Annotated in this window: 48 protein-coding genes; 39 read left to right on the plus strand and 9 right to left on the minus strand. The window is 62.6% G+C overall.

Annotation, left to right across the window (positions count from 1 at the left end; translation table 11 throughout):
- Positions 1–180: 180 nt before the first annotated feature.
- The 5 genes from HHA01_RS01750 to etfB all read left to right on the plus strand — a co-directional run bounded on the left by HHA01_RS01750 (position 181) and on the right by etfB (position 6,979).
- On the plus strand, positions 181–729 hold the full coding sequence (locus tag HHA01_RS01750) for a 4-vinyl reductase (RefSeq protein ID WP_141317387.1): 549 nt from the start codon (positions 181–183) through the stop codon (positions 727–729).
- 12 nt (positions 730–741) lie between these two features.
- Positions 742–2,814: a dimethylglycine demethylation protein DgcA gene (gene dgcA, locus HHA01_RS01755; RefSeq protein WP_141317388.1), complete on the plus strand. Its 2,073-nt coding sequence runs from the start codon at positions 742–744 to the stop codon at positions 2,812–2,814.
- Positions 2,815–2,923: 109 nt separating this feature from the next.
- Positions 2,924–4,918, plus strand: a complete 1,995-nt coding sequence (locus HHA01_RS01760) for a (Fe-S)-binding protein (RefSeq protein ID WP_141317389.1) — start codon at positions 2,924–2,926, stop codon at positions 4,916–4,918.
- Positions 4,918–6,186 (plus strand): electron transfer flavoprotein subunit alpha, encoded by a 1,269-nt coding sequence (etfA, locus tag HHA01_RS01765; RefSeq protein ID WP_141317390.1) that lies wholly within the window; start codon positions 4,918–4,920, stop codon positions 6,184–6,186. Before HHA01_RS01760 ends, etfA begins: the two co-directional genes overlap by 1 nt.
- A complete protein-coding gene (etfB, locus tag HHA01_RS01770; RefSeq protein ID WP_141317391.1) occupies positions 6,176–6,979 on the plus strand; it encodes an electron transfer flavoprotein subunit beta in 804 nt (267 codons plus the stop codon). The genes etfA and etfB overlap by 11 nt, the downstream gene beginning before the upstream one ends.
- A gap of 105 nt (positions 6,980–7,084) precedes the next feature.
- Here the strand turns inward: etfB and HHA01_RS01775 are convergent, their stop codons facing one another.
- Positions 7,085–7,600: an invasion associated locus B family protein gene (locus tag HHA01_RS01775; protein WP_141317392.1), complete on the minus strand. Its 516-nt coding sequence runs from the start codon at positions 7,598–7,600 to the stop codon at positions 7,085–7,087.
- A gap of 619 nt (positions 7,601–8,219) precedes the next feature.
- Between HHA01_RS01775 and fdhA the strand changes: the two genes are divergently transcribed.
- Both fdhA and HHA01_RS01785 read left to right on the plus strand, forming a co-directional pair.
- Positions 8,220–9,413, plus strand: coding sequence for a formaldehyde dehydrogenase, glutathione-independent (gene fdhA / locus HHA01_RS01780; RefSeq protein WP_141317393.1), 1,194 nt, complete (start codon positions 8,220–8,222; stop codon positions 9,411–9,413).
- Between the two features lie 196 nt (positions 9,414–9,609).
- Positions 9,610–9,873 (plus strand): hypothetical protein, encoded by a 264-nt coding sequence (locus HHA01_RS01785; RefSeq protein ID WP_307725334.1) that lies wholly within the window; start codon positions 9,610–9,612, stop codon positions 9,871–9,873.
- 82 nt (positions 9,874–9,955) lie between these two features.
- Here HHA01_RS01785 and gbca read toward each other — a convergent pair whose 3' ends face one another.
- Positions 9,956–11,239, minus strand: coding sequence for a glycine betaine monooxygenase oxygenase subunit (gene gbca / locus HHA01_RS01790; RefSeq protein WP_141317394.1), 1,284 nt, complete (start codon positions 11,237–11,239; stop codon positions 9,956–9,958).
- Between the two features lie 328 nt (positions 11,240–11,567).
- On the opposite strand from gbca, the gene gbcB reads away from it, so the two are divergent.
- The 10 genes from gbcB (at position 11,568) to HHA01_RS01840 (ending at position 24,355) form a co-directional block, all read left to right on the plus strand.
- Positions 11,568–12,674 (plus strand): glycine betaine monooxygenase reductase subunit, encoded by a 1,107-nt coding sequence (gene gbcB / locus HHA01_RS01795; RefSeq protein WP_141317395.1) that lies wholly within the window; start codon positions 11,568–11,570, stop codon positions 12,672–12,674.
- A gap of 156 nt (positions 12,675–12,830) precedes the next feature.
- A complete protein-coding gene (locus HHA01_RS01800) occupies positions 12,831–13,892 on the plus strand; it encodes a GlxA family transcriptional regulator (RefSeq protein ID WP_141317396.1) in 1,062 nt (353 codons plus the stop codon).
- Positions 13,893–14,196: 304 nt separating this feature from the next.
- A complete protein-coding gene (gene glyA / locus HHA01_RS01805; protein WP_141317397.1) occupies positions 14,197–15,498 on the plus strand; it encodes a serine hydroxymethyltransferase in 1,302 nt (433 codons plus the stop codon).
- Positions 15,499–15,543: 45 nt separating this feature from the next.
- A complete protein-coding gene (locus tag HHA01_RS01810; RefSeq protein ID WP_141317398.1) occupies positions 15,544–16,794 on the plus strand; it encodes a sarcosine oxidase subunit beta family protein in 1,251 nt (416 codons plus the stop codon).
- Between the two features lie 94 nt (positions 16,795–16,888).
- Positions 16,889–17,248: a sarcosine oxidase subunit delta gene (locus HHA01_RS01815; protein ID WP_141317399.1), complete on the plus strand. Its 360-nt coding sequence runs from the start codon at positions 16,889–16,891 to the stop codon at positions 17,246–17,248.
- Positions 17,245–20,283, plus strand: coding sequence for a sarcosine oxidase subunit alpha family protein (locus HHA01_RS01820; protein WP_141317400.1), 3,039 nt, complete (start codon positions 17,245–17,247; stop codon positions 20,281–20,283). Before HHA01_RS01815 ends, HHA01_RS01820 begins: the two co-directional genes overlap by 4 nt.
- Positions 20,276–20,926, plus strand: a complete 651-nt coding sequence (locus HHA01_RS01825; protein WP_141317401.1) for a sarcosine oxidase subunit gamma — start codon at positions 20,276–20,278, stop codon at positions 20,924–20,926. The genes HHA01_RS01820 and HHA01_RS01825 overlap by 8 nt, the downstream gene beginning before the upstream one ends.
- A 253-nt stretch (positions 20,927–21,179) precedes the next feature.
- Positions 21,180–21,569: a DUF4168 domain-containing protein gene (locus HHA01_RS01830; protein WP_141317402.1), complete on the plus strand. Its 390-nt coding sequence runs from the start codon at positions 21,180–21,182 to the stop codon at positions 21,567–21,569.
- Positions 21,570–21,724: 155 nt separating this feature from the next.
- On the plus strand, positions 21,725–23,632 hold the full coding sequence (locus HHA01_RS01835) for a DUF294 nucleotidyltransferase-like domain-containing protein (protein ID WP_141317403.1): 1,908 nt from the start codon (positions 21,725–21,727) through the stop codon (positions 23,630–23,632).
- Positions 23,633–24,355, plus strand: coding sequence for a 3'-5' exonuclease (locus HHA01_RS01840; RefSeq protein ID WP_141317404.1), 723 nt, complete (start codon positions 23,633–23,635; stop codon positions 24,353–24,355).
- A gap of 8 nt (positions 24,356–24,363) precedes the next feature.
- Here HHA01_RS01840 and cobO read toward each other — a convergent pair whose 3' ends face one another.
- Positions 24,364–24,963: a cob(I)yrinic acid a,c-diamide adenosyltransferase gene (gene cobO / locus HHA01_RS01845; protein ID WP_141317405.1), complete on the minus strand. Its 600-nt coding sequence runs from the start codon at positions 24,961–24,963 to the stop codon at positions 24,364–24,366.
- A gap of 178 nt (positions 24,964–25,141) precedes the next feature.
- Here cobO and HHA01_RS01850 point away from each other — a divergent pair, with 178 nt between their 5' ends.
- The 3 genes from HHA01_RS01850 to pepN all read left to right on the plus strand — a co-directional run bounded on the left by HHA01_RS01850 (position 25,142) and on the right by pepN (position 28,852).
- Positions 25,142–25,633, plus strand: a complete 492-nt coding sequence (locus HHA01_RS01850; RefSeq protein WP_141317406.1) for a GNAT family N-acetyltransferase — start codon at positions 25,142–25,144, stop codon at positions 25,631–25,633.
- A 93-nt stretch (positions 25,634–25,726) separates the two neighbouring features.
- Positions 25,727–26,104: a YbaN family protein gene (locus HHA01_RS01855; RefSeq protein ID WP_141317407.1), complete on the plus strand. Its 378-nt coding sequence runs from the start codon at positions 25,727–25,729 to the stop codon at positions 26,102–26,104.
- 117 nt (positions 26,105–26,221) lie between these two features.
- Entirely contained in the window at positions 26,222–28,852 is a 2,631-nt protein-coding gene (gene pepN / locus HHA01_RS01860; protein ID WP_141317408.1) for an aminopeptidase N, read from the plus strand.
- A 73-nt stretch (positions 28,853–28,925) separates the two neighbouring features.
- On the opposite strand, the gene HHA01_RS01865 is transcribed toward pepN, so the two are convergent.
- Together HHA01_RS01865 and HHA01_RS01870 are read right to left on the minus strand one after the other, a co-directional pair.
- Positions 28,926–29,213: a hypothetical protein gene (locus HHA01_RS01865; RefSeq protein ID WP_141317409.1), complete on the minus strand. Its 288-nt coding sequence runs from the start codon at positions 29,211–29,213 to the stop codon at positions 28,926–28,928.
- An 89-nt stretch (positions 29,214–29,302) separates the two neighbouring features.
- Positions 29,303–30,901 (minus strand): cation:proton antiporter domain-containing protein, encoded by a 1,599-nt coding sequence (locus tag HHA01_RS01870; protein ID WP_174787703.1) that lies wholly within the window; start codon positions 30,899–30,901, stop codon positions 29,303–29,305.
- A 136-nt stretch (positions 30,902–31,037) separates the two neighbouring features.
- On the opposite strand from HHA01_RS01870, the gene yegS reads away from it, so the two are divergent.
- From yegS to HHA01_RS01885, 3 genes are all read left to right on the plus strand, one after another.
- Positions 31,038–31,964, plus strand: a complete 927-nt coding sequence (gene yegS / locus HHA01_RS01875; RefSeq protein WP_246053778.1) for a lipid kinase YegS — start codon at positions 31,038–31,040, stop codon at positions 31,962–31,964.
- 51 nt (positions 31,965–32,015) lie between these two features.
- A complete protein-coding gene (locus tag HHA01_RS01880) occupies positions 32,016–32,444 on the plus strand; it encodes a VOC family protein (RefSeq protein WP_141317411.1) in 429 nt (142 codons plus the stop codon).
- A gap of 78 nt (positions 32,445–32,522) precedes the next feature.
- A complete protein-coding gene (locus HHA01_RS01885) occupies positions 32,523–33,269 on the plus strand; it encodes a prolipoprotein diacylglyceryl transferase (RefSeq protein WP_141317412.1) in 747 nt (248 codons plus the stop codon).
- A gap of 141 nt (positions 33,270–33,410) precedes the next feature.
- On the opposite strand, the gene HHA01_RS01890 is transcribed toward HHA01_RS01885, so the two are convergent.
- Entirely contained in the window at positions 33,411–33,617 is a 207-nt protein-coding gene (locus tag HHA01_RS01890) for a cold-shock protein (RefSeq protein WP_141317413.1), read from the minus strand.
- A gap of 298 nt (positions 33,618–33,915) precedes the next feature.
- On the opposite strand from HHA01_RS01890, the gene HHA01_RS01895 reads away from it, so the two are divergent.
- Together HHA01_RS01895 and HHA01_RS01900 are read left to right on the plus strand one after the other, a co-directional pair.
- On the plus strand, positions 33,916–34,341 hold the full coding sequence (locus tag HHA01_RS01895) for an NINE protein (RefSeq protein ID WP_170214816.1): 426 nt from the start codon (positions 33,916–33,918) through the stop codon (positions 34,339–34,341).
- A gap of 15 nt (positions 34,342–34,356) precedes the next feature.
- A complete protein-coding gene (locus tag HHA01_RS01900) occupies positions 34,357–35,001 on the plus strand; it encodes a LysE family translocator (protein ID WP_141317415.1) in 645 nt (214 codons plus the stop codon).
- Positions 35,002–35,175: 174 nt separating this feature from the next.
- On the opposite strand, the gene HHA01_RS01905 is transcribed toward HHA01_RS01900, so the two are convergent.
- Positions 35,176–37,125, minus strand: coding sequence for a transglycosylase SLT domain-containing protein (locus HHA01_RS01905; RefSeq protein ID WP_141317416.1), 1,950 nt, complete (start codon positions 37,123–37,125; stop codon positions 35,176–35,178).
- 255 nt (positions 37,126–37,380) lie between these two features.
- Here HHA01_RS01905 and HHA01_RS01910 point away from each other — a divergent pair, with 255 nt between their 5' ends.
- From HHA01_RS01910 to sixA, 6 genes are all read left to right on the plus strand, one after another.
- Complete coding sequence (locus HHA01_RS01910) at positions 37,381–37,662, plus strand: YkvA family protein (protein WP_307725335.1); 282 nt, start codon at positions 37,381–37,383, stop codon at positions 37,660–37,662.
- Between the two features lie 108 nt (positions 37,663–37,770).
- Complete coding sequence (htpG, locus tag HHA01_RS01915; protein WP_141317418.1) at positions 37,771–39,675, plus strand: molecular chaperone HtpG; 1,905 nt, start codon at positions 37,771–37,773, stop codon at positions 39,673–39,675.
- 208 nt (positions 39,676–39,883) lie between these two features.
- On the plus strand, positions 39,884–41,455 hold the full coding sequence (locus HHA01_RS01920; protein ID WP_141317419.1) for a Re/Si-specific NAD(P)(+) transhydrogenase subunit alpha: 1,572 nt from the start codon (positions 39,884–39,886) through the stop codon (positions 41,453–41,455).
- A 16-nt stretch (positions 41,456–41,471) separates the two neighbouring features.
- Positions 41,472–42,905, plus strand: coding sequence for an NAD(P)(+) transhydrogenase (Re/Si-specific) subunit beta (locus HHA01_RS01925; RefSeq protein WP_141317420.1), 1,434 nt, complete (start codon positions 41,472–41,474; stop codon positions 42,903–42,905).
- Between the two features lie 104 nt (positions 42,906–43,009).
- Complete coding sequence (locus tag HHA01_RS01930) at positions 43,010–44,077, plus strand: NAD(P)H-dependent glycerol-3-phosphate dehydrogenase (protein ID WP_141317421.1); 1,068 nt, start codon at positions 43,010–43,012, stop codon at positions 44,075–44,077.
- Positions 44,070–44,555 carry a phosphohistidine phosphatase SixA gene (gene sixA / locus HHA01_RS01935; protein ID WP_141317422.1) on the plus strand — a complete coding sequence of 162 codons (486 nt, stop codon included), beginning with the start codon at positions 44,070–44,072 and terminating at the stop codon, positions 44,553–44,555. Before HHA01_RS01930 ends, sixA begins: the two co-directional genes overlap by 8 nt.
- Before the next feature lie 62 nt (positions 44,556–44,617).
- On the opposite strand, the gene HHA01_RS01940 is transcribed toward sixA, so the two are convergent.
- Both HHA01_RS01940 and HHA01_RS01945 read right to left on the minus strand, forming a co-directional pair.
- Positions 44,618–45,595: an IS110 family RNA-guided transposase gene (locus HHA01_RS01940; RefSeq protein ID WP_141317423.1), complete on the minus strand. Its 978-nt coding sequence runs from the start codon at positions 45,593–45,595 to the stop codon at positions 44,618–44,620.
- 336 nt (positions 45,596–45,931) lie between these two features.
- A complete protein-coding gene (locus tag HHA01_RS01945) occupies positions 45,932–46,891 on the minus strand; it encodes an AEC family transporter (RefSeq protein ID WP_141317424.1) in 960 nt (319 codons plus the stop codon).
- A 316-nt stretch (positions 46,892–47,207) separates the two neighbouring features.
- On the opposite strand from HHA01_RS01945, the gene HHA01_RS01950 reads away from it, so the two are divergent.
- The 8 genes from HHA01_RS01950 to HHA01_RS01985 all read left to right on the plus strand — a co-directional run bounded on the left by HHA01_RS01950 (position 47,208) and on the right by HHA01_RS01985 (position 57,195).
- Entirely contained in the window at positions 47,208–48,170 is a 963-nt protein-coding gene (locus HHA01_RS01950; RefSeq protein WP_141317425.1) for a 2-hydroxyacid dehydrogenase, read from the plus strand.
- A 226-nt stretch (positions 48,171–48,396) separates the two neighbouring features.
- Complete coding sequence (kdgD, locus tag HHA01_RS01955; protein ID WP_141317426.1) at positions 48,397–49,314, plus strand: 5-dehydro-4-deoxyglucarate dehydratase; 918 nt, start codon at positions 48,397–48,399, stop codon at positions 49,312–49,314.
- Between the two features lie 118 nt (positions 49,315–49,432).
- Complete coding sequence (locus tag HHA01_RS01960; protein WP_141317427.1) at positions 49,433–50,494, plus strand: ABC transporter substrate-binding protein; 1,062 nt, start codon at positions 49,433–49,435, stop codon at positions 50,492–50,494.
- Positions 50,495–50,606: 112 nt separating this feature from the next.
- Positions 50,607–51,029: a tripartite tricarboxylate transporter TctB family protein gene (locus HHA01_RS01965; protein ID WP_246053781.1), complete on the plus strand. Its 423-nt coding sequence runs from the start codon at positions 50,607–50,609 to the stop codon at positions 51,027–51,029.
- A gap of 16 nt (positions 51,030–51,045) precedes the next feature.
- Entirely contained in the window at positions 51,046–52,548 is a 1,503-nt protein-coding gene (locus tag HHA01_RS01970) for a tripartite tricarboxylate transporter permease (protein ID WP_141317429.1), read from the plus strand.
- 41 nt (positions 52,549–52,589) lie between these two features.
- Positions 52,590–54,158 carry a galactarate dehydratase gene (garD, locus tag HHA01_RS01975; RefSeq protein ID WP_141317430.1) on the plus strand — a complete coding sequence of 523 codons (1,569 nt, stop codon included), beginning with the start codon at positions 52,590–52,592 and terminating at the stop codon, positions 54,156–54,158.
- Positions 54,159–54,192: 34 nt separating this feature from the next.
- Complete coding sequence (locus tag HHA01_RS01980) at positions 54,193–55,518, plus strand: enolase C-terminal domain-like protein (protein ID WP_141317431.1); 1,326 nt, start codon at positions 54,193–54,195, stop codon at positions 55,516–55,518.
- A gap of 99 nt (positions 55,519–55,617) precedes the next feature.
- Complete coding sequence (locus tag HHA01_RS01985; RefSeq protein ID WP_141317455.1) at positions 55,618–57,195, plus strand: aldehyde dehydrogenase (NADP(+)); 1,578 nt, start codon at positions 55,618–55,620, stop codon at positions 57,193–57,195.
- Positions 57,196–57,340: the final 145 nt, after the last annotated feature.

The raw sequence follows: 57,340 nt of genomic DNA on the forward strand, positions 1-57,340 counted from the left end.
GGACCGTCACTTGTTGGGCTGCACTTGCTTACCTCTTACCTCTTACCTCTTACCTCTTACCTCTTACCTCTTACCTCTTACCTCTTACCTCTTACCTCTTACCTCTTTCTCTTGCCTCTTAAACATGATCCCGCACACGTAAACCTTCTATAAAAAACAGCAATTCCGAGGAATAACACCGTGACCAAGATGGCCCCCGAGCTGCCCATCGAAGTGGACGCCGAGACCGGTGTCTGGACCACCGATGCACTGCCGATGCTGTACGTACCCCGCCACTTCTTCGTCAACAATCACGTGGCGGTCGAGGAAGCCCTGGGTGCTGACGCCTATGCCGAGATCCTCTACCAGGCGGGTTACAAGAGTGCCTGGCACTGGTGCGAGAAAGAGGCCGCGATGCATGGCCTCGAGGGCGAGGACGTGTTCGAGCACTACATGAAGCGACTCTCCCAGCGTGGCTGGGGCTTGTTCATCACCGAGCACATTGATCTCGCCGAGGGGACCTGCCGGGTTCGGCTCGAGCACAGTGCCTTCGTCTACCAACTCGGCAAGGTCGGCCGCAAGGTCGAGTACATGTTCACCGGCTGGTTCGCCGGCGCCATGGATCAGATCCTCGAGGCGCGCGGCAGCCAGCTGAGAACGGTCGCCGAACAGACGCAGAGTGCCGCCGAGCAGGGTTGTGAAGTCGGCTATTTCGTTACCGTGCCGCGTGATGACCGGGACCAGGGCTGAGGAGTAGAGATCATGGCATTCGATGCGATGTTCCAGCCGATTCAGATCGGCAAGCTGACCATTCGGAACCGGGTTGTCAGCACCGCGCATGCGGAAGTGCATGCCACCGACGGTGGCATGACCACCGACCGCTACGTGAAGTACTACGAGGAAAAGGCCAAGGGTGGCTGTGGCCTGTGCATCTGCGGTGGCTCGTCGATTGTATCCATCGACAGTCCCCAAGCCTGGTGGAGCTCGGTCAACCTGTCCACCGACCGGATCATCCCGCACTTCCAGAATCTTGCCGACGCCGTGCACAAACATGGCGGCAAGATCATGATCCAGATCACGCACATGGGGCGTCGCTCGCGCTGGGATGGCTTCGACTGGCCGAATCTGGTCTCGCCGTCAGGTATTCGCGAGCCGGTTCACCGCTCTACCTGCAAGACCATCGAAGAAGAAGATATCTGGCGTATCATCGGGGATTTCGCTCAGGCCGCTCGCCGGGCCAAGGAAGGCGGGCTGGATGGCGTCGAACTGTCGGCCGTTCACCAGCACCTCATGGACCAGTTCTGGAGCCCGCGGGTCAACAAGCGCACCGACCAGTGGGGCGGCAACTTCGAGAACCGCATGCGCTTCGGCATGGAAGTCCTCAAGGCGGTCCGCGCCGAGGTCGGTGACGACTTCGTGGTCGGCATGCGCATCTGTGGTGACGAGTTCCTGCCGGATGGCCTGACCCATGACGACATGAAAGAGATCGCGGCCTATTACGATGCCACCGGGCAGATCGACTTCTTCGGTGTGGTGGGATCCGGTTGCGATACCCACGACAGCCTGGCCAACGTCATCCCCAACATGTCCTATCCGCCGGAGCCCTTCCTGCACCTGGCGGCGGGCATCAAGGAAGTGGTCAATGTGCCGGTGATCCACGCCCAGAACATCAAGGATCCCAACCAGGCCAACCGCATCCTCGAGGGAGGCCATGTCGACCTGGTGGGCATGACCCGTGCGCACATTGCCGATCCGCACCTGATCACCAAGATCAAGATGGATCAGGTGGACCAGATCAAGCAGTGCGTGGGGGCCAACTACTGCATCGACCGCCAGTATCAGGGGCTGGACGTGCTGTGCATCCAGAACGCCGCCACGTCCCGCGAGTACATGGGACTGCCGCACATCATCGAGGAGACCGAGGGCGCCAAGCGTCGTGTCGTCGTGGTCGGCGGTGGCCCCGGGGGTATGGAAGCGGCCCGCGTGGCGGCCGAGCGCGGGCATGCGGTGACCCTGTTCGAGGCCGCCGATCAGCTCGGTGGCCAGATCACCACGGCGGCCAGGGCGCCCCAGCGTGATCAGATCGCGGGCATCACCCGCTGGTACCAGCTCGAGCTGAACCGCCTGGGCGTCGACCAGCGCATGGGCACGCGTGCCGATCAGGCGACCATTCTCGACCTCAGGCCGGATATCGTCGTGCTGGCCACCGGTGGCCGTCCCTACCTGGATCAGTTCGAGGACTGGGGCTATGACGCGGACCTCGAGCAGAGCCTGGTGGTCAGCACCTGGGATATCCTCGACGGGCGTGTCGAACCGGGCAAGAATGTGTTGATCTACGACACCATCTGCGAGTTCTCTGGGGTCTCGGCGGCGGATTATCTGGCCGAGAAGGGGGCCCAGGTCGAGATCGTCACCGATGACGTCAAGCCGGGCTCCGCCGTGGGCGGCACCACCTTCCCGACCTACTATCGCAGTCTCTACGAGAAGGAAGTCGTCATGTCCTCCGACATGGGGCTGCACAAGGTCTATCGCGAGGGCGACTCCCTGGTGGCAGTGCTCGAGAACGAGTACACCGGCACCCAGGAAGAGCGAGTGGTCGATCAGGTCGTGGTGGAGAACAGCATTCGTCCCGACGAGGCTCTGTATTACGAGCTCAAGCCGCAATCGCGCAACAAGGGACAGCTGGACCTCGAGGCACTCTATGCGGCGGACCCGCAACCCTGCCTCAGCGAAGAGGGAGACGGCTGGCTGCTGTTCCGCCTCGGTGACTGCACCTCGCCGCGCAATACGCATGCCGCCATCTACGATGCCCTGCGTATCTGCAAGGACTTTTAACCCCTAGCTGGAAGTCTGAAGCTTGAAGCTGGAAGGAACCCCCGCGTTTTGCGGCTTTTCTTTCAGCTTCCGGCTTTCAGCTTCCGGCTCGCCGATGAGGTGAGACGAGATGCTCGATACCCTCCTGCCGATACTGATCTTCGCTGCCCTGGTGGTAGCGGCGATCGGCGCCTGGCGTCGCTCGCGGCTCTGGCGTCAGGGGCGCCCTGCCAGGGTCGACCTGATCAAGGGGCTGGCCGCCATGCCACGCCGCTATCTGGTGGATCTGCACCATGTCGTGGAGCGCGACAAGGTCATGTCGCATACCCATGTAGCCACGGCCGGCGGCTTTGTGGCGGCCGCCTTGCTGATGATCCTGGTACACGGTCTGGGACTGGCCGAGGGCGTGCTGGGCTGGCTGCTGCTGCTGGCGAGCACCTCGATGTTCGTGGGCAGCCTGTTCGTGGCGCGGCGTCGCCGTAATCCGCCGGCTCGCCTGTCACGCGGCCCCTGGATGCGCCTGCCGAAAAGCCTGATGGCGTTTTCGGTCAGCGTCTTCATCATTACGCTGCCGAGTGTCGGCCTCTTGCCCGAGGGGCTGCTCACCGGTGCTGTCGGCACGTTGTTTGCCCTGATCCTGGCGGCACTCGTCACCTGGGGGCTCGCCGAGATGCTGGTCGGCATGGGCTGGGGTGGCCCCATGAAGCACGCCTTCGCGGGGGCGCTGCACCTGGCCTTTCATCGTCGTCCCGAACGCTTCTCGACGCGTGACGGGGGAGAAGGGCGCTCCACCGGCCTCAAGGCGCTGGATCTGAATGATCCCGATGCCACCCTGGGGGTCGAGAAGCCGAGCGATTTCACCTGGAACCAGCTGCTGGGCTTCGACGCCTGTGTGCAATGCGGCCGCTGCGAGGCGGTATGCCCGGCCTTTGCCGCCGGTCAGCCGCTCAACCCCAAGAAGCTGATCCAGGACATGGTCGTCGGCCTGGCCGGTGGCAGCGATGCCGAGTACACCGGCAGCCCTTATCCGGACCGCCCGGTGGGGGAGCACCACGGCACGCCGCATGGACCGATCGTGGCACGTGACGGCAAGGCCCTGGTGGACTCCGAGACCCTCTGGTCATGCACCACCTGCCGTGCCTGCGTGGAAGAGTGCCCGATGATGATCGAGCACGTGGATGCCATCGTCGACATGCGCCGTTTCCTGACCCTCGAGCAGGGCGAGACGCCCGGCAAGGGCGCCGAAGTGCTCGACAACCTGATCGCCACCGACAACCCGGGTGGCTTCGATCCCGGTGCGCGCATGCACTGGGCGGCGGACCTGGAACTGCCGCTGATGTCCCAGCGCGGCGAGGCCGAGGTGCTGTTGTGGCTCGGTGATGGTGCCTACGACATGCGCAACCAGCGCACCCTGCGCGCCTTCATCAAGGTCATGCGTGCGGCCGGTGTCGATTTCGCCGTGCTCGGTGACGAAGAGCGCGATAGTGGCGACGTGGCCCGCCGCCTGGGCGACGAGGCGACCTTCCAGTCGCTGGCCCGACGCAATATCGCCACGCTGTCGCAGTATCGCTTCGAGCGCATCGTGACCTGTGACCCGCACAGCTTTCATGTGCTGGGCAACGAGTATACCGAGCTGGGCGGGGACTACCATGTGTCCCACCACAGCACCTTCATCGGTGAGCTCTATGATGCCGGCCGCCTTGCTTTCCGCCCCTGGAAGGGAGGACGCGTGACCTATCACGATCCCTGCTACCTGGGGCGCTACAACGGCGAGTTCGAGGCGCCGCGCCATGTGCTCAGGGCGCTGGGCATCGAGGTGGCCGAGATGCAGCGTTCCGGCTTCCGTTCGCGCTGCTGTGGCGGCGGTGGCGGTGCTCCGATCACCGACATCCCGGGCAAGCAGCGCATCCCCGACATGCGCATGGGGGATGTTCAGGAAACCGGTGCCGACATGGTGGCCGTGGGCTGCCCGCAGTGCACGGCGATGCTGGAAGGTGTCGTCGACAGCAGCGCCGACGTGCGTGATATTGCCGAGCTGGTGGCGGATGCGCTGGTGCACGAGACCCCCGCCGCGACGGGTGGCGCGTCAGCCGACGCGCCGTCACTGGCCAAGGAGGTGGCGTGATGAGCGAGGTGCAACGTCGCGATCCGCGCAAGGAGTGGATCGCCCGCAATCGGCTGCATCCTCGGCACCTCGAAGTGCTGGCCGAGCTGGGCCGCGGTGCGGCCAGCGAGTGGATGGGGCCGCATGGTGTATTGCGACGCAATCCCCATGCGGTGGGCTTCACCGGTCCCAATGGTGTCAAGCGCATCGACCGCAGTGGCGCCCAGCAGGGCGTCACCGGGGGCGGGGCGGCGGCAGCCGCGGCAGAGCAGAAACCCCGGGTCGAGATCAGCGACCCGGCCTTCTCGGTGGTCGTCGTGCCGGACATGGCGGGTGGCCGCTTGAGTGGTCATGATCGCGACCTGCTGGGCCTGGCACGACGCCTGGCCGATGTGGACAGCGCTTCCCGCGGGGTCGTGGTGGCCGTGGTGTTCGGCCCGCACAAGGAGTCCAGCTTCGAGGAAGCCGGCATCGATCGGCTGCTGCATCTCGATTCGTCGGACGTGACAGGCTATGCACCGGAGGCACGCCTCGGCGCGCTGGGCATGATCGACATGGCCTGGACGCCCAGGCACTGGCTGCTGCCGGACTCGAAACTGGGTGGTGGCGAGCTCGGCCGTCGCCTGGCCGCGCGCCTGGACGAGCGGCCCGCGACCGGTGTCTGGCAGGTCGAGGCGGACCCCAACCAGGCTACGGGCTGGCACTGTATTGCGCGTGGCGCGGCCGAGTCGCTGGATATTCAGCGCGAACTGCCGCGCATCACCCTGGCTCTGGCCGAGTGCGCCGAGCCGGTAAGCGAAACGCGTCATGCGGCGGCTCCCCTGAGCCTGCCCGAACCCTTGCCGACGACGCTGTCGCGCATCGAGGACCTGGGCCAGGTGCCCGTCGACCCGTCCGGCGTGGCGCTGTCCGAGGCCGAGTTCATCCTCTCCGCCGGCAACGGCGTCAAGGACTGGGACGGCTTCCATCACGCCGCCGAGGTGCTGGGCGCCACCGAAGGGGCATCGCGTGTGGCCGTCGATGACGGCTATATGGCACGCGATCGTCAGGTCGGTGCCACCGGTACCTGGGTAACGGCCAAGGTCTATGTGGCGGTGGGCATCAGTGGTGCCATCCAGCATCTGCAGGGTATCCAGACCTGCGAGAAGGTCATCGCCATCAACATGGATCCCGGCTGCGACATGTTCAAGCGCGCTGACCTGGCGGTGGTCGGCGATTCGGGGAAGATTCTCGAGTCGCTGGTCACGCTGGTCGAGCAATCACGAGAGGAGAGTCGCGATGCAGCCTGATTCCTCCAGGAGGCCCGCGCTCGAGGTCACCGTCCTGGTGTCCGTGGGGCGTCATCCGGTGACGGGGCGTGCCCGTCGTGCCGATCAGGACGCGCGCGGTGTCGAGCTGGCCAAGTCGCTGCCCAACGCCGAGATCGGCCTGCTGCATGCGGGGCGCTTGAGCGAGTGTGATGAGCCGGCCCTGCGCAGTTATCTGGGCATGGGCTTTGCCGAGCTGTCCCTGCTCGAACAGCCCGAAGGGGCCGATGTGGTGCCGGCCGTGGCGGAGGCGCTGGAGGCTTCCTCGTCCCAGCTGGTCATTACCGGCGAGCGCGCCGAGCAGGGCGAAGGTTCCGGTCTGATGCCCTATCTGCTGGCCGAGCGTCTCGGCTGGCCACTGGTTACCAGCCTGGCGGCGGTGGAGAGTGTCGAGAATGGGCAGGCGACTCTGTTGCAGGCCCTGCCGCGTGGCCAGCGGCGTCGCCTCAAGGTGCGTCTGCCGGCGCTGTTGACGGTAGACGGCTCGGCCCCGGCGCCGCGTCAGAGTGCCTATGGGCCGGCGCGCCGCGGGCAGTTCGACAGCGTGCCGGGTTCGGTCTGTGACGATGAGCCCTGGTCGCAATGGCAGGTGCAACCCGCGCGCAAGCGACCCAAGCGCCTCAAGATCGTCAAGGCAACGTCGCCACGCGACCGCTTCAAGGCGGCAGCGGCCAAGTCCGAAGGCGGTGGTGGTCAGGTGCTGACCGATGTCACGCCGCAGGAGGGGGCCGAGGCGATCTTCAAGCTGTTGCGCGAGGAAGAAGTCCTGCGCTGAGGCGCCGGCTTTCAGCATTCCCTCCAAACCAGAACGGCGGCCCTCGGGCCGCCGTTCTGCTTGGTCACTCACCTGTCGTCGGCATGAATCACGCCGCCGAGGCCATCAGAGCTGTGCCATGGCGTCGGTGAAGCCCATCAGCGAGATGTCCAGGTCCATGCGCTGGCCATTCGGCGCCATCAGGCTGAGTGTCGCCGTGGTACCGCCGCGCAGGCTCTGCAGCAGCGAGGACTGCAGCGGAATGTCGGCGCGGCATCCCTGCCGCTGACAGACCTGGTAGGGGAACTGCACCGGCTCGCTACCATCGATACTGAGCTGCAGGCCGGGGGCCAGGCGCACACCCAGCGGGACCAGAAAGGTCATGATGGGGCGCTCGGCCTGGGGCGGATCGGCCAACACCACGCGCATCATGGGTTGGTCACTGTCGTTGTTGGTGATGATCTGGTTCATGGTGCAGGGACCCTGGCTGGCCTCCTGCGGGCAGATGACCTGCCAGTCCTGGAACTGCTGAGTGTCGACATTGGCATTGGGGTTCTGTTGCTGCGCGAAAGCCTGCGGCGCGAAGGCCAGCAGGGCGAGCAGCGCGGCCAGGCAAAGGCGTGGCGCGAGGCGGTTGAGCATAAAAGGTCTCCTGTCGGTTCAGCGACATCCTGTTGCTGAAAGGGTGTGGATCATGACCGGGTCCATGATACGCATCTTTCGCGGCTCGTGGGGAGACCCGAGTCAGGGGGCTCATGGTGGCAAGCCATGTGGCCAGCCTATCGTGGGCCTTTGTAAAGCATGTTCCGGGGACGAGCAAGCTGCAGGCTCGAGCAAGGCTGACCGGGCTCCTCCGGGCATCCGCCAGGGCGAGCTAGATCCGACGCGTGGCCTGCAAGCTTCCGTGAACGACGCCATGTCTCGTTTTGGCATGGCGATGACTCTCACAGGATAGTCGGCCGCGTGGAAGGGGCTATTGTCGGCATGCGGAGCTTCCGCCTTGGGGAAACACTGCTTAAATGCCTGCGCATGCCAATCGCTTCGCTATAGCCGCCATCCTTGGCGGCTACCCTGCGGGCCCGTCCAAGGACGGTTCAAATTCGCTCCCGGCGAATTTGTGCGCGGTGCTGGTGCGCCAGCCCGGTCGAAAGCCGCCTAACGATACGTTATGTCGCGCTTTCCGTGCCCCGTGCGCCTTGCGCTTCAATTTATTCAGCGTTTTCTTTGCACGCTACTCACCACAAGTCTAAGGAAGATAGCCATGAGCACAGCCAACCGCGGTGTCGTCTACAAGGGTCCCGGCAAGGTCGCCGTCGAATCCATTCCCTTTCCGGAGCTTGCCCTGGGCAATCGCAAGTGCCAGCACGGCGTGATTCTCAAGGTCATCACCACCAACATCTGCGGCAGTGACCAACATATGGTGCGGGGGCGCACCACGGCGCCGGAAGGCCTGGTACTGGGGCACGAGATCACCGGCGTCGTCCTTGAGACAGGCCGTGATGTCGAGTTCCTCAAGCCCGGCGACATGGTCTCGGTGCCCTTCAATATCGCCTGTGGACGTTGCCGCAACTGCAAGGAAGGCCAGACCGGCATCTGTCTCAACGTCAATCCGGCACGCCCGGGTGCTGCCTACGGCTATGTCGACATGGGCGGCTGGGTCGGTGGCCAGACCGACTACGTCATGGTGCCCTATGCCGACTTCAACCTGCTCAAGTTCCCCGACGCCGATCAGGCCATGGAGAAGATCCAGGACCTGACGCTGCTGTCCGACATCTTCCCCACCGGCTTCCATGGCTGCGTGACCGCGGGTGTCGGCCCCGGCAGCACCGTCTATGTCGCCGGCGCGGGGCCGGTCGGCCTGGCGGCGGCGGTATCCGCACAGCTGCTCGGCGCGGCCTGCGTGATCGTCGGCGACATGATCGACGAGCGCCTGGCCCAGGCACGCAGCTTCGGTTGTGAAACCATCGACCTGACCCAGGACGGTGACATGCCCGACAAGATCGAGGCGATCACCGGTGAGCGCGAGGTCGATGCCTTCGTCGACTGCGTCGGCTTCGAAGCCCATGCCTGTGGCTGCAACCACGGCAAGGAAGCGCCTGCCGCGGTGCTCAACTCGGCCATGGAAGTCACGCGTGCCGGTGGCCAGGTCGGCATTCCGGGGCTCTATGTCACCGAGGATCCGGGCGCCTCCGACGAGGCGGCCAAGCAGGGCTCGCTGAGCATGCGCTTCGGTCAAGGCTGGGCCAAGTCCCATTCCTTCCATACCGGCCAGTGCCCGGTCATGAAGTACCATCGCCAGCTGATGCAGGCGATCCTGTTCGACAAGGTCAAGATTGCCGATGCGGTGAATGTCCAGATGATCACTCTGGATGATGCGCCCAAGGGCTATGCCGACTTCGATGGTGGTGCACCGAAGAAGTTCGTCATGGACCCGCACGGCAGCGTGGCAGCCTGACAGCGCGACGCTGAGGCCATGATGGGGGCGCGCCCTGGCGTGCCGGCCCCGATCCACCGGAGCCATTCATCCGCCGCGGCGGGTGGGTGGCTTCTTTGCATGATCCGGCGTTGCGCGCCTGGCCGGGTGGTGCCAATCTAGAGAGAAAGACGACTGCAGGGCATCGCCCGTCGGGATCGGTCGATCCACTGGAGCGATGTCACGCAAGGGGGATGCCGTGATGATGATCGTCGAGTTGATTGACGGTGACGACTTTCGCGACCGACTGGTCGAGCTCGGAATTCGCATCCCGGAGGATGCCTGCCCCGAGACGTGTGCCCGCACGGCGCTGCGCAAGCACATGGAGGTCGGGGTGCCGGGGTTGCAGGAAGTGGTGCAGGAACTGATGGACAAGACGGATATTCTGTTGCCCTCGGTGAGAGCCGCGGTTGAGCGCTTTCTGCTGCCCGCACTGCGCTGACGGGTCTGTCGGAACCGAGCGCCCATGAAAAATGCCGACCCCTCGGGGTCGGCATTGTCATTGGCAAGCGGCGAGGGCGTGATCAGCCGCTGGCCAGCGACAGGCGCGGAGCACCGCCCAGGTTGTCCAGCATGCGCTCGCTGTACCACTTGACGAAATCGATGACGCCGAACTCGAAAGTCTCGGAGTAGGGGCCCGGCTGATAGGCGGTAGAGTTGATGCCACGCTGGTTCTCTTCCGCCAGGCGACGATCCTGGTCATTGGTGGCGTCCCAGACCCGACGCATCTGCTCGGGATCATAGTCGACCCCCTCGACGGCATCCTTGTGCACCACCCACTTGGTGGTGACCAGTGTCTTCTGTGGGCCGATCGGTAACACACGGAAGACCACCGCATGGTCGCCCATGAAATGGTTCCAGGAGTTGGGCAGGTGCAGAATGCGCAGCACGCCCAGATCCGGGCTGGGCAGGCGGCCCAGCAGCTTGCGGCTGGCCTGCTTGCCGTCCATTGTCATGGATACGGTTCCGTTGAGCAGCGGAGTACGCGTCAGGCGGTTACGCCGACCGATGCGCTTCAGTTCCCAGGGCACGCCCATGGTCTGCCACTCGTTCTGCTTGCGCTCCACCAGTGCCCGGTAGGCAGGCGTGGCCCGCGGGTCTTCGCTGTCGTCGAATTCCTGCAGCGAGTTGAGCAGTTCCGGGTGGGCACCGTTGCAGTGGTAGCACTCCCGGTTGTTCTCGATGACCAGCTTCCAGTTGGCGTCCTCGACGATGTTGGACTCGGCCGCCACCTTGGCGTTGTCCATGTCGCACAGGTCGAGATAGTGGTCGAGGCTTTCCAGGAGTTCGTCGATGTCTTGCGGCTGCTCGGCCAGGCTGATAAAGATATAGCCGCCTCCGGTGCGCACATTGACCGGCTTTAGGCCATACTGCGAAAGATCGAAGTCCGACCCCATGTCGGTTCCGGCGAACAGCAGGCGACCGTCCAGCTCATAGGTCCACTGGTGATAGGGGCAGACCAGCTTGGCCACCTTGCCCTTGTCGTGCACGCAGAGGCGCGAGCCACGGTGGCGGCAGACATTGTGGAAGGCGTGCACCTCGCCGTTGTTGCCGCGCACGATGACGATCGGATTGTTGCCGACCTCCAGTGTCATGAAGTTGCCCTTGGCCGGAATCTCGCAGGTCAGCCCGGCAAAGAGCCACTCCTTCTCGAAGATTTCCTGAACATCAATCCGGAACAGGCGCTCGTCATTGTAGAACGGCTGGGGCAATGAGAAATTCGGATGCCGATTGTTGAGCATCTCGGCGGTTGCCTCGCGAGCGGGAGCCAGGGGGTCATCCAGGCGTTCGAGTGACAGTGGATCCATGGGGCACTTCCTCATTGCTGGGCCACTCGAGTGGCCTCGGGATTGTGGGGCAAAGAACTTGGAGGTCGCGGTCTACCACGCAGGGGGTCGGGGCGTGGCGAGGTTGAGAGAGTGTGGCGCAGTGCCTGGCTCGCTAGTTGCTCATTGACGACGTCTGATGATGCAGTTGCGACGCAGGTTGCAAGAAAAATGGGGTCTGCTGGAAACCATGGGCATGCTCATGTCGCTTCCAGGCAAGTCGCTGCTTGCAGGGCTGCGCAAAATTCCGTTAACGGCAGGCGGGAACCGCGGTCGGATACCTCCATGCTGCAGCCTAGGCGACGCGACGATGACCATGAACTTCCTCAACCCAGTCACCACTCAGACCTGGACCAACGGCCGCCACCCGGTACGCTGCGTCAAGGTCATCCAGGAAACCTGGGATACCCGTACTTTCTGCTTCATGGCCGAGCAGCCGGTCATGTTCTTTTTCAAGCCCGGGCAATTCGTCACCCTGGAACTGGAAATCGAGGGGGAGCAGGTCATGCGCTCCTACACGATCGCCAGCTCGCCGTCGGTTCCCTATAGTTTCTCCATTACCGTCAAGCGCATCCCCGGCGGCAGGGTGTCCAACTGGCTGCACGACAACCTGGGCGTCAATGATGAGCTGGCCGTGCATGGTCCGGTCGGCGGTTTCAATATCATCGACTACCCGGCTGACAAGATCCTGATGCTGTCCGGTGGCGTGGGCATCACGCCGCTGATGTCGATGGTGCGCTGGCTGTTCGATACCAACGCCGCCGTGGACCTGCAATTCGTGCACAGCTCGCGGACGCCCAAGGATCTGATCTTTCATCGCGAGCTGGATCACATCTTCTCGCGCATTCCCGAGTTCAAGCTGCACGTGGTCTGTGAGCGGGGCGATGAACTGGGCGAGGCCTGGTCCGGCTTCCGTGGCTATCTCAATCAGGCCATGCTCGAGCTGATGGCGCCCGACTTCATGGAGCGCGAGATCTTCTGCTGCGGCCCGACCCCGTACATGAACGCGGTCAAGCAGATCCTCAAGGCCAATGGTTTCGACATGAACCACTACCATGAAGAGTCCTTCGGTGCCACGCCGATGGACGTTCAGGAAGAGGTCATCGAACATGCCGAACAGGCCGAGGCCGAAGCCGAGGAAGTTGAAGCCGCCGACATGGTCAATATCGAGTTCAGCACGTCCGGCAAGAGCGTCAAGGTGCTGCCCAGTGAGACCATTCATGCCGCGGCTTCCAAGCTCGGCCTGCACATTCCCAAGGCATGCGGCATGGGCATCTGCGGCACCTGCCGTGTCGGTGTGACCGAGGGCCAGGTCGACATGGAACACAACGGCGGTATCACCGAGGATGATATCGAGGACGGCTACATCCTCTCCTGCTGCAGCAAGCCACTGGGCAATGTGGTCGTGGACTTCTGATCAGCCCTCGGCAGAGTGGCACCCATCCCTCATGGACCCGCCGACCGGCGGGTCTTGTGGTTGCCGGTAAAGGCTGACCCGCGGGCCAGCGTTGGTGCCCGCGGAGCAAAGCGCTAGACTGTCGGCTTTCGGCTCGTGTCCTGCAGGGGGATTGCCATGTCGGACCCCGTTTCCCGGCCGTTGTCGGTCGGCTTCGTGCTCTTGCGCCGGTTCACCATGCTGCCCTTCGCGGCCTTCGTCGACTGCTTGCGGCTGGCTGCCGACGAAGGCGATCGCAGCCGTCAGCTGCGCTGTCACTGGGTATTCATGACCAGTGCCGGCCAGGATGCCATGTCGAGCTGTGGTGCAGCGGTCACGCCGTGCACCGCCTTTCGCGATCCGCGGGAGTTCGACTACATCGTCACCATCGGTGGCGTGCAGGACGAGCATGACGAACTCGATGACACGGCCATCGCCTATCTGCGCCGTGCGGCCCAGGCGGGGGTGCCCCTGGTCGGTGTCTGCACCGGAGTGTTCGCGCTGATCCAGGCTGGTGTGATGGGGGGCCGGCGCTGCTGTGTCAGCTGGTATCACCATGGTGATCTGACACGCCGCTTTCCGGATATCGAGCCGGTGGCGGACCGGCTGTTCATCGATGACGGCAATCGCCTGACCTGTGCCGGCGGCACGGCGGCCGCCGACCTGGCGGCCTATCTGGTCGAGCGCCATCTGGGCAAGGCCTGGGCGATGAAAAGCCTTCACATCATGCTGTTCGACGAGGCGCGTCCCGGCGAGCATCCCCAGCCGCAGCCAGTGGTCTTCGACAAGGTCGAGGATCGAGTGGTCAGGCGTGCCATCGCCATCATCGAGCAGCACCTGGGCGAGGCCATGACGGTGGACGAGCTGGCGCACCGAGTCGGCACCTCGCGACGCAACATCGAACGCAGGTTCCGCGAGGTGCTGGGGGTCGGGCCCCAGAAGTTCGCACGTGATCTGCGGCTGCGCTACGGGCTCTGGCTGCTGCACTATACCGCCAAGAGTGTCACCGAGATCGGGGAGCGCTGCGGTTTCTCCGATACCGCCCATTTTTCCCGGCACTTCCGCGAGGCCTTCGGCGCCACGCCCTCCACGGTGCGCAAGACCGCCTCCGGGCGTGATACGGCGCGGGTCGATCCCTTCTTTCTGCATATCGAATCGCGGCCCGGCGAGGGCCAGGCGGAAGGCAAGAAGCGTCGCTGACCGGGGGCCACCGGCGTTGGGCTCCGGGCCAGTGATTTATTCTGCTGTGGCGTCGTCATGGCCGCGATCACTTCGCCATCCTGGTGTGTGTGTTCAAGATCTTGCTGCCCGTGAACGCCCTGAGCGCGCCATTTCGCATGGCCCGTCGCGAATATGGCGCTAAAGTTGTCGCGTATATTCAATCGCTCGCGGCCAGGTTTGGCTATTAATGACGGATATCAGCGAGAGGCTGTCCAGGCGTCTCGCGGGTTCATGAAATTGACGTTTCGACTCCATGTAATCCAGCCATTCCTCAGGTGATGTCATGAACAACAACGCCCTCAGTCAGACCGATCCACAGATCGCGGCCGCCATCGACGAAGAGGTGGCGCGTCAGGAAGCCCATATCGAGCTGATTGCCTCGGAAAACTACGCCAGCCCCCAGGTCATGGCGGCCCAGGGCACCCAGCTGACCAACAAGTACGCCGAGGGCTATCCCGGCAAGCGTTACTATGGTGGTTGCGAGCATGTGGATGTGGTCGAGCGCCTGGCCATCGAGCGCGCCTGTGCGCTCTTCGGTGCCGACTATGCCAACGTCCAGCCGCACTCCGGCGCCCAGGCCAATGCCGCTGCCTTCATGGCACTGGTGGCACCGGGCGACACCGTGCTGGGCATGAGCCTGGCGCATGGCGGGCACCTGACCCATGGCGCGGCCCCGAACTTTTCCGGCAAGCACTACAATGCCGTCCAGTATGGCCTGAACCCCGACACTGGCGAGATCGACTACGAGGAAGTCGAACGTCTGGCCCACGAGCACCAGCCCAAGCTGATCATTGCCGGTTTCTCCGCCTACTCGCGGGTCATCAACTGGCGCCGTTTCCGTGACATCGCCGATGCCGTGGGCGCCTGGCTGCTGGTCGACATGGCGCATGTCGCCGGTCTGGTCGCCGCGGGGCATTATCCGAGCCCGCTGCCCCACGCCCATGTGGTCACCACCACCACCCACAAGACCCTGCGCGGTCCGCGCGGCGGTCTGATCCTGTCCGCCAGCGGCGATGAGGCGCTCTACAAGAAGCTCAACGGCGCGGTCTTCCCGGGCCAGCAGGGCGGTCCCCTGATGCACGTCATCGCCGCCAAGGCGGTGGCCTTCCGCGAGGCCATGAGCCAGGACTTCGTGCGCTATCAGGCGGGCGTCATCGACAATGCCCGCGCCATGGCCGATGTCTTCGTCGAGCGCGGCTGCGATGTGGTGTCCGGCGGTACCGATGATCACCTCTTCCTGGTCTCCATGATCAAGCTGGGCGTGACCGGCAAGGACGCCGATGCGGCCCTGGGCCGGTCCAACATCACCGTCAACAAGAACGCGGTTCCCAATGACCCGCAGAGCCCCTTCGTGACCTCCGGCCTGCGCATCGGCACGCCGGCCGTGACGACGCGCGGCTTCGACCAGGCGGATTGCGAAGCACTGGCCGGCTGGATCTGCGACATCCTGGATACGCTATCTCGGCAGGAAGATACCACCGAGATTGAAGCCGAGGTGCGCGGCAAGGTCGCCGAGCTGTGCGCTCGTCACCCGGTCTACGGCGTTGCCGTGGGCAGCCAGGCCGACGCCACCACCACCGCGTGAAGCCCTTCCCGCCATGCCTGGCGGGAACCCAGTAGGAGAGATTCCATGCAACGTTATTCAGGCTTCGGGCTGGTCAAGCACGCACTGAGCCACCACGAGAACTGGCAGCGCCAGTGGCGCAATCCCACGCCCAAGAAGGCATACGATGTCATCATTATCGGTGGCGGCGGTCATGGCCTGGGCACGGCCTATTATCTGGCCAAGGAGTTCGGCATCCGCAACGTGGCGGTGATCGAGAAAGGCTGGCTGGGTGGCGGCAATACCGCCCGCAACACCACCATCGTGCGCTCCAACTATCTGTGGGACGAGGCCGCGGCGCTCTACGAGCACTCCCTCAAGCTGTGGGAGGGGCTGTCCCAGGACATCAACTACAACGTCATGTTCTCCCAGCGTGGTGTGCTCAACGTCGGCCACACGCTGCAGGACATGCGTGACATCCAGCGCCGGGTCAATGCCAACCGCCTCAATGGCGTCGACAGTGAAGTCCTCGACGCCAAGGGCGTGCAGGAGCTGGTGCCGGCCATGGACTGCTCCCAGAATGCCCGTTATCCGGTCATGGGCGCCTCCTGGCAGCCGCGTGCCGGCGTCGCCCGTCACGACGCCGTGGCCTGGGGCTTTGCCCGCGCGGCGGATGCCTATGGCGTGGACATCCTGCAGCAGACCGAGGTCACCGGCTTCAAGATCCGCGACGGCCAGATTCACGGCGTGCACACCAACCGCGGCGATATCGAGGCCAAGACGGTGGGCTGTGTCACCGCCGGCAACTCCGGCGTCATGGCCAAGATGGCAGGCCTCAAGATGCCCATGGAATCGCATCCGCTGCAGGCGTTGGTCTCCGAGCCGCTCAAGCCGGTGCTCGACACCGTGGTGATGTCCAATCATGTGCACGGCTACATCAGTCAGTCGGACAAGGGCGACCTGGTCATCGGGGCCGGCATCGACGGCTACAACGGCTATGGTCAGCGTGGCAGCTATCCCACGGTCGAGCATACGCTGCAGGCCATCGTCGAGATGTTCCCGTCCTTCTCGCGGGTCCGCATGAACCGTCAATGGGGCGGTATCGTCGACACCTGCCCGGACGCCTGCCCGATTCTCTCCAAGACCAAGGTCAAGGGGCTGTACTTCAACTGTGGCTGGGGCACCGGCGGCTTCAAGGCCACGCCGGGCTCGGCGCATGTCTTCGCCTCGAGCCTTGCCAAGGGAGAAATGCATCCCATCGCGGCACCGTTCTCCATCGATCGCTTCAATACCGGTGCCTTGATCGATGAACACGGTGCGGCCGGTGTCGCCCACTAGGCGTTGACGACATTCGCCTGCGCTCGAGGCCGCAGCGGCTCACCGAGCGCAGCAACCCTATTTGCTTTCATCCTCAGCGATGGAGGAACCTGACATGTTCTATATCTACTGCCCCTATTGCGGTGAGCATCGGGAAGAAGAAGAGTTTCACCCCAAGGGTGAGGCGCATATCGCACGCCCGGCGGATCCGGAATCGTGCAGCGACGAAGAGTGGGGCGACTACCTCTTCTTCCGCACCAATCCACGTGGCATCCATCACGAGATGTGGGTGCACGCCGTGGGCTGCCGCAAGTTCTTCAACATCACGCGCAACACGGCAACCTACGCGATCCTCGAGACCTACCGGATGGGAGAGCAGCCTTCCATCACGGATGACACCCGTGAGCCGCTCGAAGTCGCGCAAACCCCGACGGAGACCACCCCCGCTGATAACCTGGAAGGAGTCCGAGCATGAGCCAGCCCAATCGTCTAGACCGGGGGGGAAGCATCGATCGCTCGCGCGAGCTGAGCTTCACCTTCAATGGTCAATCCTACCGCGGCTATGCCGGCGATACCCTGGCCTCCGCTCTGCTGGCCAACGGGGTGGATATCGTCAACCGCAGCTTCAAGTACTCTCGTCCGCGGGGCATCGTCGCCGCCGGCGCCGAAGAGCCCAATGCGGTCATTCAGCTGGGCAGCACCGAGGCCGCTCAGGTGCCCAATGTGCGTGCCACCCAGCAGGCGCTCTTCGATGGCCTGGAAGCCCGCAGCACCAATGGCTGGCCCAATGTCCAGCGCGACCTGATGGGCCTGGTCGGAAAGCTGAGCGGGGGGTTCATGCCGCCGGGCTTCTACTATAAGACTTTCATGGCGCCGGCCTCCATGTGGATGACCTACGAGAAGTTCATCCGCAAGGGCGCGGGCCTGGGTCGGGCCCCGGCGGAACGCGATCCGGACACCTATGACCACGTCAATCGTCATTGTGACGTCCTGGTAGTCGGCGCGGGGCCGGCCGGCCTCGCCGCCGCCCTGGCCGCGGGACGCAGCGGTTCCCTGGTGATCCTGGCCGACGAGCAGGAAACCATGGGCGGCTCGCTGCTGGATACCCGTGAGCTGCTCGACGAGCGTCCGGCCGAGCAGTGGGTCGCCGAGGTGACCGCTGAGCTGGAAGCCATGGACAATGTCCTGCTGCTGCCGCGTACCACGGCCAATGGCTATCACGACCACAATTTCGTCACCCTGCATGAGCGGCGCACCGAGCACCTCGGTGAAACGGCCCCCGAGCACAATGGCCGCCGGCCGGTACGCTCGCGTCTGCACCGTGTCCGCGCCGGGCTCGTGGTGCTGGCCACCGGGGCGCATGAGCGGCCGCTGGTCTACGGCAACAACGATGTACCGGGCAATCTGCTGGCGGGTGCCGTCTCCAGCTACATTCGTCGCTATGGCGTGGTGCCGGGCAGCAAGCTGGTGCTCTCCACCAGCAATGATCATGCCTACCGGGCGGCGCTCGACTGGGCGGAAAGCGGCCGCGAAGTGGCGGCGATCGCCGACGCGCGCGCCGAACCGAAGGGCGAACTGGTCGAGCAGGCCCGCGCCAAGGGCATTCGCATCATCCCCGGTGCGGCCGTGGTGGAAGCGCGTGGCCAGAATCGAGTCAGCGGGGCGCGCGTGGCCCGCATCAACATCGACGACTTCCGGGTCGAGGGCGATGGTGAACTGCTCGAATGCGACACCATCGCCAGCTCCGGCGGCTACAGCCCGGTGATTCACCTGGCGTCGCACACCGGTGCGCGTCCCACCTGGCGCGATGACATCCTCGGCTTCGTGCCGAACATGGTCGACGGCGTGCAGGCTGCCGGCGGGGTGCAGGGCGTCTATGCCACCCCCGAGGTGCTGGTGGGAGGCTGGACCGCCGGCGCCGAAGCCGCCCGGGTTGCCGGTTTCGAGGCCCTCGAGGCCGCTTTGCCGAGTGTCGAGACGCGTCACGACGGCGAAGCCGTGGCGCTCTATCAGGTGCCGCACCAGAAGGCCACGCTGCGTGCCCCTAAGCAGTTCGTCGACATGCAGAACGACGTGAGCGCGGCGGCCATCGAGGTGGCGACCCGCGAAGGCTTCGAGTCCATAGAGCACGTCAAGCGCTACACCGCCATGGGCTTCGGAACCGACCAGGGCAAGCTGGGCAATATCAACGGCATGGCGATTGCCGCGCGCTGCCTGGGACGCACCATTCCCGAGGTCGGCACCACGGTCTTCCGCCCCAACTACACGCCGGTGACCTTCGGTGCCATCGTCGGCCGGCACTGCCGCGAGCTCTTCGATCCCAAGCGCTATACCGCCATGCACCAGTGGCATGTCGAGCAAGGCGCCGAGTTCGAGGACGTCGGTCAGTGGAAGCGCCCCTGGTACTTCCCGCGCCGCGTGCAGGGCCGTCAGGAGAGCATGCACGACGCCGTGGCCCGCGAGTGTCGCGCGGTTCGCGAGAAGGTCGGCATCCTCGATGCTTCCACCCTGGGCAAGATCGACATTCAGGGCCCGGATGCGCGCGAGTTCCTGGGCCGTGTCTACACCAACAAGTGGGCCAAGCTGGCGCCCGGCCGTGTCCGTTATGGTCTGATGTGCAAGGACGACGGCATGGTGTTCGACGACGGCACCACCAGCTGCCTGGCCGAGAATCACTTCCTGATGACCACCAGCACCGGCGGCGCCGCCACCGTGCTGGAATGGCTGGAAGTCTGGCACCAGACCGAGTGGCCGGAGCTGGAGGTGTACTTCAACTCGGTGACCGACCACTGGGCGACCCTGACCGTGACCGGACCCGAGGCGCGCAAGCTGATGTCCGAGGTCACCGATATCGACCTGGATCGCGAGTCCTTCAAGTTCATGGACTGGCGTGAAGGCAAGGTCGCCAACGTGCCGGCGCGTGTCTTCCGCATCTCCTTCACCGGGGAGCTGGCCTACGAGATCAACGTCCAGGCCAACTATGCGCTGCATGTCTGGGAGACGCTCTTCGCGCATGGCGAAAAGTACGAGCTGACGCCTTACGGCACCGAGACCATGCACGTGCTGCGTGCCGAGAAGGGCTTCATCATCGCCGGTCAGGACACCGATGGTTCGGTGACTCCGGAAGACCTGGGCATGCATTGGGCCATCGGCTACGACAAGCCGTTCTCCTGGATCGGCAAGCGGGCGCTGACCCGTCCGGATACCGCCCGGGCCGATCGCAAGCAGATGGTCGGGCTCAAGCCCAAGGATCCCAAGGTGATCCTGGAAGAGGGCGCGCAGATCGTCTTCGAGCCCGAGCATGCCATTCCCATGCCCATGAAGGGCCATGTGACCTCCAGCTATTACAGCCCGACCCTGGACAGCGGGTTCGCCCTGGCCGTGGTCAAGGGAGGCCATCAGCGCATGGGCGAGACCGTCTACCTGCCGATGGTCGACGGCCAGGTCCATGAAGCCGAGATCGTCAGCCCGATCTTCGTCGACCCCAAGGGAGAGCGCCAGAATGTCTAACACTGTTGATGACAAGATCAAGACCTTCGATACCCGCACGGATGCCAACGTGCCGATCGAATCACCGCTTGCGTATACCTATCGGCGTTCGGGGGCTCCGGCCCCCGACAAGAACAGTAAGGCGGTATTGCACGAGCGCCCCTTCCTGGGTCATCTGACACTGCGTGGCGGGGCCATCGTGCTGGACGAGGCGCTGCGTTCGGTGCTCGACATGTCGTTGCCGGCCGAGCCCCAGTCGCTGCTCTTCGACGCCAGCGGCGAGCGTAGCGTGCAGTGGATCTCGCCCGACGAATGGCTGTTGATCGTGCCGGGAGGCGAGGAATTCGAACTGGAGAATCGGCTGCGCGAAGCGCTCGGTGATGCCCATTTCGCGATCACCAATGTGGGCGGAGGCCAGACCGTCGTCGATCTCGAGGGCGAGGCGGCCAGCGAACTGCTGATGAAGTCGGTGATCTATGACGTGCATCCGCAGCACTTCCCGGTGGGCAAGGGCGTGACGACGGTATTCGCCAAGGCCTCGGTGATCCTGCGGCGTCCCTCGGAAACGCGTTGGGAACTGGTGGTACGGCGCAGCTTCGCCGATTACGTCTACCGCTGGTTGCTGGATGCCGGGGCCGAGTACGGCATCGGGGTCCAGCGCTGATCCGTCAGCTACGCCGTGATACCCATGGGGTGGCGGCGCACGGCGCCTCTGGCTGTTGAGGCGCGATTCAATGAGGCCGGGGTTTTCGCTCCGGCCTTTTGCGTATGTACCAGACATGAAGCGACTCCCGAGGGGCCCGAGATGGTTATAGTCGGTTACAAACTGTTACATTAATGATTGAACTTGCCATCCCGAGGACCGTCCCAAAGTGGCGAATCAACGAAAACGCACCAATGAATGACTGGAGATGTTCATGCAACGACTCACCACTCTGCTATCTGCCGCTCTGCTTTCCACTGGTCTGATGGCAGGCGTTGCCCAGGCACAGGATTCGAGCTCCACGGCGAACCAGTCGCAGACTCAAGGACAGGCCCAGGCCAGTAACTTCTCTGACCAACAACTCCAGAAGTTCGCTGATGCATCCAAGGAAATCGCTTCGATCTCTCAGGATTACACCAAGCAGCTGCAGAATGCTGAAGGTAAGGAAGCACAGAAGAAGATCCGTGAAGAAGCTAATGGCGAGATGATCAAGGCTGTTGAAAGCAGTGGCCTGAAAGTGGAAACCTTCAACTCCATTGGCAAGGCCGTGCAGCAGAACCCTGAGCTGATGAAGAAGGTTCAGGGTATGACCTCCGGTCAATAAGTAGCGTTCGAACTCGAACTCCTTCCGGACGCAGCGGTACCAGCGCATAGGCCACCTTCGGGTGGCTTATTTTTTTGCGGGTTGAAGAACGCCGCTTTACAGTCTCCGGCGATCCTTTCAAACTTGGCGTATTCGTTGCTTTCGGAGCCGCCGACATGGAAGTAGAACTGCTGGAAATTCGCCAGCACATGGGGCGCTTCCCGCCCTTCGAGGCGCTGTCCGACGACCTGCTCGATGAAGTGGTCGGCAGTATCGATGTGGCCTACTACAAGGCCGGCGAGGAAATCCTGGCACTCGACCAGGAGCTGCACCATCTCTGCTATGTGCGCAGCGGGGCGGTGGAAGTCTTCCGACGTAGCGGAGACTTGCACAATCGTCTCGGCGAGGGTGACATCTTCGGCCAGTTGAGCCTGCTGCGTCACCGCCGCACGCGCTATCCCGCCACAGCGATGGAAGACACCCTGCTGTATTTCATCCCCGAGGAGATGTTTCATCGGCTCTGCGAAACCGATGATGTGTTCGCCGACTTCGTCGAGTTGCAGCGACCGCGCCTGGAAAGTGCGGTAGAGCAGCACAAGAAGAACAACGACATGATCGTCACGCGTATCCGCAAGCTGGTGACGCGTTACCCGGTCATGGTCGAGGCATCTACCACGGTACAGGAAGCCGCCCGCCAGATCGGGGATTTCCAGGCGTCCGCCGTGCTGGTGCTGGACGAGCCCGTGGACAACCCTCGTTATACGTTTCGCGACAGCGAGGACCGAGCCTGGCAGGTACGCGGCATTCTCACCGACAGTGATTTTCGCACCAAGGTGGTGGCGGAAGGTCGGCCGCCGGAAACGCCGGTGGGTGACGTGGTCGCCAACAGGGTGATCGCCGTGCAGTCCGATGAATCTGTGCACGAGGCCATGCTGTGCATGCTGCGCAACAACATTCATCACCTGCCGGTCATGCATCGTCGCCGGCCGGTGGGCATCGTGCACCTGTCGGATATCATTCGCTACGAAACCCAGAGCAGCCTGTACCTGGTCAGCAATATCTTCCATCAGCCCAACATGGAAGGGCTGGCGCGCCTGGCCCCGGACATCAGTGGCGCCTTCGTGCGCATGGTGGAGGAGGGCGCGGATTCGCGCATGGTCGGCAGTGCCCTGTCGACCATCGGCCGCAGCTTCACGCGCCGGCTGCTGGAACTTGCGGAAGACACCCTCGGGCCACCGCCGGTGCCCTATTGTTTCATGGCCATGGGCTCCATGGCGCGCAACGAGCAATCGATCGTCACCGACCAGGACAATGCGCTGGTCCTGTCCGACGACTTCGATCCCGAACAGCACGATGCCTACTTCCTCGAGATGGCCAAGATTGTCAGCGATGGCCTGGACGCCTGTGGCTATACCTACTGCAAGGGCGACATCATGGCCACGAATCCCCAGTGGCGGCAGCCGCTGGCGACCTGGAAGCGCTATTTCAGCGACTGGATCGACGACCCGAACCCCGAGCACCTGCTGCACAGTTCGATCTTCTTCGACTTGGATACCGTTCACGGTGAAAACGCCATGGTCGAGGAGCTTCAGGATCTGGTGGCCGACAAGGCGTCGAGGAGTTCGCTGTTCCTGGCGGCCATGGCGCGCAACGCCCTGAATCGTACGCCGCCGCTGGGCTTCTTCCGCACCTTCGTGATGGAGAAGGACGGCAAGCACAACAACTCGATCAACCTCAAGCGGCGCGGCACGGCTCCCTTGACGGATCTCATCCGGGTGCATGCGCTGGCCTGCGGCTCGCGTGCCCAGAATAGCTTCGAGCGCCTCGATGACATCGACAAGACCTCATTGCTGGCCCCGGGCGTCAGCGACCGCCTGCGCTATGCGCTGGAACTGATGTCCATGTCGCGCATTCGCCATCAGGTGATCGACCTGGAGCACGAGCAGACGCCGGACAACAACATCGAGCCGGAGAACGTCTCGAGCCAGGAGCGCCACAACCTGAAGGAAGCCTTCCAGGCCCTGAGCCATGCCCAGAAGTTCCTCAAGTTCCGCTATCCGTTGCCTTCATCGAGGTCGCGCTGAATGACCATGCTCGTACCACGTCGTCCCCAGATACCCGATTGGACGGCCTATCTGGCGCAGCGGGCCGAGCATGCGCAGGACGCGCGGCTGGCCCGTTTCTTCGAGGCCGGCACGCCGTCACCGGATACGCCGATCCGGGATGTGCCGATGGTGGCGCTGGACATGGAAACCACGGGGCTCGATGCGCGCAACCATGCTATCGTCAGCATCGGTATCGTGCCCTTCAGTCTGGGACGCATCCAGCTGAGCGAACGTCGTTACTGGGTGGTCCGGCCCCAACGCACCCTGCATGCCGAGTCGGTGACCTTTCACCACATCACCCATACCGATATCGAGCAGGCGCCGGAACTCGGCGATGTCCTCGAGGACCTGCTGGAAGCACTGCAAGGCCGCCTGGTGGTCGTGCATTACCGGCACATCGAGCGGCTCTTTCTCGATGATTCGGTAAAGGCACGTCTCGGCGAGGGCCTGATGTTCCCGATGATCGATACCATGGCCGTCGAGGCGCGCTTCCAGCGCCAGACCTGGCTGGCGCGCTTCAAGCGCTGGGTGGGGCGGCCGCCGGCGTCGATTCGTCTCTTCGACAGCCGCGCTCGCTATGGCCTGCCGGCCTACCAGGGGCATCATGCGCTGACCGATGCGCTGGCCACTGCCGAGCTGCTGCAGGCGCAGGTGGCCCATCACTATGAGCCGGAGATGCCCATCGGTCAGCTCTGGACCTAGGGAAGCGCTCAATAATCGATGCCGCGCCTGGCCTCCAGGCCTGCATTGAAGGCGTGGCGAACTTCCTGCATCTCGCTGATGGTGTCGGCGGCATCGAGCAGCTGACGATGGGCGTTACGCCCGGTGACGATCACCGTCTGTTCGGCCGGGCGCTCGGCCAGGGCATGCATGACGTCCTCGATGGCCAGGTAGCCGAACTTGAGCATGTAGGTGATTTCGTCCAGCACCACCAGATAGACGTTCGAGTCGGCCAGCATGCGCTGTGCGGCCTGCCACACTTCCTGGCAGGCTTGCGTATCGGCTTCGCGGTTCTGTGTTTCCCAGGTGAATCCCGTGCTCATGATGGCCACGTCCAGCCGGGGATCCTCGACCAGGCGCTGGCGCTCGCCGCACTCCCATTTGCCCTTGATGAACTGCACCACGCCGACGCCAAAGCCGTAGCCCAGGGCACGGGTGACGGTGCCCCAGGCGGCGGTGGTCTTGCCCTTGCCGTTGCCGGTGAAGACGAGGAGTTGGCCGCGCTGCTCGCTGGCACTGGCGATGCGCTGGTCGACATGCGTCTTGAGGCGCTGCATGGCCTGGCGGTGGCGGTTGTCACGATCTGTCATGCGAAAGGTCCGAAACTGACGGTATGAAGGTGACTCGGCAGCTTACGCGACCCGCTGATGGGCGTCGATGTCTTCATGTTTACGCTAGAGTGTCATGAGAACCCTTCAGGTTGGGGTGGCTGACAGCGTCATCCAGGCGCGCCACAATCCGTCAGGAACCGGCCACGAGTCTAGTCGCATGACCCTCACGCTGCGCCCGGCGGCGGCTCACGACCTCGCCGCCCTGTGTCACCTGGAGCAGGTCGCCTTGAGCAAGGACCGCTTCAGTCGCCGTCAGCTCTATCATCTCCTGCATGGTGCCAATGCCCTGACCGTGGTAGCGGACGGGAGTGCAACCGGCCTGGCGGGCTATGGCACCCTCTTGATGCGACGCAACAGTCGGCAGGCCAGGCTCTATTCCTTCTGTGTACATCCCCGACAGCGAGGGCGCGGTCTCGGTCGTGACATGCTGCGCTGGTTGATGCGCGAGGCCATCGCCAGCGGCTGTGAACGAATGGTGCTGGAAGTACGGGTCGACAATCCGGCGGCCCTGGCTCTCTACCGGCAGGCCGGCTTCCTGCCCGAGGCCTGGCTCACCGCGTATTATGAAGACGGTTGCTCCGCCTGGCGGATGTCCCGGGCGCTGGCGGCACCCGGTCCTGATATACAGCCTCGCATAGCCGCTTCCTGAAGGCGTGATTGAGGATGCCGATTGGCAGATGCGGCGCCGATGCGCTTCAATGGTCATCAAGATTCCAATACCGCCACAGGGAGCAAGCGCCACATGTCACACGCACGCCGTGTCGCCTTCATGGTCCTGGCGGGGTTGTGTTTTATGCTCGGCGTGATCGGTGCCTTCCTGCCGATCATGCCGACGACCTGCTTCATGCTGCTGGCGGTGTGGTTCGCCTCGCGCAGTTCACCCCGTTTTGCCGCCTGGATCCGCCAGCACCCTCGCTTCGGCCCCACGGTCTCGGCCTGGGAAGCCGAACGTGCCATTCCTCGGCATGCCAAGTGGACAGCCGGCATCATGCTGCTGGTCTCGATGATCGTGCTGGCCTTCACGGTCAGCCTGTTGTGGCTGAAGCTGGTGTTGATTCTCGGGCTGGCGCTGCTGGGTGCCTGGATCCTGACCCGCCCGGAACCCGCCGCCACGTCCTGATGGCCGAGCCTGCAGGAGGTGACGCCACCCCGGCCGTGACGGCCCGGATCCTGCTTTGAGGTTGTGGCATGCTGAGCCGTACAATGGTCGGCAACTTTTGACAGGAGCCATACCTCGATGTCCCAGCCCCAAGCGATTCACCTAAGCGACTATCTGCCACCTGCCTATCGCGTACGCCACACCGAGCTGACCTTCGACCTCGACCCGGCCGCGACGCGGGTCAAGGCGCGCCTGCATCTCGAGCGCCACCCCGAGCGGGAAGCGGGCGCCGCGCTGGAGCTCGATGGCGAGCAGTTGACGCTCGAGTCGGTCGCCATCGACGGCCAGTCGCTTGGGGCTGACGAGTACCAGCTGACCGAGCAGGGTCTGCGCATCGAGGGAGTGCCGTCGCACTTTCAACTCGACACCGAAGTGACCATCGCCCCCGAGGCCAACACGGCACTGGAAGGGCTCTATCAGTCCGGCGGCATGTTCTGCACCCAGTGCGAGGCCGAAGGGTTTCGCCGCATCACCTTCTATCCCGATCGTCCCGATGTCATGGCGACCTTCTCGACCACCGTGATCGGACAGGCCGAGCGGGAGCCGGTGCTGCTCTCCAACGGCAACCCGGTGGAGCGCGGCGAGCTGCCGAACGGGCGTCATTTCGTGACCTGGGAGGACCCTCACCCCAAGCCCTGTTATCTGTTTGCCCTGGTCGCCGGTGACCTGAAGAAGGTCGAGGATCGCTTCACCACCATGAGCGGGCGTGACGTCACCCTGCAGATCTGGGTGGAAGAGGAAAACCTCGGCAAGACCGATCACGCCATGGCCTCGCTCAAGCGTGCCATGCGCTGGGACGAGGAAACCTATGGTCGCGAGTATGATCTCGACCTGTTCATGATCGTCGCGGTCAATGACTTCAACATGGGCGCCATGGAGAACAAGGGGCTCAACATCTTCAATTCGGCGGCGGTGCTGACCCATCCGGACACGGCCACCGATGCGGCCTTTCAGCGTGTCGAAGGCATCGTCGCCCACGAGTACTTCCACAACTGGTCGGGTAACCGGGTGACCTGCCGCGACTGGTTCCAGTTGTCCCTCAAGGAAGGCTTCACCGTCTTTCGTGACCAGACCTTCTCCGCCGACGTGAACTCGGCACCGGTCAAGCGTATCCAGGACGTGTCCTTCTTCCGCACCGCCCAGTTCGCCGAGGACGCCGGGCCGACGGCCCACCCGGTGCGTCCCGACCACTACATCGAGATCGGCAACTTCTACACCCTGACCATCTACGAGAAGGGCGCTGAAATCGTCCGCATGCTGCGCAATCTGGTCGGCTGGGAGGCCTTCCGGCGTGGTTCGGACCTGTATTTCGCGCGCTTCGACGGCCAGGCGGTCACCATCGAGGACTTCGTGGCCTGCATGGCGGAGGCCTCCGGGAAGGACCTGAACCAGTTCATGCTGTGGTACTCCCAGGCCGGTACACCGGAAATCGATGCCCACGGCGAGTATGACTACGCCCGCGCCGAGTACCGCCTGGTGCTGCGGCAGCGCACGCCGGCCACGCCCGGGCAGGCCGACAAGCAGGCCCTGCACATCCCCCTGCGCATGGGGCTGGTGGGCACCAAGAGCGGCCGCGATCTGGCGCTGACACTGGACGGTGAATCCATCGGACGCGACGGCGTGATCCACCTGCGCGAGGAAGAGCAGGAATTCGTCTTCACCGACCTCGCCGAAGCACCGGTGCCCTCGCTGGCGCGGGGCTTCTCGGCGCCGGTCAAGCTGAACTTCCCCTATTCCCGCGAGGACCTTGCCTTTCTGCTGGCCAACGACAGTGATGGTTTCAACCGCTGGGATGCCGGCCAGCGTCTGGCACTGCTGGCGCTGGATGATCTGATCGCCGCCCATCGCAATGGTGTCGAGAAGGTCATGGATACCCGTGTCACCGAGGCCTTCCGCACCCTGCTGCGTACCGACACCGATGACAAGGCGATACTCGCGGAAATGCTGACACTGCCGTCGGAGGCGTACATCGCCGAACAGCAGCCGGTGGTCGATGTCGACGCCATCCATGCGGCGCGTCAGTTCGTCAAGCAGTCCCTGGCCGGGACGCTGCGCGATGATTTCCTGGCGGTCTACCAGACCAATGTCGATGCCGCGCCCTATGCGCCGGAACCGGAGCAGATTGCCGCACGCAGCCTGAAGAATGTGGCCCTGTCCTACCTGATGAGCATCGAGGACGAAACAGCGGTCTCACTGGCCCAGCGTCAGTTCGAGGCCGAGCACAACATGACCGATGTGCGCCACGCCCTGACGCTGCTGACCCACAGCAGCCGTGACGACCTGGCCGATCCGGCGTTGAAGACCTTCGGCCAGAAGTGGGCGCATGATCCGCTGGTCATGGATCAATGGTTCAGCATCCAGGTCTCGCGGCCCCAGGACGACGCCCTGGAGCGTGCGCGCTTCCTCATGGAGCACGAGGCCTTCTCTCTGACCAATCCCAATAAGGTGCGCGCCCTGATCGGCGCCTTCGCCCAGAATCGCGTCAACTTCCACCGCCTGGATGGTGAGGGTTACAAGCTGCTGGCCAATGCGGTCATCGAGCTCAACCGCCTGAACCCGGAAATTGCCGCCCGGCTGCTCACTCCGCTGACACGCTGGCGGCGGTTCGACGAGACGCGGCAGGATCTGATGAAGGCGGAACTGGAGCGCATCCAGGCCGAAGACCTGTCACCCAATGTCTATGAGGTGATCGAGAAGGCGCTCGCCTGATCCCTGCGGAGTAGCGCCAGGACACCAGCGCCGCCCGCGAGGCGGCGCTGGTGTGTGGGGCCGGCGTATCTCACTAGTTGATCAGCCAGCCCAGTACCAACAAGGCCAGCAACCACCACAGCAGGGTGGCGATGAAGGCGCGTCGCAGCAGGGCGCTGAAGCCGCGCCACAGCATCCACAGGCCGAGCACCAGGATGAGCAGGCTGATCCAGGACGCCGAGATGCCGAGTGACTCGGACAGACCGCTGAACAGGCCATCCACGGCGTCATCGGCATGGCGGAAGAGGCCGCCCAGTAATTCGACGATCAGGCGAATGCCTTCGCCCAGGGTGTTGCCGATAAAGGCAAACAGGTCTTCCATGGCAGAGATCCATCGCAGACTTGAAACGAGGCGCCAGTATCGCGGCTCTCGTCATGCGGGGCAAGGCGCCCCGACCCGTTCCCGAGTGCCTAGCCGAGCTGCTGGATCTTGGCGTAGATGCCGGCCTCCTCGGCGGCGCTGTCGGCCAGGGCGCGTCCTGCCTCGTCATAGACGTGGAAGACCGCATTGGCTCCCAGTTCGCGAATCGGGCCGATTTCCTCGGGGTATTCGACCACGGCCGTGATACGCCCCGGGAAATGCCGCAGTCGCAGTTGCTTGAGCGCCGCCAGGTTGCCGGCATGGTGAGGCATGGCCAGGACCACCATGCGTGCCTGCGGCGACATCAGCAGCTTGTCCCAGAAGTCCGAATCCACGGCGTCACCCTCCAGGATGTTGAAGCCGCGCTCCTCCAGGCGCTTGACGCTCTTGGGATTGCTGTCAATGCCCAGCACATTCAGGCCGTACTCCTTCTGCAGGCGGCGGTAGGCGCTGCGCCCGATGCGGCCCATGCCCAGCACCACGGCTTCGGCATCGCCGACATCGATGGGCCGGTCACTCGGCGACAGGGCCGCGCTGTCGATGCTGGGCAGCAGGCGCTCGAGGCGCCGATAGAGGCGCTCGCTGAAGGCATTGAGGAGTGACGAGGCGGCAAAGCTCAGGGCCACGGCCAGCGATAGCGTGACCAGCCAGTCGGTGGGCAGCAGGCCGGTGCTGGCGGCGATGGCGCCGACGATCAGGCCGAATTCGGAGTAGTTGGTCAGGCTCAGAGATGCCAGCAGCGAGGTACGATGGCGCATGCGAAAGCACATGAAGACCAGCTGGAAGAGCAGCCCCTTAAGCGGCAGCAGCATGACCAGCAGAATGGCCAAGACGACCTGTTCCAGGTCGGGCAGGGCGGTCAGGCCCAGGCTGAGGAAAAAGCCGACCAGCAGCAGCTCCTTGAGGTTGAACATCGAGCGGGCCAGCGTCTGCGCCGCGGGGTGGGGCGACAGCAGCAGGCCGATGATCAAGGCGCCGAGATTGCCCTTGACGCCGACCGCCTCGAACAGCGCATAGCCCAGCACCAAGGCCAGCAGGATGCCGCACAGCATCTGCATCTCGCCATGGCCCATGCGGTCGAGCAGGAGGCGCAGCGTCGGTGCCGCGGGAATCAGCAGCAGCAGGCCCAGGGCCCAGGGGCTCGGCAGGGTTCCGCTGGAGGCCGTCAGGAAGACCACGGCGAAGATGTCCTGCATGATCAGCACGCCGATGGCCAGCCGACCATAGGCGGTCTGTGATTCGCTGCGCTTCTCGAGTACCTTGACTACCAGTACGGTACTCGAGAACGACAGGGCGAAGGCCAGCAACCACAGCGTCGATGACGGGACATCGCTCAACATCGACAAGCCTGCCAGCTTGAGGCCCATGAAGATGCCCATCAGCGCCAATGTCGAGGCCAGCATGTGCAGGGTGGCGCCGCCCCAGACATCTGGTCGCAGCAGGGTGCGGATATCCAGTTTGAGCCCGATGGTGAACAACAGCAGGGTGACCCCGATACCGGCCACGACATCGAGCATGGCCGAGGCCTCGAAGCCGAGGACATTGAGGGCGAACCCGCCCGCCAGAAAGCCGACCAGCGGTGGCAGGCGCAGAATCTGAGCGACCAGGCCACCGAGGAAGGCGGCGATGATGAAGGCTGGATCGATCATGACGGCTCCGCTGCGACAACAGGATGCAAGGCTACGTATTATAAGGAAGTCATAAACTGAATGGCATTCATCATCCTAGCGTGTCGCCCTGGCATTCAACGCATGCGGCACAGCTGTCATGACGCGAGGAGGTTGGGTGGGCTCCACCAGGTTGATTCTTAACGGCCAGGTTGCGCAATTGCCGGCGTTGCGTCAGGCCGTCTTCGCCAGTCGTCGCTCGGGCGCCCGGCTGGAAGTGCACGTGACCTGGGAAGCCGGGGACGCGGCACGCCTGGCCGAGCAGGCCGGCCGCGACGGCATGACCCGGGTGATCGCCGGCGGCGGTGATGGCACCGTCAACGAAGTGGTCAATGGGTTGATGCGGCTGGTGCGCCACCAGCGTCCGGAGCTGGGCATCCTGCCCCTGGGCAGTGCCAATGATCTCGCCGCTTCGCTGGGCATGCCCATGCCCCCCGGCAAGGCACTGGCCGTGGCCTTGACTGGCGCGGCGCGCCGCGTCGATGTGGTCAGGCTCGATGAGCGCTATTTTCTGAACATGACCACCGGCGGTTTTGGCGCCGAGGTCACATCGTCCACGCCGAAGAGCCTCAAGCGCTTGATGGGTGGCGGGGCCTATTCGCTGATCGGCGCGCTCAAGGCCTGGCAGCACCGCCGCTATCCGGGCGAGATCCGCTGGGCGGAGGGTAGGCGTCGGGCCGATCTGTTCGTGCTGGCCATGGGCAATGGCATCCAGTCCGGCGGGGGCCAGCCGTTGACGCCCGAGGCCTGTCTCGATGATGGCCTGCTGGATATCCTGGTGGTCCGCGACGTCGCCTCCCTGCAGGACATGGTCAGTATGCGCCGCGAGTTGCAGACACGCCCTGTGCAGGGCGCGTTCGTCGAAGCCTTTCGCACGCGCTGGCTCAGCTACGAAGGACGCCAGCCGCTGCCCTTGACCCTGGATGGCGAGCCCATGCAGCGCCGACGCTTCAGCGCCGAGGTCGAACCCTCGGCGCTGGAACTCGTCGCGCCGGCGGGCTGTCCCTTGTTTAGCGACGGCCGAGAGGGGCGCGGACCATCCTGAACCGGCCCCTGGCATGCAGCCCGGGCGCTGCCGAACCGAGGAGATTGCATCATGTTGACGCCTTTCCATCTTGCCGTGCAGGTCCGCGATCTGGCCGAGGCGCGCGCTTTCTACGGTGAACTGCTGGGGTGCACGGAAGGTCGCTCCAGTGACACCTGGGTGGATTTCAACCTCTATGGCCACCAATTTGTCGTGCATCTCAATCCGGCGCTAGGTGAAGGTGGCGTGGCCAGTCACCATAATCCAGTGGACGGCCATGGCGTCCCGGTGCCGCATTTTGGTGTCGTTCTGGAAATGGCCGACTGGGAGCGGCTGGTCGACCGCCTGAACGCTGCCGGCGTGAGTTTCGATATCGAGCCCCATGTGCGCTTTCAGGGCGAGCCCGGCGAGCAGGCCACCATGTTCTTCCGTGATCCGAGCGGCAATGCCATCGAGTTCAAGGCCTTTCGTGACATTCAGGGGCAGTTGTTTGCGACCTGAGGGTCACCCCAGCCGCGAGTGCTTGCGGTACGCCAGGGGGTCTGTTGCAATATCGCTTCGTTTGTCGGGAGGCCGAAGATGTCCATGAAATTCTGGGTGCCGTTGGCGTTGGCACTGTCGTTGCTGGTAACCGGATGTGGCGAGGAGCCGGACACCCCGGTCAATGAACAGAGCTCGTCGGAGCAGACAGCAGCAGGGGCAACCGAGGAAGAAGCGGCGAGCCCGGCCGATGAAGAAGCGGAGGGCGAGCCGGCTGCCTCGGGCAGCGAGAGGACAACGGCAGCCGCGGCGTCCGGGAGCGAAGAACCCGAGCCGAGTGCGTTGGCTGACGAGTCCGCCATGACCAATGAAGAGCTGTCGACCCTCGAAGCTTCGCAGGAGAGTGGCAGCAGCGCGGGGCTGGGCGAGTCGGAATCACTGCCCGGCGAAGCCAGCGAGGCTGATGTGGAGGCTATCATCGAGGAGACCGAGCGGCGTTTCCAGGAAGCCAAACAGGAGATCGACGAGCAATTCAAGGAAGCCGAACAGCAGGCCCCGGAGGCTACCAGTATCTCGGAAAGCGACATGGGGGTCGACCTGGATGAGGCTCTGGAATCATCGAGTGAGCTGCCGGAGGAACCGGCGACGCTTGGCGAATCCAGCTCCGACCCGGAAGTGCAGGCGATTCTCGAGCAAACCGAGAAACGCTTTCAGGAAGCCAGTCAAAAGATCGATCAGCAGTTCGAGCAGGCTGAACAGGCAGTGCCCGATGAAGTTGAAGTCCGCGAGTCGACGACCACCACCGAGCCTGGATCAGCCGCGACCGGGGAGGGTTCCACACCCTGAGTGGTGGTCGACAGGCGTCAGCATGCTGCTTGTCGGTCGGCGTCGGGGTGAACGACCAGACATCAAAAAGGCCCACCTTGCGGTGGGCCTTCGCATGGCGTCGTCAGCAACGACGCCCCGGGGGAGACAGCCGCTGTGGACTCAGTCTTCCGCCCGGACGTTGGAGGCCTGAAGGCCCTTTTTGCCCTGAGTGACCTCGAAGGAGACCTTCTGGCCGTCCTGCAGGGACTTGAAGCCTTCAGCCTGAATCTCGGAGAAGTGAACAAAGAGGTCATCGCCACCGTCTTCCGGAGAGATGAAGCCATAGCCCTTGGTGTCGTTGAACCACTTGACAGTGCCAGTTGCCATTGTCGATTTCCTTAACTAGCTAAATGATGTTGCTGGGCGTGACGAAGAGATCGCACTATGCCCAAGTGCGTGGGCAAGACAAGAAAGAAGTGCGCACTCGGTGTATCGAAGGGATCGACGTACAACTGACGACTTTTCTACTTGCTGTCCAACGCGATTGATGGTGCATCAGCGCCAGGGTTGCGTCAACCGCGACCCGCGAGGAAACTGTTGTCACCAACAAGAATCACTGTAGATGGAAAGCTCCGGGTCGTCCAGTGACGCAGGAGCCTTCACAACCCTTTGTCGAGACATGTCCATGCAACACACGCAAATTGCCGCGCAAGGCACGCACAGCAAACTGGCCGGTTACCTGCTGTGGGTCTTTGGCTTCCTGGGTGCCCACCGTTTCTACTTCGGCAAGCCGGTCAGCGGCACCATCTGGTTCTTCACCTTCGGCCTGTTCCTGATCGGCTGGTTGGTCGACCTGTTGCTTATTCCTGCCATGGACCGTCAGGCCGACCTGCGTTTCCAGGCCGGGCCGCTCAACTACACGCTGGCCTGGTTGCTTCTGACCTTTTTGGGGGTCTTCGGCGTGCACCGCTTTTATCAAGGCAAGTGGCTGACCGGCCTGCTGTATCTGTGCACGGGCGGCTTGTTCCTGCTCGGCGTGCTGTATGACTTCTGGACCCTGAATGACCAGATTTCCATGCGACATACCGAGCGTGGTGTATTCAGCCACTGAGGCGTGGAGGGGGTCATGCTGATCGATACGCAGTTCTGGCCGTTTGTGGTCGCCATCACCCTGTTGAGCATTACCCCGGGGGTCGACACCCTGCTGGTGATTCGTAATACCGCTCGGGGCGGGCCGCGGGATGGCATCCTGACCAGCCTGGCCATCTGCTGCGGGCTATTTGTGCATGCCGCCATTTCGGCCCTGGGCATATCCCTGATCCTGCTGCAGTCGGCATGGGCCTTCGGGGTGCTGAAACTGGCCGGTGCCGCTTACCTGATCTGGCTGGGCCTGAGCAGCCTGCTGGCAGCGCGACGCGGTCAGGGCCTGCCGGTGGCGAGTGTCGCGGAATCGCGCCAGAGCGTGCCGATCTGGCGCTCGTTGCGGGAAGGGTTGCTGTCCAATGTGCTCAATCCCAAGACCGTGGTCTTCTACATGGCCTTTCTACCGCAGTTCATCGCGCCGGGGGATCCGGCGCTGCTCAAGTCGCTGTGGCTTGCCGGCGTGCATTTCGCGATCGCCAACCTGTGGCAGATCGGCGTGGTCTTCATGGTCGGCAGCGCCGGACGCTGGCTGGCCACCCCCGCCTTCTCGCGCTGGCTGAACGGCATCACCGGCGGGGTGTTGATCTTCTTCGGGATCAAGCTGGCGGTGACACGGGCGCCAGGCTGAGCCTGTCGCAATGAATTAAGGCAGAGGGAAGAGGTAAGAGGGAAGGGAAAGCCGCCAGTCCGTACACTTCGGGAGGGAGCTTTCTTCCTTCTTCAAGCGGCGATAGCCGCGTTCTTCCCTCTTCAAGTTTATGACGTCAGGCTTCTGGTGTCGCCGGAGACGGCAACTCCGGGGTCAGTTCCTCGCCTGCAGGGTGCCGTCGTAGCGTCCCTGGCGTTCCCGTGGGGTCAGCAGGGCCACGCCGCTGGTGTTTCCTCCCTTGGCCAGGCTTTCGAAGATCACCCGATAGGTCATCACTGCCTGCACATAGGCACGCGTTTCGTAGAAGGGAATGCTCTCGACGAAGAGATCGAATTCCCGGGATGGGTTCTCGCGCAACCAGCGGTCCACCCGGTGAGGGCCGGCGTTGTAGGCCGCCGCGGCAGCCAGGCGGTTGCCGCTGTAGCGCTGGATCATGTCGCCGATGTAGGTACTGCCCAGGCGGATGTTGGTCGCCGGATCGAGCACACCATAGGGTCCGGGGTCGGCCAGTCCCAGTTGGCGACTGACGCTGGCGGCGGTACCCGGCATGAGCTGCATCAGACCCCGGGCGCCGGCGGATGACAGGGCGTCGGCATTGTAGGCGCTCTCGCGACGGGCAATGGCCATCAGCAGGTAGGGATCGACGCCGGTCTGTTGTCCCCAGTGCATGAACTGGTCGCGATAGGCCTCCGGGAAACGCCAGGGCAGGGCGTCCCAGAGTTCGGCGGCAATGGTGGTCTGCACCAGACGTGCGTACCAGCCTTGGCGCTGGGCATAGTCGGCCATGGCCCGGGCTTTGCGCTCGCTGACCCGGGCGGCAGCGGCGTACCACTCGCTGGCGGCAAGTCCCGGCTCATCGATGCGCAGCAGGGCTTCGGTACGACGCACCACTGGCCAGTTACCGACCTGCTGACGTAGCTTCGGATCGACCTGAGTGGAGGCCATGTCAAGCGCATAGGGTTGGCCGAGGCGGTCGGCAGCCGCGAAGCCATAGAAGCCGCGCTCGGCGGCGGCGTGCTGATAGGCGGCCTGTGAGGCACTGCCATGACCCAGCTGGGCGTGGGCGCGGCCCAGCCAGTACTGCCAGCGTTCCTTGTCACGCTGCTTGGCCTCCATGCGTTCGATCCAGCCGATGACGCCCTGCCAGTCGCGGTCGCCGAGTGCCACGCGAGTGCGCAGTTCAAGCAGTTCGGCATCGGCCAGGCGCGGCATGATGTCATCGACCCAGCCACGGTTCTGCCGGATATCGCGTACCAACGAGTAGAACACCAGGTCGTGCTCGATGGCGCGGCGGTGTTGTGTGGCGATGGATAGATGCGGCGAGATTTTGCGCCAGGCTTCCAGTGCGGCTTCTGTATCGGCCCGGGTGAAACCGTGCATGGCGGCGGCGTAGAGGGCGCCGCTGCCGCGGCAGTCCGGGCCGATGCAGGTGGGCACGCGGGTAATGGCGGAGTAGTCGGATTGCAGTCGCTCCATGATGGCCTGGCCCTTGCTCCAGGCCGGACCGAGCTGCCGGCCGAGGTAGCTCACCATGCCGCTCTCGCCGTTTTGCCAGGCCAGCATCATGCGTTCCCAGATCTCCAGCGGGCCAATCGCGCCGCGGGCCCGCAGGGTGTTGAAGAGCGGGTTGCAGGCTTCCGGCTGAGAGCGTCCGGTGTGCCAGAGATCCCGACCACCGGCGGCCGCTTCTTCCGGTCGAACCTTCAGCAGGGCAGCGTAGTAATGGCACTGGCGCTCGGTGCTGTCGGGCACACCCTTGACGACTGCCCGCAGTCGATCGTAACGGCCTGCCTCGCCATAGGCCGAAATGGCCTGACCGCGCATCCAGTCAGCCAGCGGCGAATCTCGATGGGCGTCGATGTATTGCAGCACACGCTCTGGTGCGGCCTGTGGCAGGCTGCCCTTGAGCCGGTGGTACTCGACATAGCCGGCCAGCACATGCTGGTGGACGGCTGCCTGGTCGATGGCCTGCCAACGCTGTTCGCGTGCCGCCTCCAGGGCGTCATGCATCGCCTGGTCATTGGCCTGGACGGTGATCGGCAGCCACAGCAGGGCGGCCGTGAGCAAGGGCTTCCAGGAAACAAGGGGGGAAGAGCGAAGCATCAGAGGTTCTCGCTGTGTCGTCGGTCCTGGCCGATCATGGGTGAGTCACGCCAGTGATCTTGCCAACAAGGTACGGGCTCGACAATGTGGTCGACAAGACGCGTTCATGCCATCGAGGGTATCCTAGCGTTTGGCGGGGAGCCTGGATAGGCAATCCTGCGGCGTTGCGGCATCTTTTCAGGAGGGATGATGGCTGGATTCAAGGGGTTGGCGTTGTTTCAGCGCCTCAAACAGCGCTCTCGTGTGCTAGGACGCATGCGGCGAGCCCTTAGCCTGTTCGTGCCGATGCTGGCCGACGTTCTGCGCGGGCGCTATCGTCCCGTGCCCTGGCCGGCGATCGCCTGGATGCTGGTGGCGTTCGCCTACCTGGTTTCGCCGCTTGATCTGATCCCGGATGTGCTGATGTTGATCGGTGTGGTCGATGATGTGGTCGTGGTTGGCTGGCTGTTGACCCGCGTCGACCGCTCACTCGAAGCATATCGGCGCTGGAAGTATGGAGACACCGACACCGAGTTGCCGGATGACGCCAGAGAGTGATGCTGAGGCACGCTTGAAAAACCTGCGGTGAACCCCATATCGACGACATAACGCCATTGGTGGTTGCTGCCACCGTCACTGACACGTCGAGAAAGGGGTCCGAAATCGATGACCACTGCCACCCATGAGGAAACGCTGGGCTTCCAGACGGAAGTCAAGCAACTGCTCCACCTGATGATCAACTCCCTGTACTCCAACAGGGAAATCTTCCTGCGCGAGCTGGTCTCCAACGCGGCCGATGCCTGTGACAAGCTGCGTTACGAAGCGCTGGACAATGATGCCATCTTCGAGGGCGACAGCGAGCTGCGCATCGAGATCGAGCATGATCAACAGGCCGGCACCATCACCCTGCGTGACAACGGCATCGGCATGAATCGTGACGAGGTCATCGAGAACCTCGGCACCATCGCCCGCAGTGGCACGTCCGAGTTCCTCAAGCAGCTCTCGGGTGAACAGCAGAAGGATGCCAAGCTGATCGGTCAGTTCGGTGTCGGTTTCTACTCCGGCTTCATCGTCGCCGATGACGTCACGGTGCGCACCCGTAAGGCGGGAACGGACCACAGTGAAGGCGTCGAATGGCGTTCACAGGGCGAGGGCGAGTTCAGCGTCGCGGATGTCGAGCTCGAGCGCCACGGCACCGAGATCATCCTGCACCTCAAGGAAGACGCCAAGGATTTCGCCGACGACTTCCGCATCCAGAACCTGGTGCGCAAGTATTCCGACCACATCGATGTGCCGGTGCGCATGCCGAAGACCGAGAATGCCCGCGATGACGAAGGCAACGAGATCGAGGGCAGCGAGGTCACGACCTGGGAAACCGTCAACGAGGCCACCGCGCTCTGGGTGCGTCCCAAGACGGACATCGAGGACGAGGAGTACAAGGCGTTCTACAAGCATGTCGCCCATGACTTCTCCGACCCGCTGACCTGGAGCCACAACAAGGTCGAGGGCAAGCTCGAATATACCAGCCTGCTCTATGTGCCGGGACGTGCGCCCTTCGACCTCTACGAGCGTGACGGCGCGCGTGGCGTCAAGCTCTACGTGCAGCGCGTCTTCATCATGGATGACGCCGAGCAGTTCCTGCCGCTCTATCTGCGCTTCATCAAGGGCGTGCTGGATACCCGCGACCTGTCGCTCAACGTCTCCCGTGAACTGCTGCAGCAGGACCCGCAGGTCGACAAGATCAAGTCGGCCCTGACCAAGCGCTCCCTGGACATGCTCAAGAAGCTGGCCAAGGACGACGAGGCCTACCAGACGTTCTGGAACACCTTCGGCAGCGTGCTCAAGGAAGGACCGGCCGAGGATCATGCCAATCGCGAGAAGATCGCCGGCCTGCTGCGCTTCTCCACCACCCATACCGACAGCGCCACCCAGGATCAATCACTGGCCGACTATATCGGGCGCATGAAGGAAGGGCAGGAGAAGATCTACTACATCGTCGCCGACGGCTTCAATGCCACCAAGTCGAGCCCGCATCTGGAGATCTTCCGCAAGAAGGGCGTCGAGGTGCTGCTGCTCCACGACCGTATCGACGAGTGGCTGATGAGCCACCTGACCGAGTTCGAAGGCAAGTCCTTCGTCGACGTGGCCAAGGGCGATCTCGACCTGGGCGAAGTCGAGGACGAGGACGAGAAGAAGGCCCAGGAAGAAACCGCCAAGGCCAAGGAAGACCTGGTCAAGCGGGTCCAGGACGCGCTGGGCGGTGATGTCCAGGAAGTCCGCGTGACGCATCGCCTGACCGATTCCCCGGCCTGCGTGGTGCTGCCCGAGCATGAGATGGGTTATCAGATGCGCCGCATCATGGAAGCCGCAGGGCAGCCCATGCCGGAGGTCAAGCCGATCCTCGAGCTCAACCCTGAGCATGCCCTGGTGACTCGCCTGGAAGGTGCCGAGGGAGAGGGCTTCGGTGACCTGGCGCGTATCCTGCTGGATCAGGCCGTGATCGCCGAGGGCGGCCACCTCGATGACCCGGCAGCTTACGTCAAGCGACTCAATACGTTGCTGAGTGCTTGACGTCCACGTCAAGTAGAAATTTCCTGCGCCTTTTCTCGACCCCGCTGCGGCGGGGTCGAGTCGTGTCGGGCCGGTGCTTTCGGGCAGATCCGGATACGCCTTCGGCAATGGTCTCGACGGCATGCGCCTTGAGAAAGATTTCCAACTCAGGTATTGATAGCCGGCTCGAGTCGTGAATAACGATAAACCTGCAAGGGGGAGATCCAACGTGAAGATTGGTGCACCCAAGGAGTCCGCTGCAGGGGAAGCGCGTGTCGCGTTGACCCCCGAGAGCGCTCAGCATCTCCAGAAGCTTGGACACGAATGTTTGATAGAAACGGGCGCTGGCACGGCGGCAGGCTTTGATGACGCGGCCTACCGTGACGCTGGCGTGGAAGTTATCGAGGGCGCCGAGGCGCTCTGGCAGGCGGCGGATGTGGTCATCAAGGTCCGCGAACCTTCCGAGGTCGAGGCCGCTCGCCTGCGACAGGAACAGACGCTGATCTCGTTTTTCTGGCCGGCCCAGAACGAGGAGCTGCTGGAACGTTGCCGGGCCACCGGCGCCAATGTCATCGCCATGGACATGGTGCCGCGCATCTCGCGGGCCCAGAAGATGGATGCGTTGTCGTCCACGGCCAATATCGCCGGCTATCGCGCGGTGATCGAGGCGGGCAACCAGTTCGGGCGCTTCTTTACCGGCCAGGTGACCGCCGCGGGCAAGGTGCCGCCGGCCAAGGTGCTGGTGGTCGGTGCCGGCGTCGCGGGCCTGGCGGCCATCGGCACGGCGACGAGTCTCGGGGCCGTGGTGCGCGCCTTCGACGTGCGCCCCGAGGTCTCCGAGCAGATCGAGTCGATGGGCGCCGAGTTCCTGTTCCTCGATTTCGACAATGCCGAGGACGGCTCGGAAAGCGGGGGTTATGCCAAGCCTTCCAGCCCGGAGTTTCGCGAGAAACAGCTGGCGCTGTTCCGTGAACAGGCCGCGGATGTCGATATCGTCATCACCACGGCGCTGATTCCCGGCAAGCCGGCGCCGAAACTGTGGCTGGAAGACATGGTCAAGTCCATGAAGCCGGGATCGGTGATCGTCGACCTGGCCGCCGAGCGGGGCGGCAACTGCGACCTGACCGAGCCGGACCAGCGCATCGTCACGGATAACGGCGTGGTCATCGTCGGTTACACCGATTTCCCGTCGCGCATGGCCACCCAGGCCTCGCTGCTGTACGCCACCAACGTCCGCCACATGATCACCGATCTCACGCCCGAGAAGGATGGTCAGCTGAATCACGACATGGAAGACGATGTCATTCGTGGCTCGACGGTGGCCTACCAGGGCGAGATCACCTTCCCGCCGCCGCCGCCCAAGGTTCAGGCGATCGGCGCGGCCAAGCCCAAGCCCAAGGAAAAGGAACCCACGCCGGAAGAGAAGAAGGCGGCGGAACATGCCACCTTTGTCAGCCAGACCAAGCGTCAGGTCGGCATGCTGGCCGTGGGCGGGGCGCTGATGCTGTTGCTGGGCCAGGTGGCACCGCCATCCTTCATGCAGCACTTCATCGTCTTCGTGCTGGCGTGCTTCGTCGGCTTCCAGGTGATCTGGGGCGTGAGCCACTCCCTGCACACACCGCTCATGGCGGTGACCAATGCCATTTCCGGCATCATCGTGCTGGGGGCGATACTGCAGATCGGCTCGGGCAGCATCCTGGTCGGGCTGCTGGCGGCGATATCGGTCCTGATTGCCACCATCAATATCGTGGGCGGCTTCCTGGTGACACGCCGGATGCTGGCCATGTTCCAGAAGTCATGAGCCGCGGAGAGACACCATGTTGAGTCAAGGATTCGTGTCCGCGGCGGCGATCGCGGCAAGTGTATTGTTCATCCTCTCGCTGGGGGGCTTGAGCAATCAGGAAAAGGCCAAGCGGGCGGTGTGGTACGGCATCGTCGGCATGGCCGTGGCGGTAGGGTTCACCGCCTTCGGGCCGGGAATTGGCGGTTACTGGTGGATGGTGCCGATGATGGTCATCGGCGCCGTGGCCGGTGTCTACCTGGCGAAAAAGGTCGACATGACCGAAATGCCACAGCTGGTGGCGGCACTGCACAGCTTTGTCGGCCTGGCGGCGGTCTTCGTCGGTTTCAATGCCGACCTGGAGCGACGCCGCGTGCTGGCCGCGGAAGGCGGCAGCGAGGGCTTTTCGGCCTTTGCCGCCCTGGTGGCGGAAAAGACGCCGGCGGAGCTGACCTTCCTGCAGATCGAGGTCGTTCTCGGCGTCTTCATCGGTGCGGTGACCTTTACCGGCTCGGTGATCGCCTTCGGCAAGTTGGCCGGCAAGGTGGATGGCAAGCCACGCCAACTGCCGGGTGGTCACTGGCTGAATGCGGGCGCCGCAGTGCTGTCGCTGCTGCTGGCGGTGCTCTATCTCAATGGTGCCGGCTTCTGGACGCTGCTGGTGCTGGCGGCGCTGGCGCTGTTCATCGGCTATCACCTGATCATGGGCATCGGCGGTGCCGACATGCCGGTGGTGGTCTCCATGCTCAACAGCTATTCCGGCTGGGCGGCGGCGGCCATCGGCTTCACGCTCTCCAATGATCTGTTGATCGTCACCGGTGCCCTGGTGGGCTCCTCGGGGGCCATCCTGTCCTACATCATGTGCAAGGCGATGAACCGCAACTTCGTCAACGTGATCCTGGGCGGCTTCGGGGGCTCTCAGGGGCCGGCGGCCGAGATCGAGGGCGAGCAGGTCGCCATCGATGTCAACGGCGTCGCCAGTGCCCTGAACGATGCCGACCGTGTCGTCATCGTGCCGGGGTACGGCATGGCGGTGGCCCAGGCACAGAATGCCGTCAGTGAATTGACGCGCAAGCTGCGTAGTGCCGGCAAGGAAGTGCTGTTCGGCATTCACCCGGTCGCCGGTCGTCTGCCCGGCCACATGAACGTCCTGCTGGCCGAGGCCAAGGTGCCCTATGACATCGTCCTCGAGATGGACGAGATCAATGATGACTTTGCCGAGACCGATGTGGTGATCGTCATCGGCTCCAACGACATCGTCAATCCGGCCGCCCAGGAAGACCCCAACAGCCCCATTGCCGGCATGCCGGTGCTGCGGGTCTGGGAATCCAGGCAGGTCATTGTCTGCAAGCGCGGGCAGGGTACCGGCTACTCGGGCATCGAGAACCCGTTGTTCTTCAAGGAGAACACGCGCATGCTCTACGGCGATGCGCGGTCCAGCATCGATTCGCTGGTTCCCCTGGTGGAATGAGCCCCGGGCCGGCCGGGCCGGCCCGTTTCGTTGCTGTATCCAACGCCCCGACTCGGGGCGTTTTTGGTTACAATCCTGCCAACATTCTCTTGCACGGGGCGATCATGTCCGATGAGCACAACAGGGTAGCGGTGCTGGGCGGCGGCAGCTTCGGCACCGCCCTGGCCAGCATCGCAGCCGATAATGGCTTCGAGGTGCGACAGTGGCTGCGCGATGCCGAACTCGCCGCTCAGATCAATCGCGAGCATCGCAATGGCCGCTACCTGCCCGACTTCGCCATCAACCTCGCCGTGGTAGCCCACACGCAGCTCGCTGAGGCGTTGCAGGGGGCGGGGCTGGTGCTGGTGGCCATTCCCTCCAAGGGCTTTCGTGATGTGGTGCGCCAGGCACGGCCTTGGCTCGAGCCCGAGTGCATCCTGGTCAGTACCACCAAGGGCATTCAGGAAGATGGTTTCAAGCTGATGAGCCGGATTCTCGAAGAGGAGACGGATGGCCAGCATATCGGCGTGCTCTCGGGGCCCAATCTGGCCTCGGAGGTCGCCCAGCATCAGTTGACGGCCTCGGTCATCGCCAGTCATGACCCCTTGACACGCACCCGCGTGCAGACCGCGCTGGGGTGTGACTATTTCCGCGTCTACGCCAGCAATGACCGCTATGGTGTGGAGCTCGGCGGGGCCCTGAAGAACATCTATGCCATTGCCGCCGGCATGGCTGCGGCGCTGGGCATGGGCGAAAACACCCGCAGCATGCTGATGACGCGTGCCCTGGCGGAGATGAGCCGCTTCGCGGTCGCCCAGGGGGCCAATCCGATGACCTTTCTCGGGCTCGCCGGGGTCGGCGATCTGATCGTGACCTGCTCCTCGAGCCTGTCGCGCAACTATCGGGTCGGTTTCGCGCTCGGCGAGGGGCGTAGCCTGGATGAGGCCGTGGAGGCGCTCGGCCAGGTGGCGGAAGGCGTCAACACCGTGCGCCTGGTGCGTGACATGGCGCATCAGGAAGGCGTCTACATGCCGTTGGCCGAGGGACTCTATCAGGTGCTCTTTCGGGATGTGCCGGCCCGTGACATGGCGCGCCTGCTGATGCAGGGTGAGCAGAGCAGCGATGTGGAATTCGTTCTGCCGCGCGAGAATGTGCAGCAGGATCACCGCGACTCGGGACACAATGATGGCTGAAACCCTGTTGATCATGCGCCACGGCGAAGCCGGGGCAGGGCGACCGGACAGCGAACGCGAACTGACCGCGACAGGGCACCGTGAAGCCGCCCGCATGGCGGCGTGGCTGGCCGGGCGTCAGGACCTGGACCTCGCCCGCTTGCGGCTGCTGGTCAGCCCGTATCGACGCGCTCAACAGACGGCCGAGCCGATAGCCGAGGCGCTGGGCGCTTCTCTGGAGACCCTGCCGCTGCTGACGCCGGACGATGCCCCCGGTGCCGTGCTCGACTGGCTGCTCGAGGCCGACCCGAGTGCCCCCTGCCTGCTGGTCAGCCACATGCCGCTGGTCGGCGCCCTGACCGGCCTGCTGGTGGAAGGGCGCAGCGAGCATGGCCTGGGCTTGCCGACCGCCGCCATCGCCGAACTCACGACCGAGGTGCCGGCAGCCGGCTGTGCACGCCTGGCAGGCTTCATCACGCCCGCTGACCTGCCCGCCTGACATGACGCGGTTCCCTCTCTCTAACTAGATACCATCTCTCCTAACCGGCCACAAACATTCCATCAGGCGGTTTGTGGCCGATATTCGGTCTGGGTCTTGAGGACACCGTAGGCGATGTGGAGCAGCTTCCGCATCGCCGCCCCCAAGGCCGCCATTTTGCTCTTGCCGTTTGTTGTAAGCCGCTGGTATAGCGCCGAGATATCCGGATTCCGCCTCAGCCCGACAACGGCTGCCATGTATAGGCTTTGACGCAGTTTCGGATTGCCGGCTTTCGACAAGCGGGGACGCCCCCGGACGGAGCTAACCGATTCCCAACTGACGGGCACGAGCCCCGCAAACGCTGCGGCCTGGCGAGCGCTTTCGAAAACACGGCTACGCAGCATCGCCAACAGTCGGAGAGATACCGCAGGGCCAACGCCAGGAATCGTTTGCAGCAAGGCACGATCCTGCTTCAAGTCAGGGTGCTGATCGAGGTTGTCATCGATCTCCTGCTGGAGACGATCTCGCTCACGCGTCAACGCCAGCAGAATGTCATCGATCGAGCGGAGGATATCGGTTGCCATGGCGAACTCGGCTTTCTCGCGCCGGTTTCGCTCACGCTGAATGTCCTTGTCCAGAGCATCGAGTCTCGCTGCCAGAGCTTTGAGCTTGCGGACTTCCTCGGGCTCTGGCTGCCAGGCTTCAGGGCGTTGAGTCGCGCCATACCGGGCCAGAACCACACTGTCCTTCTTGTCCGTTTTGCCACGTATCCCCAGGCCACGGGAGAAATCGCGCACTTGCGCCGGATTGAGGACATAGACCTGGATGCCGGCAGCATGCAGCCAATACGCGAGCGTTTCGTGATAGATACCAGTGGCTTCCATCAACACATACAACTGATCCAGTGACTCCCCGGTCTGGTGTTCGAGCCATTCCACCAAGCGAGGAAAGTCCTGCTGGCGATTGGCGAATACTCGGGTCTTGACCTTGCCGGTCGTCACATCGCGTAGCCAGGCGCAGTCGAGTTTCTGCTTGCTGACGTCAATGCCAATTACTGCCATGATCTCGTCGCCTTTCCTTGTTCGTGCAGCCTCACCCCGATTCCGGAGGGGCTTGGATACCATTCAAGCTATCGAGATAGAGGGCATCAGGGGGCATAATCTAAGAACCAGGCTATAACGCCTCAGGCTTTGTGGATGCTCACCCTGATGCCAAGGCCTGCTGGTAGCTAATCAACAAGCCCGGAGAGACACAAGGCTTTGTCCGAAAAGTCGACGAGCGAAGGATAGACAAGGCAAAAATCAGCGAAAAAGCGGAGTTTACGAGAGTTGTAAATGAGCATGTTGAGCTGATTTTTAACGCCGTATAGCCGAGCGCAGTCAGTTTTCAGACAAAGCCTATATCACGCCGGCGATACGCAGCATGAAAACACCGGCCGTCACCGTGATACTGGCCATCAGGGTGGTCAGGGCAATGATGTTGGCGGTGAGGGTTTCATCACCGCCCATGGCCTTGGCCATCACGAAAGCCGCAGCCGCCGTGGGACTGGCGAAGAACAGGAACATGACGCCCAACTCGCGCCCTTCGAAGCCGACCCACCAGGCCACGGCGGTCGCCAGTATCGGGATGCCGACCATCTTCCACAGGCTGGCGCCCAGTGCGGCGGCATAACTCCTCTTCAGCGCGCGCGTCGACAGCGTGGCCCCGATGCAGATCAGCGCAAGGGGCAGGGTCAGCGAGGCAAAGTAATCGCCGCTGGTGGCAAGCCACACCGGAAGTTCGATCTCCACAATCGCCAGAGGTGTGGCCCCCAGGACCGACAGAATCAGAGGGTTCTTGCCAATGTGTCCGGCGATGCTGCGCCATTGGGCATGGCGCGATCCTCCGCCATGTGGCCGGTAGATGCTGAGTATCACGACGGACAGGATATTGTAGGTCAGGATGACCACGCCGAGCAGCAGCCCGCCCAGGGACACGCCGGCCTCGCCATACATGCCGTGGGCCAGCGCCAGGCCGACGATACCGCAATTGCCGCGAAAGGCGCCCTGCACATAGACCCCGCGCTGATGCCTGGGCACCCGCCAGGCCGCCCAGCCCCAACTGATCAGGAAGCTGGCCAGCGTCGCCAGTGCGAAGAACAGCAGCAGCCAGGGATCGAGGGTGCTGTCCAGATCCGTCCCGATCAGGCTCAGAAAGATCAGCGTCGGCAGGGTGCCATGAAAGACCAGCCGGGAGGCGGTGTTGACGAAAGCCTGGTCGATCCAGCCCAGCCGCTTCAGGCCAACGCCGATGAACACCATGGCAAAGACCGGCAGGGTGATGTCCAGTGTGGAGAGGAAAAGCTGCGTCAATGGCATGGCAGGGTCCTGAAGGCCAAGGAATAAAACCAGAGGCGGCTATGGTGCCGGCGTCAAACGGCTTTTACCAGTCAGCCCGGCACGGCCGGGTCCCTGCACGAGCGAGGGTGGCCGTACCGAGACCCGAGCGCGTCGGTGGGCCTTGAGCGGCGCCGCATGGATAGAGCGATTGCATTCTACTCTGGGTATATTGTATGACATATGACAATAAGTGGGCTTGTAACCTGCGCAGGAAGCCGGGGGCGTCTCGTGTTGTCGAGGACTCGCGCAGGGGAAATGATGACCTGTTTTTCTATCCGTGATGTGAGGTGGCGTGGTGTCTAGCCAAAAACTGGTGGTGGTGCATGAGTTGTATCCGGAGCTCGCCGAGCAACTGGCCGAGTGTTTCGATCTGACGCACTTTACGCGCGTCACGACGCAAGAAGACATGACGGCCTTCAGGGCGGCGTTGAGTCAAGCCGATGCCTATGTCGGGTCCGGCATCAGGTTCACCGAGGAACTCCTGGAGGCGGCGCCCAGGCTGAAGGTGGTGGCTAGTGTTTCTGTCGGCGTCGACAGTTATCCCGTCGAGGCCATGCGCCAGCGCGGCATCGTGCTGACCAATACGCCGGATGTGTTGACGGAGTCCACGGCGGATACGGGCTTCATGCTGATGATGATGGCGGCCCGTCGTGCCGGGGAAATGCTCGATATGGTCCAGAATCATGAGTGGAAGGCCTCGTTGTCGCGCCAGCATTTTGGTGTCGACATGCATGGCAAGAAGCTTGGTGTGGTCGGCATGGGACGTATCGGCCAGTCGGTGGCCAGGCGGGGGCGTGATGGCTTCGGCATGTCGGTGAACTATTACAATCGCTCGGCCAGGCCGGACGTGGAGTCCGCTCTGGGAGCCCGGCGGGTCGAACTCGAGCAACTGTTCCGCGAGAGTGACTTCATCTGCGTCACCATCCCCTTGACCGCCGAGACCGAAGGACTGATCGGTCGCCATTACCTTGCCATGACCCGGCCCCGGGCAATCTTCGTCAACATCTCGCGCGGCAGGGTGGTGCGCGAGGACGAACTGGCCGCCTGCCTGCAGGATGGCAGCCTGTACTACGCCGGCCTCGATGTCTTCGAGCAAGAGCCATTGCCCGCTGACTCGCCCTTGATGGGCTTGTCCAATGTCATCTGCCTGCCGCACATCGGGTCTGCCACGTTTCAGACCCGCAATGCCATGTGCGACCTGGCCGTCGAAAACGTCAACCGGGTCCTGGCGGGCGAACAGGCCGTCACGGCCGTCTGAGCCGTGACACCGGGAGGGACAACGGGAGTAGCGGTTCGCAGCGCTTCTTGGGTCGTCAGCGCCTGACGCTCTCGTTGCCAGCAGGCGGTCGTCATACTTTGGTCTAGATGCGACTTTCGGCGTATTGCCTGAGCCCGCTCGGCCATCTAACTTATTTGTATGATGTATGACATGAAGGTTGAGTCACAGCCTTCACCTTGTCCTGGACGAACAAGAGGGCGATCCGGTGATCTATAAGCACGAAGATGTCAAACAGGCGATCAGTGACGGACTGCTGTCCTTCCCTGTGACCGATTTCGACGAGCAGGGGCGCTTTGATGCAGAAAGCTATCGTCAGCGTCTGGAGTGGTTCATCAGCCATGAAATCTCGGCGGTGTTTGTCGCGGGTGGCACGGGAGAGTTCTTCAACCTGTCTCAGGAGGAGTTCCGGGAGATCGTCCGTCTGGCCGTCAGGACGGTCGATGGCAAGCTGCCGGTGATCGCCAGCGCCGGTCTCAGTGTGGCGACGGGCAGCAACTTTGCCCGCATCGCCGAGGAAGAAGGGGCCGACGGCATCCTGCTGATGCCGCCGTATCTGACCGAATGCCCTCAGGATGGCCTGGTGGCTTACGCCCGTCAGATCTGTGACGCCACCGCGATCAGCGTGATTTACTACAACCGTGGTAATGGGGTGATGAGCCCGGACTCAGTCCAGCGCCTGGCCGAAGCCTGTCCGAACCTGGTGGGGCTCAAGGATGGCAAGGGCGACATGCAGGCCCTCAATCGTGTCATCAAGACCGTGGGCGATCGCCTGGCCTATGTGGGCGGTGTGCCGACGGCCGAAATCATCGCCGAGGCTTACCTGGCCATGGGCGTGAACACTTATTCCAGCGCCGTATTCAATTTTGTACCGGATATGGCCGTGACCTTCTACAAGGCACTGCGCGCCGGCGACACCGACACCGTGCAACGCATCTCGCGGGAATTCTTCCTGCCCTTTGTCGATCTACGCGATAACAAGGCGGGATATGCCGTCAGTCTGATCAAGGCGGGCACCGATATCATTGGTCGCCCTTCCGGCAGCGTGCGTGCCCCGCTGGAAATGCCCAATGATGAAGAGCGAGCGAAGTTGGCCGCTCTAATCAAGAAAGCTCAAGAGTCATAAACTCTCTGGTCGGTACCACTCGGTGACATGTGGTACGAGCAGCGAAAAGAGGCCTGGCCGTAGGGTATTACAATCAACAAAGGCCTCATTACGCCAAGCAACAAGGAGACACAGCTCCATGAAAATGATCAAGAATCCGCTTCGTAAGCTGGTGTGTGCAGTAGCCCTCGCCGGTGCCGCCGGAACATCCATGTCAAGCTTTGCTGCTGCTGAGTGCCCGATTCCGGATAATGTACGTGTGGTGATCGGGTCGACCTCGACTGGTGGTGATACGTATCAGAACTCCAGTCTTGTGGCAGATCACCTGGCCAAGGAACTTGACATCAATATGAAGGTTGATGCCGTTGGTGCGGTTCCTGCTTTTCGTGCCCTTGAGCGAAGCCCGAATGGCAATACCATCATGATCTTCCACGACATGGCATATCTGGGGCATCTGTATGATGTCAATGGATATGGGAATGTCTTCGAAAAGTTCAAGATCGGTCCAAGCGTAGCCATTAATCCGGGCAATGCCTATCTGGTACCCAAGGACTCGCCCTACCAATCGATCGAAGAGATCATCGATGCGGCAGGTAATGGCGAAGAGATCAAGGTTGCCATTCAGCCGGGTGGTGTATCCGAAATTGGCTTCAGCGCCCTGAAAAATGCTGTCAAGCGTGAATATCCTGGTAAAGAAGGCAATATCGTCGCGGTAAATACTGGCTCGCAGGCCGATAAAAACCAGCTGCTTTTCAATGACTATGCCGATGTCATCAATGGGTCTGTTCAGGCCAACGAACAGTTTACCCGGTTGCCGGAAAGCGACCAGAAAGCCATGCGCTTCGTTTGGCTGACGGCACGCAACGAAACTATACAGAAGGCTAACTCGGAAGGGTTGGGTGAAACCACGCGAGAGGACCTGCTGAATTACGTTTCTCCGAATGCTTCCGTACCGATGACGGACAAGCAAAACTTTACCTTCGATAAAGAGTTTTTCTTTATCTATAACAAGGGAACGGATCAGAAAATCGTAGATTGCATTGATAATGCTCTGAAGGAGGTCTATGCCAAAGGGGATATTAAGAAGCGCCAGAAAGAGTTGTTCTTTATTCCCAATTATATGCCATCTTCTGAAGCCAGTAAGCATCTGAAGGGTAAGATGGCTGACTACAAGAAGATTATCAATAATATTCAGTCCTGATCCTTTCTGGCCGGCGCTGTGTGCGTCGGCCTCTCTGGCTTTAGGATGAAGTTGAGAGTGTCGGTGTTGAGTGGATGTCAAAAGGTGGATTATGGGAGATGGTTTCTTGTCGATGTTTGAAGTTTCTGTAAGCTTTGAGCAATCTCACCTTTTCTTTCCAAGAATTATTACTTGGGCCCTGGTATTGATGCTGGGTGTGATTTTGATCAAACATCGAAATGCTTTGCTGCCGGGTCTCAAGCGAGCTGGGGAAGCCGTTCTCGGCAAGAGTGAAGAGTTTCATTGGACCCGCTTTTTCGGAACACTCACCCTGACAACGGCGTACTTCTACTTGATGTATGTCGTAGGTGGTATTTTTCCGAATACTGGGTATGGATTTCTCTTTATGTCTGTACCTTTTATTTTTTGCTTGTCATTGCTTTATGTTGATCAAAAAACTTGGAAAAATTTGGCGATAATTGCGGCCACCGCTGTTATAGCACCGCTGCTGGTATGGTTCATGCTAGCGCATCTTTTTGGTATAACACTGCCTTGATGGCGGAGAGATAAGCATGGATTTCCTCTCACAATTAACGCCAATGTTCTTCCTGTTAGTGTTGCTGGGGACATTGGTGGGTATCATATTTGGTTCGATTCCGGGAATGACCGCCACGATGGCAGTGGCGGTTTGTCTGCCGTTGACCTATGCACTTGGCATGAATGGTGCGCTGGCACTTTTGCTTGGCCTCTATGTTGGGGGGATCGCCGGAGGGATGGTGCCTGCGGTTCTCTTGAACTTGCCTGGTACGCCTTCTTCGATATGTACAACCTTCGATGGCTACCCCATGGCCCAGGCTGGTAACGGCGAAAAGGCACTGAAGATTGGTGTTGTTGCTTCTTTGTTTGGCGGCCTGTTTAGTGCGGCCGCCCTTTTTTACCTGGCTCCGGTTTTGGCGGAGTTTGCCATTAAGTTTTCTTATGTAGAAAAGTTTCTGGTTATCCTCCTGGCGCTCAGTGTTATTGCCTCCCTCTCTAAGAGTCTGCTGATGGGGTTGTTTAGTGGTGTTTTGGGTATATGGCTTAGCCTGGTGGGTGTCTACCCCATAACATCGGGAGGTAATGGTGAAGTTCGCCTGGTGCCTTCCTTCCTGGAAGAGACGATGTATAGCGGCTTTACGCTATTGCCGGTCTTGATCGGCATATTCGGCTTGGCTGTCATTTTTGGAGATGCGGCCAAAGGGCTGAAAGGCGAGGCATCCGAAGGCATAAAGCTTGGAAGAGGTGAGAAATTCTCCTTTAATATCTTCAAGGGGAAATTGGTCAACCTGGTGCGTTCATCCTCCATTGGTACCTTTGTTGGCATACTGCCAGGGGTTGGCGGAAGCACGTGCTCGATCTTGTCTTATACGCAGGAAAAGAATTTTTCGAGAGATTCGTCCCAGATGGGTAAGGGCGCCCCACAGGGAATTGTTGCTTCCGAAGCTTCGAATAATGCCTTGACGGGCGGCGCTCTCGTTCCTCTCCTGTCATTGGGTATTCCTGGTGACTCGACCACAGCGATACTGATTGGTGCCTTCACGCTACAGGGTATCCAGGTTGGTCCCTTGTTCATCAATAGCAATCTGGATACGTGGTATATCATCATCACAGCGTTGGTGGCGGCGAATGTTGTCATGTTCTTCGCCATGTTCTTCGCGATACGTCACATTGCTAGAGTCGTAGAGGTGCCAAAACACCTGCTTTATCCCGTTATCATCATGATGTGTGTGGTAGGTGCCTATGCCATCAATTATGGTGTCATGTTTGATGTATGGGTCCTCCTTTTGTTTGGCGTGTTGGGGTATGTACTGGCCAAGCTCGGCATCGAGATGGTCCCCCTGATTATTGGGTTTATTCTGGGTGGGCCTGCAGAAGTGTATTTTGTCAAAAGCATCGAGTCGTTCGGTAATTTGACCGTATTCTTCACGAAGAGCCCGATTGCTATCGTGCTTTGGGTCTTGATCGCTATTTCCATCGCTTTCCCGGTTTACATGCGGATGCATTCGCGCAACCCGCATGCGGCACATTCCGGTTGATATCCGAGAAAGTGTGGAATATTAAAGGACAGGGAAACTGCATGACAGGTAACCGACTGAAATTGCGCGCCATCAAGGTCCATGATCGAGACAACGTCGCGGTTATCGTGGACGATGGGGGGGTTAGTGCTGGCGAGCGACTGGATGACGGAGTAGAACTCCAGTGCCATGTCCCTCAGGGCCACAAGGTGGCCCTGGTAGATATTCCGCTGGAGGGTAAAGTATGGCGTTATGGTGAGGTGATCGGTACTGCGAAGGTGGCGATCCCTTGTGGTGGTCATGTCAACGAGACCAATCTGCACATGCCGACACCGCCGGCTCTGGACGAATTGCCGTTGGCGACGCGGTCGGCACCATCGGCGGAAACGCTTGAAGGTTATACCTTTGAAGGGTTTCGCAATGCCAATGGCAGCGTCGGTACCAAGAATGTGCTTGGCATCACCACCAGCGTGCAATGCGTAGCTGGTGTAGTGGATCATGTAGTGCAGCGCATTAAGAGTGAGCTGCTGCCCCGGTTTATCAATGTCGATGACGTGGTGGGGCTCAATCATAGCTATGGCTGTGGCGTGGCGATCAATGCCCCGGCTGCCATGGTGCCGATTCGCACCCTCAAGAACCTGGCTCGGAATCCCAACTTCGGCGATGAAGTGATGGTCGTCGGTCTGGGTTGCGAGAAGCTTCAGCCGTCCACTCTGGTCGATGACCAGCCGGTCAAGATCTATCAAAACACTGAAGCGGCGGATCCGCAGGCCAATGTGCTGAGCCTGCAGGATGAGTCCTTCGAAAGCTTTGCCGATATGGTCGAAGGCATCATGGCCATGGCGGAACGCCATCTCGAGCGCCTGAACCAGCGTCAGCGCGAGACCTGCCCGGTGTCGGAGCTGGTGGTGGGCATGCAGTGCGGGGGCAGCGATGCCTTCTCCGGCCTGACGGCCAACCCTACGGTGGGTTTCGCGACGGATCTCATCGTCCGCGCCGGTGGCAGCGTGATGTTTTCCGAAGTCACGGAAGTGCGTGACGCCATTCACCTGCTGACACCACGTGCCGTGGATGCTGAGGTCGGCCAGGCGCTGGTCGATCAAATGGCCTGGTACGACGACTACCTGTCTCAGGGCCAGGCCGATCGCAGTGCCAATACCTCGCCCGGCAACAAGAAGGGCGGGTTGAGCAACATCGTCGAGAAGGCCCTGGGGTCGGTGATCAAGTCGGGGCACTCGCCGATTGTCGATGTCATCGGGCCGGGTGAACGCCTTCGCAAGCGTGGCCTGACCTTCGCCGCCACGCCGGCCAGCGACTTCATCTGCGGCACTTTGCAGGCCGCCGCGGGCATGAACCTGCAGGTCTTTACCACCGGCCGCGGTACGCCCTACAACCTCCCCATGACCCCCGTCATCAAGGTCGCCAGCAATTCCACCCTGGGCCGCCGCTGGCATGACCTGATCGACCTCGATGCCGGGCGTATCGCCACCGGCGAGGCTTCCATCGAGGATATGGGCTGGGAATTGTTCCACCTGATTCTCGATGTGGCCAGTGGGCGTCAGCAGGCGGCGGCCGACAGGCTGGGGCTGTACAACGATCTGGTGCTCTTCAATCCAGCGCCGGTCACCTGAGGCGTTGTTGAATATTGTAACGAGGCAATATCCCATGTTTCCGAAAATTACCCAGATGAAAATCGTGCCGGTGGCCGGCGAGGATGGCTTCCTGCTTAACCTGAGCGGCGGCCATGCCCCCTGGTTCATTCGCTGCGTGCTGGTGCTGGAGGACGAATCCGGAAACCGCGGAGTCGGCGAGATTCCCTCCAGTGACGGCATCCTCAAGGGGCTGGAGCAATGTCGCGAGCTGGTCGAAGGCTCGAGGGTCAATGACGTCAAGCAGACTCTGAATCGTGTGCGTCTGCTGCTGGCCCGCAATGGTCGCGAAGAGCGCGGTCGCCAGACCTTCGACCTGCGGGTCGCGGTGCATGTCATCACGGCGATCGAGTCGGCCCTGTTCGACCTCTTCGGGCAGGCCATGGGTATGCCGGTAGCCGACCTGCTGGGTCAGTATGGCCGGCAGCGCGACGAAGTGGAGGCGCTCGGCTATCTGTTCCTGCTGGGCGATCCCGACAAGACGGACCTGCCGTACCCGCGTGCCACCGATCCCGTGGATGCCTGGGACGAGGTGCGTTATCGCGAAGCCATGACCCCCGATGCCGTCGCCGACCTGGCCAAGGCGGCCTATGAGCGTTACGGCTTCCGCGACTTCAAGCTCAAGGGCGGCGTGCTGCGTGGTGAAGACGAAGCCGACTGCATCCGTGCCCTGCATGAGGCCTTCCCCGATGCGCGCCTGACGCTGGACCCCAACGGTGCCTGGGGGCTCGACGAGGCGGTGCGTGTGCTCGATCCCGTCAAGCACCTGCTGAGCTATGCCGAGGACCCCTGTGGTCAGGAAGGTGGCTTCTCCGGTCGCGAGACCATGGCAGAGTTCAAGAAGCGTACCGGACTGCCTACCGCCACCAACATGATTGCCACCGATTACAAGCAGTTGCAGCTGGCCGTGCAGTTGAACTCGGTGGATATCCCGCTGGCAGATTGCCACTTCTGGACCATGCAGGGCGCCGTGGCCGTCGGCGAGCTGTGCAACGAATGGGGTATGACCTGGGGCTCGCACAGCAACAACCATTTCGACATCTCCCTGGCCATGATGACGCACGTGGCGGCGGCCTGCCCGGGCGAGATCACCGCCATCGACACCCACTGGATCTGGCAGGACGGCCAGCGCATCACCACCGATCCCTTCCTGATTCGTGACGGCAAGCTGCAGGTACCGAAGACGCCGGGCCTGGGTGTCGAACTGGATGATGCCCGACTCATGGAAGCGCACGAAAAATACAAGCGCCTCGACGTCACGCAGCGCGACGACGCCATGGCCATGCAATATCTGATCAAGGGCTGGGAGTTCGATCCCAAACGCCCGGCGCTGGTGCGCTGACACCAGACCCAAGAGGCGGCACGAGCAATGCCGCCGACTGTTTCCGGGTGATACGGCGCTAGGCGCGGTATTACCGCTTCCCTCGACAGGAGAGATATGATGACACTCGAAGGCAAGCAACTGATTGGCGCTCAGGCCGTTGCGGCCGAAGGCGCACTGATTCATGCGGTGAACCCCTCCACCAACGAGCGTCTGGACCCGGGGTACGCGGCGGGTAGCAAGGCCGAAGTCGAGCGTGCCTGTGATTTGGCCTGGACGGCCTTCGACCAGTATCGCGAAACGGGCCTGGAAGAGCGGGCCAGCTTTCTCGAGGCCATTGCCGATGAGATCGAGGCCATCGGCGAGCCGCTGATCGAGCGCGCCATGGCCGAATCCGGCTTGCCGCAGGCGCGTATTCAGGGCGAGCGTGGCCGTACCTGCGGCCAGCTGCGCCTGTTCGCCGGCGTGGTGCGTGCCGGCGAGTGGCTCGATGTGCGGATCGACCCGGCACTGCCGGAACGCCAGCCGATGCCGCGGGTCGACCTGCGTCAGCGTCATGTCGCCTTGGGGCCGGTGGCGGTATTCGGTGCCTCCAATTTCCCGCTGGCTTTCTCCGTCGCCGGTGGTGACACGGCCTCCGCGCTGGCCGCGGGCTGCCCGGTCGTGGTCAAGGCCCACTCCGCGCATCCGGGAACGTCCGAGCTGGTCGGTCGGGCCATCCAGAGAGCGGTGGAGAAGTGCGAGCTGCCTGAAGGCGTGTTCTCCCTGTTGTATGGTTCCGGTCGTGAAGTCGGCCAGGGCCTGGTGACCGACTCGCGTATCAAGGCGGTCGGCTTCACGGGCTCGCGCTCCGGCGGCACGGCGCTGGTACAGGCGGCGCAGTCGCGTCCCGAGCCGATTCCGGTCTATGCCGAAATGAGCTCGATCAACCCGGTCTTCCTGCTTCCGGCCGCGCTTCAGTCGCGTGCCGCCGAGCTGGGCGAGGCCTTTGTCGCCTCGCTGAATCTGGGCGCCGGTCAGTTCTGCACCAACCCCGGGCTGGTCATCGCCGAGAAGGGCGAAGGACTGAACAACTTCCTGGCCGCCGCCGGCGAGGCCGTGCAGGGCGCCGCGTCGCACACCATGCTGACGCCGGGCATTCACGACGCCTACAACAAGGGCGTTGATGCCCTGGTCAGCAATGACAAGGCGCGTGAAATCGCACGCGGGCCGGCGGGTGACGGTGACAACCAGTGCCAGGCCGGCCTGTTCGCGGCCTCCGCCGCGGATTTCCTGTCCGACGAATCGCTGCAGGCCGAGGTCTTTGGTGCCACCTCGCTGGTCATCGAGTGTGCCGACCAGGACGAGGTCAAGCGGGTAGCCGAACACCTGGAAGGTCAGCTAACGGCGACCCTGCAGATGGACGATGCCGATGCCGAAGCCGCTCGCGCGCTGCTGCCGGTGCTCGAGCGTCGGGCGGGTCGCGTCATGGCCAACGGCTGGCCGACCGGCGTCGAGGTCTGCCACGCCATGGTGCACGGCGGCCCCTATCCGGCGACCTCGGACTCGCGCACCACCTCGGTGGGCAGTGCCGCCATCTATCGCTTCCTGCGTCCGGTCTGCTACCAGAACCTGCCCGAGGCCCTGCTGCCCGAGGCCCTCAAGGACAGCAACCCGGCCGGCGTCAGCCGCCTGGTGGACGGAAAGCGCGAAGCATAAAGCCAGATACCCAGCTGGATAATCGTCAAGCATTGGCGGCCTGCGGGCCGCCTTTTTTATGTGACCCGATGGCGTTGACTCGCCGGACTGAGAAGCCGGCTCCGGAAGGCTTTCAATGGTGCACGTCGGCCTTCTCGGGAGGGTA

The organism is Halomonas halmophila (assembly GCF_006540005.1).
GTDB classification, from domain to species: domain Bacteria; phylum Pseudomonadota; class Gammaproteobacteria; order Pseudomonadales; family Halomonadaceae; genus Halomonas; species Halomonas halmophila.

What these genes read in the sequence shown, in the direction of transcription:
- HHA01_RS01905 (WP_141317416.1), bottom strand. Translation starts at nt 37,125, where the DNA reads ATGCTTCGCTCTTCCCCCCTTGTTTCCTGGAAGCCCTTGCTCACGGCC.
- HHA01_RS01965 (WP_246053781.1), top strand. Translation starts at nt 50,607, where the DNA reads ATGTTTGAAGTTTCTGTAAGCTTTGAGCAATCTCACCTTTTCTTTCCA.
- HHA01_RS01870 (WP_174787703.1), bottom strand. Translation starts at nt 30,901, where the DNA reads ATGATCGATCCAGCCTTCATCATCGCCGCCTTCCTCGGTGGCCTGGTC.
- HHA01_RS01895 (WP_170214816.1), top strand. Translation starts at nt 33,916, where the DNA reads ATGCAACACACGCAAATTGCCGCGCAAGGCACGCACAGCAAACTGGCC.
- HHA01_RS01945 (WP_141317424.1), bottom strand. Translation starts at nt 46,891, where the DNA reads ATGCCATTGACGCAGCTTTTCCTCTCCACACTGGACATCACCCTGCCG.
- HHA01_RS01850 (WP_141317406.1), top strand. Translation starts at nt 25,142, where the DNA reads ATGACCCTCACGCTGCGCCCGGCGGCGGCTCACGACCTCGCCGCCCTG.
- dgcA (WP_141317388.1), top strand. Translation starts at nt 742, where the DNA reads ATGGCATTCGATGCGATGTTCCAGCCGATTCAGATCGGCAAGCTGACC.
- gbca (WP_141317394.1), bottom strand. Translation starts at nt 11,239, where the DNA reads ATGGATCCACTGTCACTCGAACGCCTGGATGACCCCCTGGCTCCCGCT.
- HHA01_RS01900 (WP_141317415.1), top strand. Translation starts at nt 34,357, where the DNA reads ATGCTGATCGATACGCAGTTCTGGCCGTTTGTGGTCGCCATCACCCTG.
- HHA01_RS01865 (WP_141317409.1), bottom strand. Translation starts at nt 29,213, where the DNA reads ATGGAAGACCTGTTTGCCTTTATCGGCAACACCCTGGGCGAAGGCATT.
- sixA (WP_141317422.1), top strand. Translation starts at nt 44,070, where the DNA reads ATGGCTGAAACCCTGTTGATCATGCGCCACGGCGAAGCCGGGGCAGGG.
- HHA01_RS01925 (WP_141317420.1), top strand. Translation starts at nt 41,472, where the DNA reads ATGTTGAGTCAAGGATTCGTGTCCGCGGCGGCGATCGCGGCAAGTGTA.
- HHA01_RS01910 (WP_307725335.1), top strand. Translation starts at nt 37,381, where the DNA reads ATGCGGCGAGCCCTTAGCCTGTTCGTGCCGATGCTGGCCGACGTTCTG.
- HHA01_RS01890 (WP_141317413.1), bottom strand. Translation starts at nt 33,617, where the DNA reads ATGGCAACTGGCACTGTCAAGTGGTTCAACGACACCAAGGGCTATGGC.
- gbcB (WP_141317395.1), top strand. Translation starts at nt 11,568, where the DNA reads ATGACCATGAACTTCCTCAACCCAGTCACCACTCAGACCTGGACCAAC.
- HHA01_RS01855 (WP_141317407.1), top strand. Translation starts at nt 25,727, where the DNA reads ATGTCACACGCACGCCGTGTCGCCTTCATGGTCCTGGCGGGGTTGTGT.
- glyA (WP_141317397.1), top strand. Translation starts at nt 14,197, where the DNA reads ATGAACAACAACGCCCTCAGTCAGACCGATCCACAGATCGCGGCCGCC.
- HHA01_RS01980 (WP_141317431.1), top strand. Translation starts at nt 54,193, where the DNA reads ATGTTTCCGAAAATTACCCAGATGAAAATCGTGCCGGTGGCCGGCGAG.
- fdhA (WP_141317393.1), top strand. Translation starts at nt 8,220, where the DNA reads ATGAGCACAGCCAACCGCGGTGTCGTCTACAAGGGTCCCGGCAAGGTC.
- HHA01_RS01825 (WP_141317401.1), top strand. Translation starts at nt 20,276, where the DNA reads ATGTCTAACACTGTTGATGACAAGATCAAGACCTTCGATACCCGCACG.
- HHA01_RS01820 (WP_141317400.1), top strand. Translation starts at nt 17,245, where the DNA reads ATGAGCCAGCCCAATCGTCTAGACCGGGGGGGAAGCATCGATCGCTCG.
- HHA01_RS01880 (WP_141317411.1), top strand. Translation starts at nt 32,016, where the DNA reads ATGTTGACGCCTTTCCATCTTGCCGTGCAGGTCCGCGATCTGGCCGAG.
- HHA01_RS01775 (WP_141317392.1), bottom strand. Translation starts at nt 7,600, where the DNA reads ATGCTCAACCGCCTCGCGCCACGCCTTTGCCTGGCCGCGCTGCTCGCC.
- HHA01_RS01885 (WP_141317412.1), top strand. Translation starts at nt 32,523, where the DNA reads ATGTCCATGAAATTCTGGGTGCCGTTGGCGTTGGCACTGTCGTTGCTG.
- HHA01_RS01835 (WP_141317403.1), top strand. Translation starts at nt 21,725, where the DNA reads ATGGAAGTAGAACTGCTGGAAATTCGCCAGCACATGGGGCGCTTCCCG.
- HHA01_RS01810 (WP_141317398.1), top strand. Translation starts at nt 15,544, where the DNA reads ATGCAACGTTATTCAGGCTTCGGGCTGGTCAAGCACGCACTGAGCCAC.
- HHA01_RS01960 (WP_141317427.1), top strand. Translation starts at nt 49,433, where the DNA reads ATGAAAATGATCAAGAATCCGCTTCGTAAGCTGGTGTGTGCAGTAGCC.
- HHA01_RS01785 (WP_307725334.1), top strand. Translation starts at nt 9,610, where the DNA reads ATGTCACGCAAGGGGGATGCCGTGATGATGATCGTCGAGTTGATTGAC.
- htpG (WP_141317418.1), top strand. Translation starts at nt 37,771, where the DNA reads ATGACCACTGCCACCCATGAGGAAACGCTGGGCTTCCAGACGGAAGTC.
- HHA01_RS01940 (WP_141317423.1), bottom strand. Translation starts at nt 45,595, where the DNA reads ATGGCAGTAATTGGCATTGACGTCAGCAAGCAGAAACTCGACTGCGCC.
- HHA01_RS01760 (WP_141317389.1), top strand. Translation starts at nt 2,924, where the DNA reads ATGCTCGATACCCTCCTGCCGATACTGATCTTCGCTGCCCTGGTGGTA.
- HHA01_RS01970 (WP_141317429.1), top strand. Translation starts at nt 51,046, where the DNA reads ATGGATTTCCTCTCACAATTAACGCCAATGTTCTTCCTGTTAGTGTTG.
- HHA01_RS01800 (WP_141317396.1), top strand. Translation starts at nt 12,831, where the DNA reads ATGTCGGACCCCGTTTCCCGGCCGTTGTCGGTCGGCTTCGTGCTCTTG.
- garD (WP_141317430.1), top strand. Translation starts at nt 52,590, where the DNA reads ATGACAGGTAACCGACTGAAATTGCGCGCCATCAAGGTCCATGATCGA.
- HHA01_RS01830 (WP_141317402.1), top strand. Translation starts at nt 21,180, where the DNA reads ATGCAACGACTCACCACTCTGCTATCTGCCGCTCTGCTTTCCACTGGT.
- HHA01_RS01930 (WP_141317421.1), top strand. Translation starts at nt 43,010, where the DNA reads ATGTCCGATGAGCACAACAGGGTAGCGGTGCTGGGCGGCGGCAGCTTC.
- pepN (WP_141317408.1), top strand. Translation starts at nt 26,222, where the DNA reads ATGTCCCAGCCCCAAGCGATTCACCTAAGCGACTATCTGCCACCTGCC.
- etfA (WP_141317390.1), top strand. Translation starts at nt 4,918, where the DNA reads ATGAGCGAGGTGCAACGTCGCGATCCGCGCAAGGAGTGGATCGCCCGC.
- HHA01_RS01985 (WP_141317455.1), top strand. Translation starts at nt 55,618, where the DNA reads ATGACACTCGAAGGCAAGCAACTGATTGGCGCTCAGGCCGTTGCGGCC.
- HHA01_RS01815 (WP_141317399.1), top strand. Translation starts at nt 16,889, where the DNA reads ATGTTCTATATCTACTGCCCCTATTGCGGTGAGCATCGGGAAGAAGAA.
- etfB (WP_141317391.1), top strand. Translation starts at nt 6,176, where the DNA reads ATGCAGCCTGATTCCTCCAGGAGGCCCGCGCTCGAGGTCACCGTCCTG.
- HHA01_RS01840 (WP_141317404.1), top strand. Translation starts at nt 23,633, where the DNA reads ATGACCATGCTCGTACCACGTCGTCCCCAGATACCCGATTGGACGGCC.
- cobO (WP_141317405.1), bottom strand. Translation starts at nt 24,963, where the DNA reads ATGACAGATCGTGACAACCGCCACCGCCAGGCCATGCAGCGCCTCAAG.